The organism is Shewanella sp. P1-14-1 (genome assembly GCF_001401775.1).
Classification (GTDB): Bacteria; Pseudomonadota; Gammaproteobacteria; order Enterobacterales; family Shewanellaceae; genus Shewanella; species Shewanella japonica.
This window is the reverse complement of the sequence record NZ_LKTL01000013.1, coordinates 57672-115342: the sequence shown is the minus strand read 5'-3', so window position 1 is coordinate 115342 and position 57671 is coordinate 57672. Positions and strand designations below refer to the sequence as shown.

Here is a 57671-nt window from a genome sequence, read left to right as displayed (position 1 = left end):
TATCAAGTAACACTAAGTCGGTATTGTCGAGTAATTCATCAATGACGGGCGTGTATTTACGCACAAAACCATTGGTATCAAGACAGGTATGCAGATCATTAGCTTTGCATGCTTTGAAAAGTTCGTTAACGAATTCAGCTTGAAGGATAGCTTCACCACCAGTGGCAGTTACTCCACCAGATTGTAGGAAAGGTTTGTAACTAATGATTTGGCTCATTAGTTCATCAACAGTGACTTCTTTGCCGCCGTCTAAATCCCACGTATCGCGATTGTGGCAGTATTGGCATTTCATTAGGCAGCCTTGCATAAAGGCGACATAACGAATACCTGGACCATCAACGGTACCAAATGATTCTATAGAGTGGATACGACCTGTGGTCATGATGTCTCCAAACAAGCAAAAAAAGAGGTTGTACTCGTTTTTATTAATGAAACACTAATAAAGTTAAGTACAACCAATTTTAAGAATTATTACAAGCCTTTAGTGAAAGTACGTGTAATTACATCTTGCTGTTGTTCAGGTGTTAGAGCGTTAAAGCGAACAGCGTAACCTGAAACTCGAATGGTTAATTGAGGGTATTTCTCAGGGTTAACGATGGCATCTTCTAACATTTCACGGTTCATCACGTTAACGTTTAAATGCTGACCACCTTCGCTATTGGCGTTACTCATAAAGTAGCCGTCCATTAATGATGCTAAGTTGGCGCGGCGACCTAATTCATCTTTACCTAACGCATTTGGTACGATAGAGAAAGTATAAGAAATCCCGTCTTGTGCATGAGCAAAAGGCAGTTTCGCTACTGATGTAAGTGATGCAATCGCACCGTTTTCATCACGGCCATGCATAGGGTTTGCACCTGGAGCAAATGGCGCGCCAGCAGGACGCCCATCAGGTGTCGTACCTGTTTTCTTACCATAAACCACGTTAGAGGTAATGGTTAAGATTGATTGCGTTGGAATAGCGTTACGGTACATTTTCTTAGTACGGATTTTCGCCATGAAACGTTCAACTAAATCACAAGCTATGTCATCTACGCGTGGGTCGTTGTTACCAAACTTCGGATATTCACCAGAAATATCAAAGTCAATAGCAATACCATCTTCATCACGAATAGGCTTAACAGTGCCAAACTTAATTGCAGATAAAGAATCCGCTGCAATAGAAAGACCTGCAATACCACATGCCATAGTACGACGTACATCACGGTCATGAAGCGCCATTAATGCAGACTCGTAAGAGTATTTGTCGTGCATGTAATGTATAGAGTTAAGCGCTGTCACGTATTGTGTTGCTAACCAATCCATTAAGCCGTCTAAACGGTTCATTACATCATCAAAGTCAAGTACATCTGAAGTGATGGCATCTGCTTTAGGTGCGACTTGGATTTTTAACTTTTCATCCACACCGCCATTGATGGCGTAAAGCATGGTTTTTGCTAAGTTAGCGCGAGCACCAAAGAACTGCATGTGTTTACCCACAATCATCGGGCTAACACAACATGCAATAGCATAATCGTCAGATTCAAAATCTGGACGCATTAGGTCGTCATTTTCGTACTGGATAGAGCTAGTATCGATAGATACTTTTGCACAGTAGTTTTTAAATCCTTGTGGTAACGCATTCGACCATAAAACAGTAATGTTTGGTTCAGGGCTTGGGCCCATGTTGTATAGGGTATGTAAGAAACGGAAGCTGTTCTTAGTGACTAAAGTGCGGCCGTCTAGACCCATACCTGCAACTGATTCAGTTGCCCAAATTGGGTCGCCTGAGAATAATTCATCATATTCTGGAGTACGTAAGAAACGCACCATACGCAACTTCATCACAAAATGGTCAACCATTTCTTGCGCTTGTTCTTCAGTTAATACACCGTTAGCAATATCGCGCTCAATGAAGATATCAAGGAATGAAGAAGTACGGCCTAAAGACATTGCTGCGCCATTTTGGCTTTTCACTGCGGCAAGGTAACCAAAGTAAGTCCATTGGATGGCCTCTTTAGCATTGGTCGCAGGTAATGAAATATCACAGCCGTATTTTGCAGCCATTTTTTTCATTTGGCCTAAGGCGCGGTGTTGCTCTGCAATTTCTTCACGTAATTGCATCGTGTTTGATAAATCCTCACCCGCTTCAAAACCAGCTTGAAGTGAAGAGAATTGAGCAAACTTATCTTGCATTAGGTAGTCGATACCGTAAAGCGCGATACGACGGTAATCACCAATGATACGACCACGGCCGTATGCATCAGGTAAGCCAGTCAATACACCTGATTTACGACATGCCATGATTTCTGGGGTGTAAATATCGAAAACACCTTGGTTATGTGTTTTACGTAGCTCTGAATAGGTGTACTTGATGTCTTCGTTTAGTACGCGGTCATAAGCTTTGCAAGAACCTTCAACCATACGAATACCACCGTTAGGTAGCATGGCACGCTTTAAAGGAGCATCAGTTTGCAAACCAACAATGGTTTCTAACTCTTTGTTAATGTAACCAGCGTCATGAGAGGTAATGGTTGATACCATTTCAGTATCGAAATCAACAGGGGCATGTGTGCTATTCTCTTGCTTGATCCCTTCCATCACTTTGTCCCAAAGTGTGGTAGTTGCTTGAGTAGCACCAGCTAGAAAAGACTCGTCGCCTTCATAAGGAGTGTAGTTTTTCTGAATAAAATCGCGAACGTTAACTTCAGTTTTCCAATCACCAGCTTCAAAACCTTGCCAAGCGTTTGCAAATAATTCTGTTTTATCGGTCATGGTATTTTACCTTCTCGTCAATTAACTGTTGATCTGCCATTTAATGGTAATGGATAACTGTTACAACCAAGCTGGCAGTTCAAAAAATTGAGACCCCTATTAATGGATAATTGCAAGGGCATCTAATCTGTGTGCTAGCACCATAATATTTTTACAATGTCAGCGAAAATTTGTTAAATCATAAATTGGTAAGACCAATTTACCTGGTGAATATTATCATAGCTTCTATGCAACATCACTTAATTAAATCAAAATTGAGTAAGATATCGACAAAAATGTTAGCTGGGTAACACTTTTTGAGCAAACAGTTTTCTATTTAGCCAAGAGTGACTACCCTTGCGACACTCCAAATGTACACTTTGTCATGCTTTCTTGTTGTGATGATGATTTGCTATACTGATATATAGCATTTTTTAGATAAGCTGATAGTTTATTAGCGATGTTTAATTGTAAATTTGTCAAAAGTGATTGAGTTTTGATACTGGTAATCTTGGTCTTACCAATTTACTTTTGTGAGTCTTGATAAGAGTGATGCATGTTTATTTTTGGTTTCAATAATGGTTATCACAACACTCGTTGCATGATATTGATACGCCTAAAATGTGCATGGTAAGTGTTGTTTATTTTTAAAAAGCGATTTGAGGTTTTTATGCAAAAATTAACTGGGCAAGATCAACAGCAAGACGCTGAAATTGCCGATGAGATAACCCCAACATCGCATGAGCAGGTTAATTGCCCGCCGAAAACAGTGAATACCTCCCCAGCGCCATCAAATTCGACCTATCAGCAAGCTGAATCATTTGGCTTAGCCAAAATAGCCAAAAACCCTTGGCAATCTTTTACTTTATCGATTTTTGCTGGTGCTTTTATTGCCATTGCCTTTGTATTTTATGTCACGGTGACGACGGGAAGCACCAGTGATTGGGGAATGACTCGTTTTATTGGCGGTTTGGCTTTCAGCTTAGGGTTAATTTTAGTAGTGGTGTGTGGAGCTGAGTTGTTCACCAGTACGGTATTAACCTCAATCCCTTGGGCACAAAAACAAGTGAAAACATCGACCCAATTGCAATGCTGGGCGAGAGTTTATGCAGGCAACTTAGTTGGCGCCTTATTGATGGTGCTTCTGATTATGATGTCACGCATGTTCGAGTTAAATGGCGGGCAGTGGGGGCTAAATGCACTTAATATTGCCCAACATAAAATACACCATACTTGGGTACAAGCTTTTACTTTAGGCATTTTATGTAACATGCTTGTATGTCTAGCGGTTTGGATGACTTTTGCGACAAAAGATTTACTGACCAAATCATTATTAATGATGCTGCCAGTTGCAATGTTTGTCAGTAGTGGTTTTGAACATAGCATTGCGAATATGTTTATGGTGCCATTAGGGGTTGCGATTCATGCTTTTGCTCCTGAAAGTTTTTATGTTGCGCTTAATATCAACCCAGAACAATATGCTGACTTAACTTTATTAAGCTTTGTGTTTAATAACCTTATCCCTGTGACATTAGGTAATATTGTTGGTGGTGGGGTCTTTATTGGACTTGGTTTTTGGTTAGTACAACAAGGGCAGTTAACTATTGGTTCGCAGGGTGCGAGTCATGGGTCCTTAGTGACTAAAGCGGAACAAAAAGATTCGCTAAGATAAACGTTATCAAATTACCCTCTTTTAAAAAGCCCAGCAAATGCTGGGCTTTTTGTATTGATTCATTCAAAACCAATTTAAATCAGCTAAGAGCGATCGATGTTAGCATCGCCAGTTACAACGCTATTTACAGCTAAGTGATTTACATTTAGACAATTTATAATTAGGCGATCTACCATTAATCCTCTTACAAACTTATGGCACATTAATTAATCGCTTGCTGCTTTACTGCCTGTTTAACAGTGCTCTTTAGATGATGCATAAAGTTTTTAAAATGTGGCATAAACTCGGCGAATAGTGGATGCTTGCGGTTTTGCATCATTATCGGGCCCAATAATCTTAATCCCAATGCCACTTTAGTGGCTTCTTGAGGCTCAAGGCCGCTGCCTTTTTGCAGTTTTTCAACGACATTCAGTACATCTTCTCTATCTTGAAATTCAAAATCTAACGTTTGACCGGTTTGGTTATCAGCTAGATTGATTTCTTCAATCGTAATACGGTACTGATGACCTTTGCGTAAAATCGTATTCATAATTAATACCTTTATATGTAGTGTGATACTGGATTTATCACGATAAAAAATGACTGATGATGTTTTGAATAACCAGGCTAAAATCAAGGTTAGCTTTTAAGAATGGCTTCGACTTTAGGCTTTATCGTTAATGAGACGGTTATCATCATGACAAGAGCAACGGGTAAGGCTGCCAGCACGGTTTGCGACCATGCAGAAAGCAGGACAGACATATCATTGATTCCGATACTGTTAATGACAGTTGATAAGGCAATGCCCGATTCCATAAGACAGGCCATCGTGAGACCGATTAATACATTGCGTACTTTTTCACTTGTATGAGGCAGGTATTTCTCGGTGAGTTTGGTCAGTACCACCATTAATGTAAAACCGATTGGCATGATAGTGACCGCAGCTAAAGCAAAAGCAGAAAACCAGTCTGCAAAAAAGGTGTCACTCAAGCCAACATTTATATAAGTCATGAAGCCTGTTAATGTGCCGCCCATGAGTGACATCATTCCCATAACTGTGAGTATTTTTACGATAATCGAGGCTTTTTGTTGACCCACTTTAGGCTCATTAACTTGTTCAATTTGCGAAGAGGTCATTACGGCTTGTGGATTCATTGTTATCCTCCTGTCTTGTGATTTGGCTTAATTTGGTTGATAATGTCAACTATATTCTTTTTTGGTTGATAATGTCAACTAGTTTTTGATGGAGGTGAATTATGCAAGATCGAAAATCCTTAGAAGGTTTGTTTCAATTAGTACATGTATTGAAAAGGCAACTGCATGATAATATTGAACAACTTGATATAGATGTGGCGCCAATGCATGTCAGAGTGCTTAAAATAATTAATAAAAAATCACCGTGTACAGCGATAGACATTGCTAACTTCTTAAATCGAGATAAAGCCCAGGTAACAAGATTACTGAACACGTTAATCACTCAGGGCTTGATTGTGAAAGAGCCGAACCCAGAAGATAAGCGCAGTCAATGTTTGCGTTTAACCGAAGAAAGTCAGTGTATTATGGGTAAGATTAATCAGATTGATAAACAGATATATCAACAAATGACGCAAGGGCTAGCTGATGATGAATTAACTCTTTTTCAAACTGTTGCGCAAAAAATGGTGGTTAATTTAAATACAAAGTGAATTTGAATCGCTGCTTAAATCTCACTGAAAATCAGACTGTCACTCGACAGCTAATGCTGTGGTTCAATAACTCAATTACGGTTTATTTTCGGTGCGATTTCAAAGCATATGGGAATTTTTTATTAGCTATTGTAGTATGCCAGTGTCGTAAAAATGCCTAATGTGTTGGCATTAATCCATATAACAATAACTTAAAAATGGACTGTAAATGAATTCGCCACATCAAGAACCAGTAACTTCCGACTCATCCCAAGGCAATTCGCCTCAAGCACATTCCACCAATTTGACGGGTAACACCACAAAGCAGATGCCAGATACCTTGGTGATTATCTTTTTTGTTGCTCTTGCTGCTGCGTTGCTGACCTATATTATCCCTATCGGTTCTTTTTCTACTCTAGATGCTCATTATGTTATCGACGGAGCAGAAAAAACACGCACGGTAATCGACCCTAATTCGTTTCAATATGCTTTAGATGACGCTGGCGAGCCTAAAGTTGAGCCTATCTCGTTGTTTAAAGGCCATGGCGAGGTTGGCTTTTTTAATTTTGCCTTTGAAGGTATGGTGTCTGGCTCTAAATGGGGCAGCGCCATCGGTGTGATTATGTTCATGCTCGTCATTGGAGGCTCCTTTGGTGTCGTGATGGCAACGGGCACCATAGATAACGGTATTTTGCGGTTAATTGATAAAACTCAAGGCAATGAAAAACTCTTTATTCCGGTGATATTCAGTTTGTTTTCATTGGGCGGCGCAGTATTTGGAATGGGCGAGGAGGCAATTGCATTTGCGATTATTATTTGCCCGTTAATGATTCGATTAGGTTACGACTCCATCTGTACTGTGATGGTGACTTATGTTGCAACTCAAATTGGTTTTGCCAGCTCTTGGATGAACCCATTTAGTGTGGCAATTGCACAAGGCATTGCTGGGGTGCCTGTACTTTCTGGTGCAGGTGTTCGTGCCATAATGTGGCTTGGTTTCACGCTAATTGGTATTGCTTTTACTATGCGTTATGCAAGTAAAATTCAACAAACGCCAACAGCATCTTTTAGTTACGAGTCGGATCAATTTTTCCGTGATAACCAGCAAGGTCATGTCAAAGACAGTCGTTTTAATCTTGGTGATATTTTAGTGCTACTGACTATAGTAGGCACAATTGCCTGGGTGATATGGGGCGTGATTGCACATGCTTGGTTTATTCCAGAAATTGCTAGCCAGTTCTTTACGATGGGAATTATCGTGGGGGTGATTGGGGTTGTATTTAACCTAAATGGTTTAAATATGAATAAGGTTGCAGTGAGTTTTAAGCAAGGTGCAGGCACGATGCTTGAGCCTGCAGTATTGGTAGGTTGTGCTTCTGGCATCTTGTTATTACTCGGCGGTGCTGGCGCTGCTGAACCGAGTGTTCTGAACACTATTTTGCACAGTGCAGGGAATGTCATTGGCCAATTACCTACAGCACTTTCAGCTTGGTTTATGTTGTTGTTTCAGTCGGTGTTTAATTTCTTTGTGACCTCAGGCTCTGGTCAAGCAGCGTTAACTATGCCCTTAATGGCGCCTCTTGCTGATCTTGTCGGAGTGACCCGTCAAGTTGCGGTGTTAGCGTTTCAATTAGGTGATGGCTTTACCAATGTATTGGTACCAACGTCTGCTTCTTTAATGGCGACGTTAGGGGTATGTCGTGTTGAATGGGGCAATTGGTTTAAGTTTATTTGGCGCTTTATGGTGGGCTTATTTGTATTATCTAGTATGACGGTTGTTGCTGCTCATTACTTTGGGTTTAGTTAATCAAAGCCATAAAAAAACGGCATCAGATACTTTTGATGCCGTTAGAGTCGGGAGACACTTAAAGTTGTATTACATTAACGTTAGAACTTAACTTCACCTTCAACAAACCATTCACGTCCGCGAGCGTTGTAGACGCTACGAGGGTAGTGAGGCCATGATGTGTTAGTTGGGTCAAAGTTAGGACCTACGTCAAATAGGTTGACGATACCAGCCGTTAACTTCATGTTATCTGTGAAGTTATAAGCCGATGTTAGATTCCACTTAGTCTGTGATGCGACTTCTAAATCTTCTTCGCTGAACTCGTCATCATCAATGAATGAGCTGTAAGACACACCGTGCATACGTGCTGTATGGTAAGCACCTAGCGTGGTTTCAAAGTCATTAATGAAGTAGGTGAAGATCATGTTGGCACGGTACTGAGGTAATCCGCCGTCTTCAATGTCGTCATCAACATCTGAAGTTGGGTTTAACTGACCTTCAGATAACAAAATGTAAGTACCATTAAAGTTAACTCGTAATTCACCCATATCATTGAAGTCCCAGCTGTAACCAGCTGTTAAATCAATACCACGTACTTTTTGATACGCTAAGTTTTGAGCCACAGTGTTGATGTGAGTGATTGTGCCACTTGCATCACGAGTGATCATATCTTCATAGGTGTCGTATTCTTGAGCGGCAGTCGAAGCGCTAATATCGCTTACCATGTCGTCAAGTTTCCATTCCCATAAGTCAATCGATGCTTCTAAGCTATCGCCACCCCAAACTGCACCGATGTTAGCTGTGTAGCCTGTTTCTGCTTCTAGATCTTTGTTTGCACCAGTTGTGGTGTCAATGTGAAGCTCATTACAAATTTCATTGATGGTTGGATCTGGGTTAGTAACACCAGGCTGTCCGCCCATTGCTTGACACTGTTTAAAGTCGATAACTGTAGTGAAGCCGTTTGTCGCATCGCCGTATACACGGTGCATATCAGGGGCACGGAATACGCTACTCCAAGAACCACGAACCAATAACTCGTCAACAGGACGGTATTCTACGGTTACTTGTGGTGATAAATTACCACCAAAGTCGCTGTAGTGATCGTAACGAAGCGCCGCAGCGATTGTTAATTCGTCCATTAATGGGACACTTAATTCTGCATAAGTTGCCCAGAAATCACGTTCGCCAGCACCAGATGAACCACCTGTTGTTAGCACTGAACCATTTTGGGTTTCAGAATCAGATTCTGTTTCATAGTCTTGTTCTGTGTATTCAGCACCAAATGCAAACATCGCATCGCCATCAGGCATTTCAAACGCCATACCTGTGATGTTTGCTTGAACGTTCTTTTGAGTAGACTGAGCACGCTCAAATGGAGAGTAAGACGCTGCTTCAACATCTTCGTCAGACATGTTTTCAAGTAATGAATTACCGTTTTCACCTGCTGTGATGTAATCGAACATGCCACCAACAGTTGCAAAACCGCTGCGATAAACATCGACGTTGGTACGACCGTAGTTTACAGACATATCCCAATCGTACTCATCAGCTAAAACGCCTTGAAGACCTGCTGAGAAAAAGTAGTTATTGGTGTTCGTTTCGCCACTACGGTTATCAAATTCGTGTAGACGTCGAACATAGTAGTAATCGCCATCAGTAGCATTAGCGAAGTCACCACCAAGCCCGGTTGATTTGCTAAATGTCTTGCTCATCAAATCGCCGTAGCTCACGGTTAAGTCATCACCTGAAACATTGATATCGTAATCATCAATTGCCATTGGTTCAAAGTTGGTGGTTGATTTAGCGTTAGCAAAATCAAGACGACCTAAGAAAGTTATATCGTCAGATAGTTCATAGTTAAAGTTGGTTGTACTGATAAAGCGATAGCTTTCTGGCTCTAAGTCACGCCATTCTGAACGGTCAAAACCACAAATGCTGCGTGCATCATCCCAGAAGAAGCCGCCATCAGTACATTCTTGAGGCGACAGTGAACGAGCCCCTGTGCCTGTACCGGCAATACGCGCACCATAAGAGCTGTATTGTGAGTAGTCACTGTGTGGCACTTTATCTGTGTGTAAACCGAAGTTTTCACGATCTGTAGCTTGTAATGCTTCATTGCTACTGAACTCAATGAAGGTTGATACGTTGCCTTTCTCGTTTGAAGAACCTAATGAAAGCGCGATACGATCATTCATTCCGCCGCCTTCCATAGTATCGCCATGACGATATTTAAGGGCTGCACCGTCAAAATCTTTTTTCAAGATAATGTTAATCACACCGCCAACAGCATCTGCACCGTAAACTGCAGAACCACCAGATTGAAGAACCTCAATTCTTTCAACTGCTTCCATTGGTAAATTAGCTGTATCTACGAAGTTATCCGTTCCGCCTGCTGGTTTTGGGTACTGATTTAAGCGCTTACCATCAATAAGCGTTAATGTACGGCTTGCACCTGCGTTACGTAAACTGATTGAAGATGCTGCAGGAGTGAAACCATGGACTTCTTGAGTTGTCATGGCTCCTGTGGTCGACGTTAAGTTTTGCAGTGCATCTTGGATAGTGGTAAATCCTTGCTTTGCCATATCGTCTGCACTAAGAACAGTGACAGGTGTCGCTGTTTCTAAGTCGGTACGTTTAATACGTGAACCAGTAATTTGAATGCGTTCTACATCTGCACCTTCTTCAGCAGCTAGCACTACTGGAGAACTTATCGCTGCGGTGAATGCTCCGCCAACCAATGCTATGCGAATTGCATTGGCTACTTTTGAATTAAGCTGCATCTCATCTCTTCCTATATTGATTTTATCAAAGCCGCGTTTTTAATTAGTAAATCTCTTTGTTGACTTGTAAATGGGGTTAACAGGTCTTTGCGGAAGGTGGATAAAATCATACTTAAATAACATTGGCAACATGGCTGTTACAGGGGTGAGTTGTTATTTTTGTAGTGATTATGTCTTGTTTTTGTTTCTGAAATTAACATAAGTGTTTGGTGTCACATCTTGTTACGAACGATAAGAGGGTGTAACTGAATAGATAAAGCTCGCTCGGGTTGTTTTTTGAACGCAAATGTGGATTTTTTGTGTAGCTACGGTAAAGAAATGTCACGCATAATTAGCTTCAACTAAAGTGGTGACGTTTGAAGATGTTGCAAAATGTATTAGTGAAAAGGCGTTAAATTTAATGTTGCGAAATTGATTTTGTGAGGTTAATCACTATTTAACAAGCGCTGTATGGCAGGTGTTTACTGGATTTGTAGGCAATATCGCTTGAATGTAAATGTTAAATTTAATTCAAGCGTTTGCCAATATGGAGAGATTTTAACGTAATTACTCAATGGTGTTACAGTTTGATAAGTGTAAACAATGTGGAGTTTAGCCTATGGTTTTACCTTACAACGTAATAAGGTGTGCCCTAAGCCAATATTGTCGATGTCTTCATCAACGTAAAGACCAGCTTCACTGATCATCTTTAACATATCTTTACTGTGATACATGCGGCTATAGCCATTCGCTATTGCGGTAAAATAAAGTGATGTGGCGTTTACGCAATATGCTCCTGCCTCGTAAGGTTGCCTGTCCCAGTAAGTTTCTAAAATACACAGTTCACTGTTAGGTTTCATTGCGGCAACTGTGCGTTTTAAAATGGTGATAATTTGCTGCTTTGAAAAACAGTCCAAGAACTGACTCATCCAGTATAAATCACCGCCTTCAAAAAATGGTTTGCTTGGGTCTAATAGGTCTGTTTCAAATGGAAACACTCTATCATTGACCATATTGTTGCGTGCGTTCTCCATCGCTACGGCCAGTTGCCCTGGTAGATCCATGATGGTGACGTTGACGTTGGCATCATAGCCAGTACAAGCGAATGCCCATTTACCTGTGTTACCACCGACATCGACTATATGTTGTGGCTTAGATTTGAAAATCATTGGCAGTAAACTGTCAAATGCGTGGTCTGAATAATAATGGTCAAATTCAAACCAACTACGTTTTGTCTGTTCTGGCAGTTGGCTTAATCCTGGGTAAATGGTGTCCCAGTCTCCTAAGTGTTTTAATCCCGCTGCGTTTCCTTGTTTAAGCGATGCTTCTAGCTCAAATAAACCTTGATAACAAACATCATGGATAAAGTTCAGGTTCTTGGATGCCATATCGTCATGCAGTAAGAAATATCCTGTTTTATCTAATCGATATAACTCATCTTTACACCAAAATATCCCCATGCTTAATCCCATATCCAGTAACACGTGAATGGCGTATTCAGAAAGGTCATTGTTGTTAGTTAATTCTGTAAGGCTGATACCCGCTTCTCCAGCTTTATCGATTTGTGCAAGTAAGCCAAACTGGCTTAAACAACGGGCCACTTGGAAACTAACAGGAGCGAAGGCAATTTTTTGGGCTTCAAACTTAGCGTCATAAGCGGATATAGATTTAGGAGATTGGTAAAAAGACATATAGGGATGTTGGGATGATTAGAAAATTTCGGCGATAGTATCAGACACAACAAAAGCAAATTTTGATCTAGCTCTACAGTTATAAAAAATATCGATACGACAGCGAATTAATCTTGGTTATCAATGTTTAGTATAGGAGTTGATAGCGACAATCAGAAGTGTTCTTCAATGTCGGTGTACTAAGAATGCGACGGACAAATTGTTGTAATGAACAGCGTTCGTCGTTTTTGAAACAGGTTAAGTGATGCTTGTGAAATGTTATAGATATTAAAAAGCCCAGCAATTGCTGGGCTTTTATTAAAACAATCTTTGATTGTTTATTATTGTACGTTTTCGCTGTCACCAAATGCGCCTGCAAATAGTGCAGATGACAGGTAACGTTCTGCAGCTGATGGTAGGATTACAACAATGTTCTTGCCTGCAAATTCTGGCTTTTCAGCAATGCGGTTTGCAGCTACAACTGCAGCACCTGAAGAAATACCCACTAAGATACCTTCTTCTTCCATTAGGCGACGAGCCATAGCAATAGCATCTTCGTTGCTGACGGCTTCTACTAAATCAACCATCTCTAAATCTAGGTTACCAGGGATAAAACCTGCGCCAATACCTTGGATTTTATGTGGTCCAGGTTGAAGTGGTTGGCCTGCTTTTGCTTGTGCAATAACAGGAGAGTCAACAGGCTCTACTGCAACAGAAACAATATCTTTGTTCTGTGCTTTAAGGTAACGACTTACACCTGTAATAGTACCACCAGTACCAACACCTGCTACAAATGCTGCAACGTCACCATCAGTATCGTTCCAGATCTCTGGACCCGTTGTTTTCTCGTGGATCTCAGGGTTAGCTGGGTTACTGAATTGACCAAGAATTAAGTACTTAGCAGGATCTGATTGACGAATTTCTTCGGCTTTATCAATCGCACCTTTCATACCTTTAGCGCCTTCAGTTAACACAAGGTTAGCACCAAGTGCTTTAAGCAACTTACGACGCTCAAGACTCATTGTGTTTGGCATAGTAAGGGTAAGTTTGTAACCACGAGCAGCTGCAACATATGCAAGTGCAATACCTGTGTTACCAGAAGTTGGCTCTACTAATTCTACTTCTTTTGTTAGGGTGCCTTTTTTCTCAGCATCCCAAATCATGTTCGCACCAATACGGCACTTAACACTGAAACTTGGATTACGTGCTTCAACTTTGGCTAACACTTTACCATTGCTTACTCGATTAAGGCGCACTAGTGGGGTATTACCTAGCGTATATGAATTGTCTTCGTAAATGTTGCTCATGGTTTGCTCCTATGTTGGCATTGTCTAATGATAATCGGTTTAAGAGGCTTTAACAGTGATACTTTGTTATTCGTTATTCCTTTTAGTTATTAAAGTTAACTCAATTATAATAATAAAGCATCTGCTTATATAACAATGTCTTAGTTAAGCACGCTTCAATGAGCTCGATGGTCTGACCATCGCTAAATCAGCATTTTGTGCTTAGCGATTACTAAAGATAGTAATAGACTGACATTACAAAAGCGCAATTTATCCTTTCTTATTGGGTGTAATGAATAAAGTCATTACTTGTTCAGCAGGTAAGCTTCAGCTCAAGGTTCAACACCGAGATGAATTGTTGTTTTCACCAAATTGATACGGCAGATCTAATATGAACAAAGTGGTTATTTCAGGTAGCGGCCTTTACACACCGCCATTTAGCGTAAGTAACGAAGAGTTAGTGTTAAGTTTTAATACCTATGTAGACGAATTTAATGCGCAGCACAGTACCGAAATTGAATCTGGTGAGCTTGCCGCTTTATCGCATTCTTCAGCTGAGTTTATTGAAAAAGCATCAGGGATTAAAAGCCGGTATGTGATGGTCAAAGATGGGATTTTAGATCCTAAAGTGATGATGCCATTAATTGCAGATAAACCATCAGATGCGCTTTCAATGCAGGCTGAAATTGGCATTAAAGCCGCTCAACAAGCATTAGAACAAGCTCAGCTTAATGCAGAAGATATTGATTTGGTGATTGTGGCATGTGCTTACACGCAACGTTCTTATCCTGCTATTGCGATTGAAATTCAACAAGCAATGGGCACTAAAGGTTTTGCCTATGACATGCTGGTGGCGTGTTCATCGGCGACCTTTGCGATTGTTAATGCTGTAAATGCAGTCCAATCAGGTACTGCATCAAGAGTATTAGTCATTAATCCTGAGATTTGCTCACCGCAAGTGAATTATCGGGATAGGGACAGCCACTTCATTTTTGGCGACGTGGCAACAGCTGTTGTGGTTGAACGTGCATCGCTTGCTCAATCTGAACATGCATTTAATGTACTTTCTAGCCAATGTTTTACCGATTTTTCTAATAATATCCGCAGTAATTTTGGCCATATTAACCGCTGCGATCCGAACAATGCTGAAAAACCTGATAAATTATTCCATCAGCAAGGTCGAAAAGTATTCAAAGAATTATTGCCAATGATCTACCAACATTTAGATAAACAGCTGGCAGAAGAGCAGATCCAAGCCAATGAATTTAAGAGGTTATGGCTCCACCAAGCAAATATTAATATGAATATGTTTGTAGTTCGTAAACTTCTCGGTGATAATGTTACAAAATTGAAAGCCCCAGTGGTGTTGGATGAATATGCTAATACTGCTTCAGCCGGGTCGATTATTGCATTTCATAAATATAATCAAGATTTTACGACTGGTGATTTAGGGCTGCTTTGTTCATTTGGTGCTGGCTATTCTATTGGGAGCATCATTTTAGAAAAGACCTAATAATAAATAGGTGAATTAATTGCGTATATTGATTGTTGAAGATAACGAAGCTGTATCTAAAGTACTTCGGCATTTGTTAATGCAAGAGCTGCATTGTGAAGTTGATATTGCGGCAGATGTTTCATCAGCGAATGCCTTACTAGAACAACATTCCTATTTTGTTGTGGTTGCCGAATTGAACCTACCAGATGCACCAGATGGCGAAATTGCCCAGCTGGTGCTGATGTCTTACCAAACTCCTTGTATTGTTTTATCTTCAAACCTCGATGCTCGTCAGCGTAAAAAATTGCTTAAATTGGGTATTGCTGACTACGTGTTAAAAGAAAATCGATTCAGTTATGAGTACGTGGTTAAGCTTGTGGCGAGGTTGGATCAAAATCAACATGTCAAAGTGTTGGTGGCAGACGACTCAGTAGTGAGTCGTAAGTTCGTTAAGGTTTTACTTGAGCAGCAACTTTTTACTGTGCTCGAAGCCTGTGATGGCGCAGAGGCAATAACGGTATTAAATGAAACTCCTGATATTCAATTGCTGATCACTGATTACAACATGCCTAATGTTGATGGCTTCGAGTTAATTCTAAAAGTACGCGAAAAGTTTAGCCGTGAAGATTTAGCCATTATTGGTCTTTCAAATGATACGGATGAAAGTCTGTCTGCACGTTTCATCAAGAATGGCGCTAATGACTTTTTGCAAAAGCCGTTTGTCCACGAAGAGTTTCATTGCCGTGTGTTAAATACGCTTGACTCATTAGACATGATCCGCAGTTTATGGGAACAAGCTAACCGTGATTATTTAACTAAAGCTTATACTCGACGTTACTTTTTTACCCAACATGAAAAAGATGTCTCTGATGCTGGTCAATTTGCATTGGGTTTAATTGATATCGACTTTTTTAAAAAGGTTAATGACACTCACGGACATGATGTGGGCGATCAAGTGTTGTTTGAGTTTGCTAAACGACTTAAAAATGCTTTCGGACAACACTTTACTGTTGCAAGGTTTGGCGGTGAAGAGTTTGTCGTGGCTTTTAAAGGACTTGATGGTGACCGTGCATTCACAGTGATGGATAAATTTAGACAGCAAGTTAATTCTCAGCCTTTTATAACTGACGCGGGTGAGCTAACGATTAGTTTTAGTTGTGGTATTGCCAAAGCGGAGTCGACTGATACTAACTTAGATACTTTATTACATCGTGCTGATTTGTGTTTGTATGAAGCAAAAGAAGCTGGACGAAATAAAGTGGTGTTATAAGCTCGCTTTATTGTTTATATAGTTATAAAAAAGGACTGCTTCGGCAGTCCTTTTTGATTCATTAACCTAAGGTTTTACTAAAGCAACCAAGCGTAACTGACTTTCATAAAGTAGGTTTTATCTTTTTGAGTTAATGAGTCAATGTCATCGGTAGAAATTAATCCATCAGAGTAGCCTAAATAGAATACCGACTGGGGATTGAGTTTATAGCCGTATAAAATCTCGTTGCCTAAATTTTGATATTGTTCATTGGGTGATTGATATTGATATAAGTCTGGGTCGCGCTCAATATCAGTATAAACACTCGATAAACGTAAGAAACTGTTTAAGGTTATTTGCCAATTTAAGCGTAAATCAGTTAGGTTAGCGGTAAATAATCGACCTTCATCTACATCAAGCGCTTGGTATTTATGGTCTATATCTAAAATAATTGAATCGGTAATTTTCCATTCAAACGCAGGGTTAAACATCGTTACTGTGGCAGGGCGATCATTGGCATAATCAATATCGTCACCATAGTTGCTATCGAACTCGATTTTTAACGAGTCGAATGGCACAAAGTTAGTGTAAAACCACATTAGGTCGATGGTATACATGCTTGTATTGCCATCAATAGCAAGTGAAGAACTATCAAGACGACGACCAACACGATCTTTGTGGACAATACCTGTAGCAATATAACTTTGCCAGCCACCTTCAAAGCTCACTGATAGTTCGGCTTCTTGTTCAATTTTTTCATTATTTTGATTATGAGTAATATCCCAATCACCACCAAACTGGATCTTGCTAAAGAAGTTGTCCGTTGGGTACCAATAGTAATTGCCACCTGCAACAAACTTACTGGCGTCAATGCGTTCAATAAAACCTAAGTCTGCTCGAAAGTCTTCGCCAGTGGATTCATAGCGTGAAAATGCACGCCAATTTCGGCGTTCATGGTCATAACTGATGCGATACATGCTGTCAGAAAAGTTACCTTGCTTTTTGGTTCGCAGTACTCGTTCGTTATAATCACAATTGCCTATTTCACAGCCTTGTGGGGGAGTTGAGCAGTCATCGCCGTTACAAAACTGCTGAAAGAAATCTTCAGGATATTCGGTATCTGAAAAGACATATTGTGCAGTAAATGTATCTTGTTTTGTCGGTTGCCATTTGGTGTCAACACTGGCGACATAGTTATGGTAGTTATCTGATTGTTTTGCGGTAACCAAGCCGCCAAAAGAAAGCTCACTGCTTGGGTCAAAGCGATATCGTGCTGCAAGGTTATAGCTTTCTTCATCTATGGTGGCGACGTCTGAGCTTAAGTTTCCTGGTACTAGAAACTGGGTTTGTTCATCGTTTGCCGCTAATACAGCAATGGTATGGTCGTCAGTTTTACTCGTTAATTTAAGTCCATAATCTGGCGAACTAATATTTCGAGTGTGTAATAGGCTTAATTGAGTATCGAAATAGTCTTTGTTATCTAAAAAAAATGCCCGTTTTTCAGGGTAAAACAATGCGAAATTATTATTCACATCGAGTTGACCTGAATCTGCCTCGACTTGAGAAAAATCAGGATTAATTGTGGCATTAAGCAAGGTTGTCGGGGTAATACCCCAACGTAAATCTAATCCAACCTCAATATCATCTTCATCTTGCCATGGCTGATTTGGATTCAATTCTCGTTGGCTATTTCTCGCTGCAACAATAGATGGGGTAATTTGAATATCTTGGCCTTGCTGCGCGCCAGCTAATCCTGTTGCAGTGCCTAATTGACATAGTTGACATGATACGTTTCTATCAATTTTGTTGGTTGATAAACGGTGAGTTTCATTGCGAGGGTAAAATCTGACTAGTTCTATCCCCCAAGTTTGAATGTCTTTCTTATCATCAAAGTTAAATAATCTAAGAGGCAGTTCGATTTCTACTTGGTAGCCTTGCTCGGTTAATTTACCCGCGCTATACCAAATCCCATCCCATGCATCGCTTTCTTGGCCAGTGAGCTCATTTTCAATAGAGTCATTTTGAACGCCATAAGGGTTGACGAAAAATTGATAAGCCAGACGGGCATTATTAAATGTATCTAACTTAATCCCGACTTGATCATCACCCCACGAATTATCACGATCACGCAAATTAGCGCGAATTTGGGAAGGGTTATTGTCATGGGCTGTAAAGGCAACAAATAGGCTGGTTTCAGTTGCGAATATTTTGGCATCTGTTGTTACTAATGCGGCAATGTTCTCACCCGGAGAGGTTTCGTATTTAAGTTGAATATTGGCGGCTTGTTGCCACTGTGGCTCATTGAATTCACCATCTATGTCAGCGTGTTGAGTTAATGTCGGAATCGTGACATTGAATTGCTGAGGATCGCCAGCATTTACTGGGGCACTTAAACTGAGGGATGTGGCAAAGAAGCCTGATAAAAGAGTATGAAAATAAACAGTTTTATTCACAATATACGTAAGAATTATGATGAGTTTGAGCAATTGTCGCAAAATCCATCGATAAGATCGTTAGCTATTTGTGTTTAAATGGTTTCAAATTGTAACCAATTTGTTTTGCTTGAGTGTGAGGTCGTTGTCGCGTTGCTAGATTAGGCAAGTTTTAGCGTTGTTTGTTTTGTATCGACTCGTTTGTTTAAGGGGGATTAATCAAGCTTAGACTTTAGACCTGTATATATTAGTTCTGTAAAAAAATGCCCTAAGCAAGCTTGGGCATTTTTATTAGGATAGGGGGCGTATAGGTTATTCGGGAGCGATTTCTGGATGTTTATACGCTTCACGGTATTTATCGACCCACATGGCTGTTGCACCACAAATCGCCACAGGCATCACGATAAAGTTAACGATAGGTATCATTGAAAATAAAGTCACCGCTGCGCCAAAACTGTAGCTGGTGCCTTTAGTTTGAGCTAAAGCAAATTTCATATCATTAAAAGGGACTTTGTGATTATCAAAAGGAAAATCACAATATTGAATCGCCATCATCCAAGCACTAAACAAGAACCAAAGGATAGGCGCTGCAGTTTGACCAACAACAGGTACAATAAATAGCACTAAAAAAAGTAATGCTCTTGGTAGATAGTATTTAAGCTTAATCCACTCTCGTCCTAGGATCCGCGGTAAGTCTTTTATAAGATCAACTGTGGTCCCAGAATTGAGTGGTTTACCCGTTAGATGCATTTCAACTTTTTCGGCAAGCAGTCCATTGAAAGGGGCTGCAATCCAGTTCATCACAGAGCTAAATACAAATGACATCACCACTAATAAGCTGACGATTGCGAGCGGCCACAAGAAAAAGTTAAGCCAAGTCAGGTATTCAGGTATTTGGCTGTTCATCCAACCAAATAGTTCATCTAGTTTGCCGACAGCAAAATAAATTGCTGTTGAAAATAAGACTAAGTTGACCATTAAGGGAATAAACACAAAAGTACGTAGCCCTGGCTGTTTTATCAGCTTAAAGCCATCAATAAAATAATTTACACCACTTTTAACGGGTTTGATTGCCATTCATTACATCCTTGAAAAAACTACTTATTACTGATTGTGGTGACGCATTGCTCGGAAAACAAGCCTTAAAGTGTGTTTAAGTCATAAAAATCGTTACAAAATGCAGCGCGATTGGTAAAGTTAGCTGTATATCTGATTCATACTTTTATATCACTTACTTATCCTAACGGAACGACGACTTAAGCAACATGCGATTAAAACAAATAAAACTTGCTGGCTTTAAGTCGTTCGTTGACGCAACCAAAATTCCCTTTAATCAACCATTGACTGCCATTATTGGTCCAAACGGCTGTGGTAAATCCAATGTGATTGATGCTGTACGCTGGGTGTTGGGTGAAAGTAGCGCCAAGCATTTACGTGGCGACTCGATGATGGACGTTATATTTAACGGTTCAAGCGCCCGTAAACCTGTATCAGTGGCCAGTATTGAGCTGAGTTTTGAAAATATAGATGGCCGACTTGCAGGTCAATATGCCAGTTATCAAGAGATCACTGTTAAACGTCAGGTGAGCCGTGATGGCGACTCTAATTATTTCCTTAATGGTCAAAAGTGTCGCCGAAAAGATATTACTGACTTATTTATGGGGACAGGTCTTGGTCCCCGCAGTTACGCTATTATTGAGCAAGGCACCATTTCACGGCTTATTGAATCAAAACCCCAAGAGCTTAGAGTATTTATTGAAGAAGCGGCGGGAATATCTCGTTACAAAGAGCGTCGCCGTGAAACTGAAAATCGGATCCGCCATACCCGTGAAAATCTTGAGCGGCTGAGCGATATTCGCTTAGAGCTTGGCACTCAGTTAGAAAAACTTGACCAACAGGCTCAAGCGGCCAAGCAATATCGTGAACTTAAGCAGCAGGAGCGTGACTTTCATGCTCAATTGCTGGTGATGCGATATCAAGAACTGCAAAGCCAAAGTGATAATATTGCGACTGAAATTAATCAGCTTGAGTTATCTATTGCGGCAGAAAAAGGCCAAGGTGAAACCACCGAACTTACGCTAACTCAGCTAAAGACCCAACTCACTGACTTATCAGATAGTGAACAAAAGCTCGTTGAGCAGTATTATCAAGCGGGGACAGAAATTGCCAAGCTTGAGCAGCAATTGAAGCATCAACAGCAACAAGACTCCCAGCTTGAACAGCAATTAGCTGATGTGACGAAACAACATCAAGAAGCCAGCAATGAGTTGCAAACATTATCAGTACAAGAACAGCAACTGACGTCAGAAATTGAGTCTTTAACGCCACAGCTTAGTAATGCAAATGAAGAATTAGCTATCATTGATGAACAACTACAAGAAGTGGATGAAAAAGCTGCAGGGCTGCAACAGCACCTGAGTATTCTGTCTGATACGGTGTCGAATGCCAAAATGGAAGCGGCGTTAACTCAAAACAAATTGCAGCATCAGCAGCAAAGTTTATCTGTGTTGCAGCAACAGCTAATTACGTTAAAAGCTGAGCAACAACACAACACTGATGAAAATAATCATGCAGAGCTAGCGGCGTTAGATGAACAGATTACATCACTAACCCAAGAGTTAGCACTAGAAGATGACATCAAACATCAGTTAACTGAACAGCTAGAAGATAAGCAACAATCACTGCAGCAAGTATCTGAACAGTATCAGCAAAATAAGCAACATTTAACCTCGCTGACTGCTCGCCATGAGTTGATTGATCAATGGTTGAGTAACAATCAGCCTGAGCATCAACAAGCCTTATGGCAGGTGATTAATGTCATTCCAGGTTGGGAACAAGCCGTAGACTTGCTTTTGCAGGGCATTTTACAGACAGAAGTCAACGCTCTTGATAATTGGGATGAACGAGGGTTTGTCAGCTGCGATAAAGGTTGGAGCCAGGCGCAAATTCAAGCGCCGGTGAATCTTGCTCCTTGGCTTGAACAGGTGGTTTGGGTTGATTCCATTACCGAGGCAAAGTTAATACTCGAACACCCAAATGCTAATACTGAGTTTGGTGACAATTCTTTATCTCGTGGCAATTCTGTATCTCGTGAGAATAGAATGTCTCGTAACACCATTATTGCTACCAAAGATGGCTATCTCGTCGGTCAAGGTTTTGTCATTAGTAAATCAGAAGGTCAGCAATCTGAGCTTGCACTGAAAAATGAAGCTGTGCAACTCGACGCAGAAATAACTGAACTGCAGCAAACGCTGCTCGCTGAACAAATTGCAGTGAGCGAGCTTACTCAGCAAGTGGCGGATGTTCACGGACAAATGGCAGCGTCTCAAGCTAAGTGCCATCAGTTGCAGCTTAATTGCAGTAAATTTGAGGCACAGAGTCTCAGCTTACAAAAACAGCAAAAAGAAACACAGCGACGCAAAAGCAATTTAGATCAGCAAGTCGTCAATTGTCAGCAACAAATAGAGCAAGGGCAGTTAACTGTCGCACAGCTATCCAGTGAAGTTGAACAGTTAACCGGTCAGCACCAGCAGCAGTTGGCTCATCAGCAACAAGCAAATCAAGACTGGCAGACAGCGAATCATCAATTGCGTGAATGCAAATCGAAACGTAGCCAGCAGGAACGTGAAGTTAATCAGTTACAACAAAAGTCACAGGCGTTACAAACTCAATCTGCGGTGACTTCTGCGCAATTAAGCAAGCAACAGCAAGTTTGCCAAGGACTTGCTGAAAAAACGGAACAGTTGCGATTGCTGCAAAAACAAACAAATGAAACCTTGGGCGATCAGCAATTAGCCCAGTTACAAAATCAACTATCGCAGCAATTAGATAGCCAACAAACAAAGCAACAATTGTTAAATTCCAACAGGACGCAACAAGCTGAGTTGCAAACACGTGTCGATAGTGCGGTATTGATTCAAAAACAACAGCTTGGTGCACTTCAAAACTTGACTCAATCGCTCAGCGGGTTAAAGTTACGGCGTGAAGGTTTAAAAGGTCAAGCTAACGGTCAATACCAATTACTCGAAGAGCAACAAATTACTATTCAGGCGGTACTCAAAGAGATACCTGAAGGGGCTAAAGTTGGCGCTTGGCAAAAGAGTTTAGATAAAGTCAGAGCGAGAATAAGTCACTTAGGGGCAATTAACTTAGCCGCTATTGAAGAGTTTGAGCAGCAAAGCGAGCGAAAAGCCTACTTAGATAATCAAGATAATGATTTAAACAAAGGCTTAGCCAGTCTTGAAGAAGCAATAAGAAAAATTGATAAAGAAACACGTAGTCGTTTTAAAGTGACATTTGATGCGGTAAATGCGGACTTATCGAGGTTGTTTCCTAAAGTTTTTGGCGGTGGTAAAGCATATTTAGCATTGACCGACGACGACTTACTTGAAACTGGAGTGACCATTATGGCGCAACCTCCAGGAAAGAAGAATAGTACGATTCACCTTCTTAGTGGTGGAGAAAAAGCGTTAACCGCTTTATCATTAGTATTTGCCATATTTAGACTTAATCCTGCACCATTTTGTATGCTCGATGAAGTCGATGCACCACTTGATGACGCCAATGTTGAGCGATTTTGTCGTTTACTCAAAGAGATGTCACAGAGTGTGCAGTTTGTTTATATCAGTCATAATAAAATAACCATGGAAATGGCTGATCAATTAATAGGTGTCACTATGCATGAACCGGGAGTTTCACGTATAGTCGCAGTAGATATCGATGAAGCGGTGGCACTAGCCGACGCGGATTAAACAGGATTACAGGGTTACCAATGGAAGATTTTCAACTGGTTTTGTTTGTACTGGGTGCAATAGCGATAATTGCAGTACTGGTTCATGGTTTTTGGTCTATTCGTAAACAACAACCAAAAAGCCTAAAAGACAACCCAATGACGGGTTTTTATAAAGACCAAGCTCAGCAGCGAGATTCTCAAGGGTTTGATGCTGACGGTATTGGCGAAGTTCGTCGAGTTAAAGTGGACAGTGATACAAGTGAAGGCGCTAAAGTAGAACCAAGCCCAATCCCTACACCTTCAGGCCATCAACCCGACAATAATGATGTTGAAATCAATGAAGTGGGATCTAAAAAAGGCATTGGTTTACAAAATCAATCTGCGGTTAATACTCAAGCGCCAAGTTATCATCCTGAGCGTAAAGAGCCTGTACTGAAAGTAAGCGAGCCAGTTCAAGAAACTATTGCAGAAATTCAACCTGCAGTTGAAGAGCATGTGCCAACTCAGCAAGCGTTGTTTGCAGAAGACTCTTATTCTCAACCACAATCGAGCCAAGTGGAAACCATGACGACCACTGACGTTGAGCCTGCAGAGAGTAAGCAAGACGCGAGTGTCTCTCAAGCGGCAGTAAATGAGACAGTTAAACCGACAGTGCAAGAGACGACTTCGCAGGATGCTGTGATAGACACAGCAGAACCAGAAGAGCCGTTAGGTGAGCCTCAAGATGTATTAGTGCTTCATGTGGTTGCTCGTGAAGGTGAGCAAATGCATGGTGCTGAGCTATTACCAAGCTTGCTGTCATTAAACTTCAAATTTGGCGACATGGATATTTTCCACCGTCACTTAGATAATGCTGGCAACGGCAAAGTACTATTCTCGATGGCAAACATGCTTAAACCGGGCGTATTTGACCCAGATAACATGGAGCAATTTGTCACCCAAGGTGTGGTGTTGTTTATGACTCTGCCTTGTCACGGTGATCCATTAATGAACTTCTCAATCATGCTTAATTCTGCTCAGCAATTGGCTGATGATTTAGGTGCAGAAGTCTTAGATGGCCAACGTCAACCTTGGACGGATAGCACCAAACAAGAGTATTTAGGCCGTATCAGAGTTGTAGCGTAAGCGGCGACAATTTAATATTAAATGATAATAGAATGAGGCCGCACTTGCGGCCTCATTTGTCTTTAGATGAGTGATTTTTATGCAAGACATTAAAACAGAAATTCAGCAAATTAGCAGTGAACTGCATAGCCATAATATTCGTTATTACGTTGATGATGCTCCTAGTATTCCAGATGCTGAGTATGACCGTTTAATGCAACGTTTAATCGCACTTGAAACAGCTCACCCTGAATTAATGAGTGCGGACTCTCCGACGCAACGTGTAGGCGGCGCTCCTCTGGCCAAATTTGATCAAATTACCCATTTAAAGCCAATGTTGAGCCTTGATAATGCTTTTGAAAAAGCTGATTTTGAGGCATTTAATAAACGTATTAGCGATAAAGTCGATACGGTTCATTATTGTTGTGAGCCTAAATTAGATGGTCTAGCTGTCAGTATTTTATACCGTAACGGTATATTAGAACGGGCGGCAACACGTGGTGACGGAGCGGTGGGCGAAGACATTACCGATAATGTTAAAACCATTAAGTCAGTGCCACTCAAATTACGTGGAGAACACTTTCCAGAACTATTAGAGGTGCGTGGTGAAGTCATCATGCCAAAAGCGGCTTTTGATGCGTTAAATGAACGTCAATTGAGTAAAGGCGAAAAGGTCTTTGTTAATCCACGTAATGCGGCCGCAGGTAGTTTAAGACAGCTAGATAGTAAAATTACTGCAACACGTGCACTAGGCTTCTATGCCTATGCATTAGGGGTAGTCGAAGGTGAAGTGACTCCTCTAGCTGATACCCATTTTGGGCAGCTAAACCAGCTTAAAGAATGGGGACTACCGTTAAGCCAAGAAGTGAAAGTCTGCGAGTCTTTACCTGAAGTGTTCGCTTATTATGCCGATATTATGGCTCGCAGAAGTGAGTTATCTTATGAAATTGATGGCGTCGTCATAAAAGTTAACGATACTGCTAAACAACAAGTGCTTGGCTTTGTTGCGCGTGCGCCGCGCTGGGCTATCGCGTATAAGTTTCCAGCTCAAGAAGAAATGACCTTACTAGAAGATGTGGATTTTCAAGTCGGTCGTACAGGTGCGGTAACGCCAGTTGCACGTTTAAAACCTGTCTTCGTGGGCGGCGTTACTGTATCAAATGCCACGTTACACAATGCCGATGAAATCGCGCGTTTAGGCGTCAAAGTTGGTGATACCGTAATTATTCGCCGCGCGGGTGATGTGATTCCGCAAATCGTGGCCATTGTGCCAGAAAAACGCCCTGATAATGCGACTGAGATTACTTTCCCGTCAGAGTGTCCCGTATGTCAAAGTTTAGTGGAACGTCTTGAGGGCGAAGCGGTTGCTCGATGCAGCGGTGGTTTGTTTTGTGAGGCTCAACGTAAAGAAGCGATTAAGCATTTTGCTTCACGAAAAGCGTTAAATATTGATGGTATGGGCGATAAAGTCGTTGAGCAGCTGATTGACAAGGAACTTGTACAAAGCCCTGCTGAACTGTTTACCTTAACTGCATCAATGGTGACCATGCTTGAACGTATGGCAATGAAGTCAGCGACAAAGTTAATTGCTGCGATAGATGAAGCGAAGACCACGACGTTAGCGCGTTTCATCTATGCTTTGGGGATCCGTGAAGTGGGCGAGGCAACAGCCGCTAACTTAGCAAGTCACTATAAAACGCTTGATGCAATTAAAGCGGCAGATATTGATGCCTTAATTGAAGTGGATGATGTCGGGACAATTGTGGCAAAGCATATTGCGCACTTTTTTGCTCAACCTCATAACCTTGAAGTCATTGATAAGTTGATTGAAGCAGGCGTGAATTGGCCTGCGATTGAAGCTGTTGATGAGGCTGAATTAAGTCTTAAAGGCCAAACGTGGGTGTTAACAGGCACCTTAACTCAGCTAAATCGAAATGATGCTAAAGCTCAATTACAAGCCTTGGGAGCGAAAGTAGCGGGGAGTGTATCAAAAAATACTGACTGCTTAGTGGCGGGTGAGGCCGCTGGTTCTAAACTGGCTAAAGCGCAGGATTTAGGCGTTAAAGTGATTAATGAAGACGAGCTATTAGCTTTATTAAAGGCATAACCCATACACACAAATCAGTTTGCAGATAAGAATGTATCACTTGGGTGCTTGTTTTATGAGAATTAACCCTTATCTCTTTAACAAGCACTGCTTTACACTGATGTTGTCGGTTTAAACAGTAAAGCAGGTTAACCAAGTTGATATAGGTTCAACTATAAGCATGTTGATAGGTAAGTTGTGAATTTCAGTAATATCACTTGGCTCGATGAAAAAGGGCACATAAAACCCCCCATTTTTTTATATCTAATACTGGTCTTTCTGGCTCGTGGTTGGTGTGTTTTTATCGCATCGCTCACTCAGTTTAATGATCGTGCTGGTTTAGTACGATTATTTTATCCCGAGAAATCTGACTTCCTAATGGCATTAATGGCTGGCGTCGGCGCTGTTATTATATACGGGTTGATTATAGCGGAAAGAAAACGGGCGCCTCAGCTCGCAAGGCCTTTTTTTAATAAGATTAAATATGGACTTTGGTTATTATTGATTGTCGATGCCATCATATTGAATCAGCGACTTGTTCATGATGACTTTTTGTTTCGTGTGAGCTTTGCGCTTGATGCGTTATTTATTTTCTGGTCTGCAATTTATTTATTAAAATCAAAACGGTTACATTACTATTTTAAAGATTGGCAAAATGAAACTGACTATCTTAATGCTGAGCAACATCATCAAAAAGACAGTAATACCGAATTGATTGAAAAGACGCTCGATGCGCATCAAGCAAAACAATATAATCGACCGAAAAATCCGTCCGCAATTGAGCAAACTCACGAAAAAAACTAGCGGTTTTATCAACTTGTTAGATAAGCTGCAATATTTTTGACGTTATTTATAGTATATTTGATGCAATACGTTACATTTATCATAATGTGAATTAACGATTATTGAATTTCGCATTAATATGAACTGTATGGATTTCAAAGGTAGCTAATAGTGTCAAAAACGGAACCTATCAATATTCCCTTGTCGCAAATTGTTGTCGGGCTAACGGTAAAGCTGCCTTTGTCGTGGTTTAACAATCCATTTTTTCGCAACAAAGTCCCTGTTACCTCGCAAGCTGAAATCGAATTAATTAACAGTTTGGATATTAGTTACGTTACCGTTATTAGCGGGATGCATTTATTAGCTGATGATGAGCCTGAAGAAGTGGTTGAGGCTATCGAGCCTGTCGTTGAGTTTGATATTCAGGGCGCCATTAGAAAATCAATACGTTCAAGCCAACAGCGTTTTAATAAAGCCGCCAGCGATTTGAGACCCGCTTTCAGTAAAGTCGTCAGTGACGCCGAAGTGTCTTATCGTGAATCTGCGTCTGTGGTTGAACAGTTAATGACGCACCTTACTGAAACTCAGCATCCTGAGTTTGTGCTTGTAACCAGTGTGGATAAAGAGCCTAGTATGACCCAGCACAGCGTATCTGTTGCTGTATTGTCTATGATGATGGCAAAAAGCCTTGGGCTAACACCTACTGAGCTTAGAGATATTGCATTGGGTTGTGTGTTTCATGATATAGGCAAATTAAAAATACCTGATGCAATTCGACGTAAGCGCACGGATCTAACTTCTGTAGAAATAAATTACCAAAAAACGCACCCTAATTTGGGTTATGAGATGCTCAATCGCAGTGGGTTATTTCCAGCGCCTATGCTGAATATTGTTTTGCATCATCACGAATTCATTGATGGCAGCGGTTACCCTGATAAATTGTCTGGGAAAAAAATTCCAGCATTAACTCAAATTGTTGCGTTAGCTAATGATTATGCAGGGTTATTACTGAAAACGGGTTCGCCTCAAGTGGCATTAGGAACCTTGTTCAAAACCCGAGTCGGTAAGCATGCAAAGGAGTACATTGAGATATTGGTCAAAGTGTTAGGCATTTATCCACCAGGCTCTGTCGTAAAGTTATCTGATGGTCATTTTGCAAAAGTTATCATGACATCTCGCCAATCAAAATTACCCCAAGTTTATAGCTGTAATGAACGAGGAGGCCAATCAGCCATCCGCTGTTTAACAGATGAAGGTGTGAGCATCGTTGAAACTGTTAAGATAGATACATTACCTGAAAAAGTCATCGATACGCTTCAAGCTAAAAGTCCTGTTTGTTTTTATGTAAGCCATATTGAAGATTAAACAAGTCACAAATTTATTCAGTAACTGCAGTACTGCTATCACTCAACAGGTAATTCATCACCATAACCGAAACTGAGTAAGACCTAATAGGATTGTTTTAACATTGCATAAATTGTTGAAAGCCCTGTTCAATATTACCAAACACGCTTTATACTCGCTCATTCTATAAGTAAATCTCCCACCTAAGAATCATTGAATACGGAAGTGAAAGTATGAACGATATTGCGATTGTTGGTTGCGGCTGGTTCGGATTACCTCTGGCAAAACTACTTGTCGAGCAAGGCTTTAATGTTTCAGGAACAAAGCGGACTGCTGAAGGATGTGCGTCGCTGTTATCGCATAAAATTAATCCTTTTGAACTCGATTTAAGTACCATCAATGATGATGAACTCGAGTCAAAGGCAATGACGTATGCGGGGCTTTTCGATGCAGACATGTTAATCGTGAATATTCCGCCGGGACTCAGACGTGGAGAAAGTCAGTACCTGACCCATGTTCAGCGATTAATTTCATTGATTGGTGAGCGTCAGTACCAGCGTGTAATCTTTATTAGTACCACTGGGGTTTATCCTACCATTGATAAAGATATGACAGAAAATGATGCACAGGTTTATGATGATAAAAGTGCCATATTACTTAAGGCTGAATCGCAATTTGCCGCTATGAACAACAGCTGTATTCTTCGTTTCTCTGGTTTAATTGGTCCCCAAAGGCATCCTGGTAAGTTCTTTGCTGGTAGAGAGAATATTGCAGGTGGTAATGTTGCGGTAAACCTAGTTCACCTTGATGATTGTATTCAAGCGGTGACGTCAATTGTGAAGGCAACAAGCGCTCACCAAGCTGTAAATGAGACCTATAACCTTGCCGCGCCTAAGCATCCGACTCGCAGCGAATTTTATCGGTATGCAGCTAAGCATTTGGGATTAGCCGAGCCAAGCTTTAATGACGATAAACAACCCAGCAAAGTGATTGTTGGTGATTTAATTTGCCAGCAACTAGCATTCAACTACATTCATAGCGACCCGATGTTGATGCTAGATGCATGCTAAGGCTTTAATGATGACAAGCAACGCAGTAAGCTTGCATGATTCAATGCGTTTTAAGATTGGTATTAATCCCTGATCAGGTATAATACGCAGTATATTTATGATTAAAGGCCAATATTGAATGAGCAGCGACGTTGCAGAGTTTCCACTATTGAGTGGCGATGAGTTTGTAGAGTTATATAAAGTATTAAAAGTACAAGGTTTAGTAGATGGCGGCGGCGCAGCTAAGCACGTTATCTCTGAGGGTCTTGTAAAAGTAAACAACGACGTTGATACCCGCAAACGCAAGAAGTGTGTGGTTGGAGACGTAATCGAGTTTAATGGTGAACGTATTAAAATCGTTGCCAGCGTATAAGGATACAATCATGCAATTCCCTGATGATGATAATGGTAAAATGCTTGCGGCGATGGCCGAATCAGGTATTGATTTAAGCGTTGCACTAGATGTTGATTTCTTTTTGATTTTTGATGATCAACGTGATGCTGAATCAGCGCTTGAAGCGTTAACGCAAACGGATCTAAAAGGTGAGCTTGAGCTTAACTTTAGTGAAGAGATTGAAAAGTGGGAGCTGATTGTTTGTCTGAATATGGTTCCAGCATATGAAACTGTAGTCGCAAAAGAAATTGAGCTAAATGATTTTGCTCAAGAGTTTGATGGCATGACAGATGGTTGGGGCGTAATGCAACACCAAGAGGGTGATGACGAATTTGCTGACGATGACCATGAGTGTGATGATAACTGCTCGCATTCTCACTAGTCAGACATCACGTTAACGCTGTTAGCTCGTTGAGCTCGCATTCATTGCTAATTATGGCTTGCTAAACCTAGATGAACTATGTCTTATCTCAGTGAGCAGTAAGCAAAAATAATATGATGTAATGACTGTTAATATTGTGAAAACAAAAACCACCTTTAAGGTGGTTTTTTTGTGCCTTTCTATTATAGGATGTAGCCACATGCAGAAATAATAATTATTAGTGGAGTCGCATTCTCAATGGCAAGACATATTAGCTTTGGTACCCCAGTTAACGACGCCGAACGTTGGGCATTCTCTTTATTATCAGACGAACTTCCTGAAGATTATTTACTTCTCACAAACGTTGAAATTCCAACTCATACCGGCCAAGCCATGGAAGTTGATGCCTTAGTTGTGGGTGAATTTGGCGTTTATGTTGTCGATGTAAAAGGCTACATCGGTCGATTGAATGCAGGTCTCCATGCTTGGTCACTCGATGGACGCCATGTTGATAATAGCTTGTCTAAAGCTAACTATGTTGCTCGAGTCCTTGCGGGTAAGCTTAAAAATAAAATTCCAGTGGGGGTTTACGCTCCTTGGTGTCAAGGCATGGTGTTTGTTACTGGTCGAAAAGGGGAAGAAATTCTGGTCGAGAAAGACACCGGAAAACTAAGTATTTATACCCCAGCGAAAATCATTGAAGCATTGACAAAAGAGTGGGGCTTGACGGCGCCTCATATCCACCCTGTAACTGAAACGCAAAAAGAAATGGTGTTGGATACGATTGGCCAAGTGGCGTTAGTTGAGCAGCGTAATAATAAGATCCAAGATTTTATTAAGCTTAAATGTCTCTTTTTACAACAAGGTTTAGAGGTTTGGCAATCTGAGTACAATCCAGGTGGTTGGACAGCCCCTTGGCTGTTAAAAATTCTCGTGACAAGCCAGTTTGAGCACAGTATTGATGCAACTAACCATGAGCAAAAACTTAGAGATGAATTTAAGCGTATTCAGTCATTATCAGGCTGCAGTTGTGTTCCTTTTTGCGCGCCGTTAATTCAAGATGGTGAGCAAGTTGTGCTACCGATAAGAATGCCACGTGGTGTGCCGCTTAATATTTTTGAAGTAGATAAACAAACCACCTATCAACTACTTGAAATTCTAAGACGCAGCGTGACAGGGCTTCAACAGATCCATCGTCGAGGTTATACCATCGGTGGCTGGGCCGACAATTGTATCTTTATCTCAGAAGATGCTGATGTTGAATTTATTGATATTAAAGATTCACTTAACACCAGCGAAGATATTAAAGCCTATGCGCAAGCGTTTTTATCTTTAGCTGAAAAAACACTGCAACCTCGAATTTACCAATGGTACCGCGCTGCAGCCAATGGCAGTACGATAGATTTAGATGCCATTCGCTGTGATTTATCGGCGTTAATTGACTTGGGTGTATGTGATACCCTGCCGCAGAAGGTCGAAATAGAAAAAGGTGCTGTTATTGACCATCACTATCGGTTAGATCATTTTATCTCGGCCACTTCACGTAGTCAGTTGTGGCGAGCATTGCATATCCAAGGTAATTACCCTTGCTGTGTCAGTGTCTATCAAGATGTTGACAATCAATGGCACACGTTAAGTAATATGTATCGTAGTTTAGCGAAGATTTATCATCCCCATGTAGAACGAGTATTAGCGTTTGGACAGTTACCTCAATCTGATGACTTGTTTATCGCACGTGATTGGGTTCAGGGTGTTGGACTTGATGAAGTGCAAACTATCGAGGTAGGCCAACCTAGATTATGGTTTGTGCAACTGTTAACTGCGCTGCAATATTTACATAGTCTAGATATACACCATGGAGCCATTTGCCCTAAAAACATCATTTGTCGTGATGAAAAAGCCACATTAGTGAACTTTGGTATTGGTTCTGATATTGCGGCAACTCATTATGCCGCGCAATATGCCGATCCGACACTTTGGTCGGTCGAAGGTGATGCAGAAAAAGACTTGTACGGTTTAGTAGCAAGTTTTATTGATGCGATGGCACCTGAGTCGATTAAACAGGGCTCTTCTGCAGATGCGATGCTGCGAGCACTAGAGCAATATGATAAGCAATGGCTTGGTGAAGCATTTTATGATGCTTGCTATAAAATTTTAAAATTTGAAATGCGCATAGTGCCTAATGTGAGTTACGCTAAGCAATTAGGTCTTGATGAACAAGAGCTTGAAAATTCAGGCTTATAAACAGTATTTTACAAGGGTGCAATTAAGGATGTTTGCGCCCAATACTTGCTTTATCAGCAATAATAAATGAGGGAAATAATGATAATAAACCGTGTCACAATGTCAGACATTGACGATATCTTGCCGCTCTTTTCGCAATATATGTTTTTTTATGGTGTTGAGTTACCAAAAAATCAATATATCGAGTATTTAACCGCGCGTTTGCGTGAGCAAGAAGCTTTCATTTTTGCAGCGTACGACGAAGCAAGTAATCCCGTTGGTTTCGTATTAAATTATCAAAGCTTTTCAACAGTTGAGCTAGGTAAGATTTTGGTGCTTAACGATTTGTTCGTTGATCCTGACGCTCGAAATCAAGGCGTTGCCAATCGATTAATACAGTGCTCTATTGAGTTAGCAAGAGGCCTGAATGCGGTAAGAGTGGATTTAGGGACTGCAAAGGTTAACTTTCCTGCCCAATCGGTTTATGAAAAAATAGGCTTTGTTAAAGACACGCGATTTTTCTCTTACAGTTTATCTATTAACGACCATCAAGCTGTTTGTTAAGCTGCATTCGGTAATAAACCTGTTGGCATTAACGGATTATCTCAATCAGCAGGTTTACGCTTTTTACTGAGCAAAAAATAATAAATATAAAAGTAGGTCCTATATGCAACAAAGCGAAATGTATCACATTGGCCGTAAGGGTCAGAAGTGGACTGATGAAGATAAGCAGCAATGGTTTTCGCTGCAACAAATTAAACGCAGTTATCAGCAAGAGGTTGTGGGTAAAATAGAAGCATTAGCAAAGTCTTTTACTGTTACTCAATATGGTGCGCTATCGTACGATGAAGCTAAATACCCTTTATTTCTTATCAAAGGTGAGTGGGATGCCAATAAGCCTGTTGTGCTTGTGACTGGTGGCGTTCATGGCTATGAAACCAGTGGTGTTCAAGGGGCGATTCGTTTTGTCGAAACTAAAGCTAAAGCCTACGCAGAACATTTCAATTTAGTCATAGCACCATGTGTTAGCCCATGGGGTTATGAGACGATCAACCGTTGGAACCCTAACGCAGTCGATCCTAATCGCTCATTTTACTCTAATAGCCCAGCTGAAGAGTCTGCTTCATTGCTTAACGCTGTGTCAGATTTAGGTGTCGATTTTCTTGCTCATATTGATCTGCATGAAACCACAGATACTGATAATTCAGAATTTAGACCTGCGCTTGCCGCTAGAGAGGGCACAGTTAATCATAACTGGAATATTCCAGATGGTTTCTATTTAGTTGGTGATTCTGAAAACCCACAGGATGAATTTCAAACGGCGATTATAAAAGGCGTTGCTGCAGTGACGCACATCGCGCCTGCAGATGATGATGGCAAATTGATTGGTGTTGAATTGTCACAATTTGGAGTGATTAACTATCCGTGCAGTGAACTTGGCTTATGCGCAGGGTTAACCCAAGCTCAATACAAAACCACGACCGAAGTTTATCCGGACAGTCCGCTATCAGATGACGAAAATTGTATTTTGGCTCAAGTGGCGGCGATTTGTAGTGGTTTAGATTATTTGCTGGCAAAGCCTTAGCAACATAAGTTGCTTGTTTATTGGCTAGCTAGCCAGTTGATATCACCAGCTTTTCGTTTTTAAAGATAAAACCTACCTATTGGTAGGTTTTTTTATGGTGTTTTACGGTGATGCTGTGGCGATCTTGATCACGGAATCCGCCATAAGCATGCACTAAGCAGACTGTGATTTTTTTTGTTAGACACTGATCACACTTTTGGTTGCTCATAAACATTCTTTTTTAAGCGGTCTAGAACATAAAATGCGATAAATGAAACTTTATTACCACACATCGCTCATGGTTATTGTTCGTCGTAATCACAAAAAAGGTATTTGGTGAGCTGTTTGTCACATTGTTAACTTGTTAGGGTGTAATTAATTAACCATAAAACAAAGCTTTATCTTCTTTATGAGTGTGATCTACATTGTCCACATTAAAAAATAAGGGAGGGCGCTTTAATGGAAAACATACCCAATAAGTCACCTACAGAAGTGACTAATAAACGACATTTTATTATTTTGTTTAGCAACATCGCACTATTTGCGTTGTTGTATAACTTTCTGCCATTTGAACAAGGCATTAATACAGGGCTATCACTGCTTATTTTTGCTGCGATTTTGTGGCTGACTGAAGCGATTCATATCAGTATTACGGCAATATTAATTCCTATTTTGGCCGTGTTCTTGGGCGTATTTGATACCCAAACAGCAATGAGCAATTTTGCTAACCCTATTATTTATTTGTTCTTTGGTGGCTTTGTATTAGCTGCAGCATTAAATCATCAGGGTATTGATCGTTTAATTGCCCAAAAAGTGTTGTTGTTCTCTAAAGGTAAGTTAGGTATCGCGTGTCTATTGTTGTTTGTGGTTACTGCAGTATTGTCGATGTGGATCAGTAACACTGCCACCGCAGCCATGATGCTACCTCTAGCGCTTGGTATATTGCATCAATTAGACTTTAAAGAGCATAAAACCACTTATTTGTTTGTTTTACTTGGCATTGCTTATTCAGCAAACATTGGCGGTATTGGTACATTAGTCGGCAGCCCGCCAAATGCTATTGCTGCAGCGCAAGTTGGTTTAACGTTTAGTGACTGGTTAGCGTTCGGGTTACCGACAGTCGCGTTAATGCTACCTGCGATGCTGGTGGCGTTATATATCTTTCTGAAACCTGATTTATCAGCAAGGTGTGAACTGAAAGCTGAAGATACGTCACTTTCATTAAGTGGCAAGCTGACCTTAGTGATATTTCTTGCGACAGTTTGTTGTTGGATATTCAGTAAGCCGATTTCTCAGGCCTTAGGTGGAATTAGCAAATTCGACACGATTGTCGCTTTAGGTGCTGTCGTGGTGCTTGCGAGCTTAAAACTGGTTGATTGGAAGAAAATTGAATCAACGACAGATTGGGGCGTACTGATTTTATTCGGAGGTGGGTTAACCTTGAGTGCGGTGCTTAAAGCAACAGGCACCAGTGTATTCTTAGCACATTTTGTGACTGATATTTTCGGTAACGCGCACATGGCATTGTTTATTATTGCAGTGATTGCTTTTGTGGTCATGCTGACAGAGTTCGCCAGTAATACCGCAAGCGCCGCGTTATTAGTTCCAGTTTTTGCCGCAATTGCAGAACCATTAGGCTTGTCACCTGTAATGATTTCGGTGGTGATTGGTATAGCGGCTTCTTGTGCGTTTATGTTGCCTGTAGCAACTCCGCCTAACGCGATTGTGTTTGGTTCGGGCTATATTAAACAATCAGAAATGATGAGAGCAGGTGTCATTATTAACTTTATCAGTATGTTTGTGCTCTTTATGATCACTAACTTCTTTTGGGGTTTTTAAGCCATAGACAAAAATAGCGTTAACCAAAAAGCAGCTTAGGCTGCTTTTTTGCTATTTGCAGTTTAATTAACCGCCAAAAATGTTAATGAATTCTTGCAATTAGTTTTGTAAATTTACCAATTTTACGTTTGTAACAGATAGCTTTTGAATTTTGTATTTAAAGCAGGTCTAATGGCCTATTAATAATAATTTAAGATCAATTTCATGTTCGAACTCACCCTACAGATCGCAGTCATTTTATTCTTTGTTGCCATTTTAGCAGGCTTTATTGATGCCATTGCTGGTGGCGGTGGTTTACTGACTATTCCTGCATTAATGTGGGCAGGTTTACCTCCTGCAGCGGCGCTTGGTACCAATAAACTACAAGCCTGTGGTGGTAGTTTTTTTGCCAGTTTGTATTTTATACGCAAAGGCATGGTTGATTTAAAGCAAGCTAAGTTGTCCATCGTCTGTGCTTTTGCTGGCGCAGCAGTGGGAACTATCATAGTTCAAATGATTGATGTGTCCGTGCTTGAGTTAGTCTTGCCATTTTTGATTCTGGCTATCGGTTGTTATTTTCTATTTTCTAAAAAAATATCCGAAAACGATAAGCAGCAAGTATTAACACCGACTGTATTCGCCTTTACAGCAGCGTTAGGGGTAGGATTTTATGATGGTTTCTTTGGGCCTGGAACGGGCAGTTTTTTTGCATTAGCATTTGTTTCGTTAGCGGGCTATGGCCTTGCTAAAGCAACTGCTCACGCCAAAATCCTAAACTTTGCTACCAACATTTCATCATTGATTTTCTTCTTGATTGGTGGCCAAGTCGCGATTGTACTTGGTCTGATTATGTTGGTAGGCCAAGCCATTGGAGCAACGTTAGGCTCACGACTTGTGATGACGAAAGGGGTAAAAATTATTAAACCTTTAGTGGTTACTATGTCATTTTTGATGAGCTTTAAGTTACTGTGGTCTCAATACGGTTAGGCGTATCCTAACACTAAGGTATTCGCTTTCAGGTATATCCTGTTACTACACATTCAACAGTTATTGAAATAGGTTTTCATGCGCATTATTCACACTTCAGATTGGCACCTTGGGCAAAATTTTTATGGTAAAAGTCGTGCAGATGAACATCAATTATTTATGCAGTGGCTGCTTGAGCAGATTGTTGAACATGATGTCGATGCGCTAATTGTAGCGGGTGATATTTTTGATACTGGCACACCACCAAGTTATGCCCGCAGTTTATATAATCAGTTTATTGTCGATATACAAAAAACTGGCTGCCAGCTTATTGTATTAGGCGGTAATCACGACTCAGTGGCAACACTTGGTGAATCAAAACAATTACTGGCTTGTCTCAATGCAAGTGTTATCCCCGGCGCGTTAGATGATGTTCGCGAACATGTATTGTTAGTGAAGGATAAAAGCCAGCAACCTTGTGCCATTGTTTGCGCCTTACCTTATTTGCGCCCTAGAGATATGGTATTAAGTCAATCAGGTGAATCTAGCTCAGATAAACAGCGCAAACTAGGTAACGAAATTGCTGCGCTTTATCAATCCTGCTTTGAATACGCACAAACATTGAATAGTGAACAATCACAAGCTTTACCTATCATTGCGACCGGCCACCTCACCACAGTTGGGGCAAGTACGAGTGAATCAGTACGAGATATCTATATCGGCAGTTTAGATGCGTTTAATGCATCGTTATTCCCTGCAGCCGATTATATTGCGCTTGGGCACATTCATCGACCTCAAAAAATTGCCAAAACGGAGCATATTCGTTATAGCGGTTCTCCGATCCCATTAAGTTTTGATGAACTTGCAGGTCAAAAGAGTGTGTTTTTAGTGGATTTTGACAAGGATAAATTAGCTCAGGTTACACCACTTGAAGTGCCTCGCTTTCAACCTATGGCAAATATTAAAGGTAGCTTGACTGAAATTGAGCAGCAATTGTCTGAGTTTTCGCTAACACCAACAGATGGTTGTCATCAGGATATTGAGTTAACTTGGCTTAGCATTGAGGTGGCGCAACAAGACTTCTTGAGTGATTTACAAACACGTATTGCGGATATTACCGAGCCTTTAGCGGTTGAAGTCCTGCAATTAAAGCGTGCAAGGCAGCAACGTCATCAACAAATTGAGCAACTTGAAAATGAAACGTTATCAGAGTTGTCCGTGAATGATGTATTTGAGCGACGTTTAGCACAAGAGGACTTTACTGAGGCTGAGCAACAACTGCGGCTTGAAAGAGTGAAGTCACAGTTTGCCCTAGTGGTGGCTCAAGTTGCCGAGCAATCAACGCTGGAGGATAAATAATGAAAATCCTCAGCCTGAGATTTAAAAATATAAACTCATTAAAAAATGAATGGAAAATAGATTTTACTCAATCGCCATTTAAAGAAAATGGACTGTTTGCGATTACAGGGCCGACAGGTTCGGGTAAAACCACGATTTTAGATGCCATTTGCTTAGCGTTATATCATCGCACCCCCAGATTAAAAGTGATTTCAAAATCCACGAATGAATTGATGACCCGAGGTACCAGTGAGTGTTTAGCGGAGGTTGAGTTTGAAGTGAAAGGGAAAGGTTATCGTGCCTTTTGGAGTCAACGCCGCTCACGTGGTCAAATTGATGGCAATTTACAAGATGCACAGGTGGAATTAGCTGAACTTGATTCTGGTAAAATTATCGCTAGCCAGGTAAAGCAAAAGACCGAGCTAACTGAAGCTATAACCGGATTAGATTTTGCTCGTTTCACCAAGTCGATGATGTTATCGCAAGGTCAGTTTGCCGCATTTTTAAATGCGGATGCTAATGATAGGGCTGAGTTACTCGAAGAGTTAACGGGAACTGAAATTTACGGCCAGATTTCAGAACAAGTGCATGTTAATTTTACACAAGCGAAACAAGCCTTAACCTTACTTGAAGCCAAAACTGATAATGTAGAACTGTTATCTGATGTGGATATTGCTGAAAAAAACGAACAACTAAGCGAAGGAGAACTGCAATCTGCTAAGTTACAAAGCCTGTTAAATCAGCAACAGCAGCAACTTAATTGGGCAAAACAGCTTGAACAAAACACCGCAAAACTGACTGAAAGTGAACGTGAACTGGACGTTGCACAAAGCGAATTGACCGCCCAAGCAGAGTCACTCGCTAAACTAGAAGCAAGTGAGCCGGCTCAGATGCTTGCCCCATTATTTGAAAGCTTAACCAAACTCGAACAGCAGCAGAATCAACTGCAAACAGAGCAACTGACACTATCCCAAGCGCAGCAACAGTCGCAATTATCCCTTGAAGTCGCTAAAACAGAACATCTAAAACGACAAGAGCAATTTGATTCAGTAAAGCTGCAACACACTGAGTTGCTCACCTTGATTGAGGAGCAAGTTCAACCGCTTGATAATAAAATTGAGCAACTGAATTTTCAATGTGATCAACAGTCGAAAAATAAGCATCAACAAACAATTCAACAACAAAAAATCACAGAGTCTCAGCTTGAGCTAACTCAAAACTTAAATCAGTTAAACCAGTCACTTTCAGATAATGACAAAGTGATTGCCCTGTATCCTCAAGGACAATTAATTCAAAGCAATATTGCAGCTTGGCAGCAGCAAGCAATTAATTTGTCAGGATTACAGCTGAAAAAAAATGAATTATCGCAGTTAATTTCAACGCTATCTCAGCAAGACATGCTTAACCAACAGCAGTTGGTGCAGCAAAATGAGGCTTTAGCGTCACTTAACGCTGAATTACAGACAAAGCAGTTAGCATTAACACATAGTGAGCAGCAATTAACTCAGTGTTTAGGTACAAGCTCAGAAGCGGATTTACAAGCTCAGTACCAAAATTTGATTGAACAGCAAGTCTCCCGTACTAGATTACAGCAGTTACAAGTTGCACATACTGACTTAGTGACGCAAAGTCATAACGCGACTAATGAAAATCAGCATTTTGCTGCGCAGATCTCTGCGATTGCTCAAGAATTACAGCAAGTACGTAGTGCTTGGAGTGAAAAAAATCAGCAAGTTAAAGATTTACAAATGCTGCTTAAACAAGAGCAGCAAATCGTTAATTTAACCCAAGAGCGAGCTAAACTCATTCAAGGTGAGCCTTGTGCCCTGTGTGGTTCCAAAGAGCACCCTTTAGTTGAGCATTACCAAGCGCTTGATGTCTCTGATACCGAGGTACGCTTTGAAGCCAAGTCCGAAGAACTTGAATCAATTAAGCGTCAAGGTGAGCAATTAAAGCTGCAGCAAAGTAAGTTACAGCATCAACTTGAACTGTGCGCAGATAAACAATCGATGTTACATCAGCAGATTCAAGATTGTTTGATTGAGTATCAGCAATTAGCTGAGCAATTATCTAAGCCAGAACTGATCGCCACAAAAGCTGAAATTGATGGCGCACTATTGACTCATTTTGTTGAACAATCGGCTAGTCGCCAGCAGTATTTACATCAGCAATTAACTGATATTCGAGAACTTACTCAGGTTAAACAATCCTGTGCTGAGCAATATCAGCAAACACTGACTTTACTAGAGCAGCAGCAACATCAATTACAACTTTTCACTCAGCAGCAGGAAAATCAGCAACAGCAATTAACTGAGTCAAAGCAGCAGCTTAGCCAAATACAGCAAAACATTATTGAGCTCGAATCTAGCTGTCAGCAACAATTTTATCAAGCTGGATTAGCTTTAGATGACTTTTCACAACTGGAAACCTGGTTAGCTGATTTACAAACCGATGTCGGTCAATGGGCTGTGGCAGTTGAGCAGCAAGGAAAATTAACTCAGCAGCAACAGTTATTAATGCAACAAGCTCAAACACTCACTCAGCAGCAGGATGAGTTAATTCATCAAATATCACAACTCGATGAGTTATTGCAGAGCACGGTTCTTGAGTTAACGAGTGTAAAGCAGCAACGATTCGCTGTTTTTGGCGATAAACAAATCAGTCAAGAAAAGCAGCGTAGTCAGCAAGCGTTGCAGCAATCAGAGTTGCAATTCACTCAGCAGGCTCAAGTGCAAAGCAAGCTACAGCAAGAGTTCGATAAGCTCGCTGCACAAGAGCAAGCCGTCACACAGCAGCTAGAACGCACAGTCAATGACGTATCCGAAGCTAGAAACACTTTTACCTTGGCTTTATCAACCAGTCCATTTGCTGATCAAACTGAATTTGAACAAGCATTGATGCCTGTAGCGCAAAGACAAGCACTACAGCAACTTAAGCAAGGGCTAGATACTCGTATTTTGAAAGCTAGTACGGTTGTTGAGCAAACAAGGGCTCAACAGGCTGAGTTAGTTAAGCTGGGTGATGAATCTGAATATCATCAGGCAGATATTGCTGATGTTGCCATCATGCATGAGCAAACAGAAGCCCGTCATTCAGCCATGAAAGAGCAGGTTTGGCAGTTAAAACACTTATTAAGTGAAGATGAGAAAAAGCGCACCACTCAACAATCCTTGGTGGCTGAGCTTACTCAAGCTAAACAGGACTTTGATGATATAGCTTATTTACACTCATTGATTGGATCGCAAAAGGGTGACAAATTCCGTAAGTTTGCTCAGGGACTCACTCTTGATCACCTTGTGGTGTTGGCGAATCGACAATTAGATAGGCTACAAGGTCGTTACTTATTAGAAAGAAAACAATCAGAAGCACTCGAGCTACAGGTACTGGATACTTGGCAGGGTGATGCTGTGCGTGATACGCGTACTTTGTCTGGCGGTGAAAGCTTTCTTGTAAGTCTTGCACTTGCGTTGGCATTATCGGATTTAGTCAGCCATAAAACCAGCATTGACTCGTTATTTTTAGATGAAGGTTTTGGTACGCTCGATAGTCAAACACTAGATACTGCCCTAGATGCGCTCGATAACCTGAATGCTTCTGGCAAAATGATTGGGGTTATCAGTCATATTGAGGCGATGAAAGAGCGGATAAGTGTGCAAATTAAAGTAAATAAGATGAATGGCCTTGGGGTGAGTCGATTACAGGCTGACTATAAGTTCGATTCAGCTGAGACATAATTTGTAGCTCAAGCCCGATTTATTATTAAAATTGATTAGCCATTACGGCGAAAGCAAATCTCTCACTTACTGAAATATTCGTGATGATTTCAGTAAGTTGAGGGTAATAATTCTACTTAGATTTCATTAATCGTCATTAAATATGCACGACTTATGCAGTCTTGATATGGTTGCAAACTTCTAGTAACAGTCCCTTCCCATGCCATTTACTTTCGCTTTAGAAGTGTTCATTTGAACTGTGCAGAGTTCAAATTTATGCAGTTCAAACGACAGTTTATATTTTTATTCGTAACTATTTTTGATATAACAGTTCGCTAATATATCTTCTAGTGCTTAAGTACCCATTTTTAATATTCTATCGGTTTAGCTAAAAGGTATTATTTTTTATTCAGTATTAAGGCGGATGCAAGATTGCTTTCAGCAAATAAAAGCAGGGGCCAAGCTCGATTTAATAAGGTGCAAGCCTTACCTGCAATACACAGAAAATTATTACTTGCCAGCGTATTCGTAGTGGCAGCAGCTTTGTTGTGGCCAACACCGCAAGAGTTCTCTTCTCAACGCATTCCTGTGGCTTTAGACATCGAATCATTGATCCCGAATTTATCTGATTCTGCACCAATAGATGTTATTGAGCCTGAAAAACCGAGTTTCGAACGTATTATTGAAAATGGCGACACATTAGGTCATTTATTCGAGCTTGCGGGCATTGGTCAGCAAACCATGTATAAAGTGCTTGAAGCTGATTTGAATGTACTTGCGTTAGATACCTTAGCAGTAGGTAATCGGATACAATTTTTTCAAGATGAACAGCAACAACTGACTAAGTTAGAACTTTATTTTAATCCTGCTTATCAGGTTGTTTTTACTCGTTTTGACGATGGTAGTTTTGGTGTTGAAGAAATCAATATCGAAGGTATTTGGCAAAATAGGATTATTAGTGGTGAAATCAATGGCTCATTTTACCTCTCCGCTCAACGTGCGGGGTTAAATGCTCGTGAAATTCAAACCATTGAAAACCTATTGTCGAGCAAATTAGACTTTTCCCGTGATCTGCGTGCAGGAGACACCTTTAATGTACTAATGAATGATCAATACATCGAAGGTGAGTCAACAGGTGCGACACAATTACAAGCTGTAAGAATTAACACTCGTCGTAATAATGTGAATGCGTTTCAGAACGTGGATGGAAATTATTATGATGAACGTGGGCAAGGGTTAGCGAGTGCTTTCCAGCGTATTCCATTAGAGCGTCAATACCGTTTATCTTCCCGCTTTAATCCGACGCGTAAACACCCAGTCACTGGACGTGTTTCGCCTCATAACGGTACAGACTTTGCCACCCCAATTGGAACTCGAGTCGTCGCTCCAGGTGATGGTGTTGTGTCTATGGTCACCAATCATAGATTTGCTGGAAAATATATCGTTATCGAGCATGATAACAATGTGAGAACCCGCTACTTACATTTATCTAAGTTTCTTGTGCGCAAAGGTCAGCGGGTTAAACGCGGTCAAGTTATTGGTTTAACAGGTAATACAGGGCGAGTGACAGGACCACATTTACATTACGAGTTTCACGTGAACGGTCGACCAGCAGATCCAATGCGAGTAAGTATTGTTGAAGCTTCGGTACTGCCTAAAAATCAAATGGACCAATTTAAACAATTGGTCAGCAGTAAAAAAATGATGATGGATCTAGGTTAATCTTTACAGGGTTAAGACCTCTGTATTAATCCAATATAAACCACTTTTAATTCGATATTAAAAGTGGTTTTTTATGTTCTCCAGTCTGTTTCAAACTTGTCGGATTTACCTGTATTACAGTGCTCGCAAAGAATTTGTAGGTTGTTTATGTCTAATTCGAGTTCTGGATGCTTTGATCGAGGTTTAATATGGTCTACATGCATAATGACATTATGTTCAGGAGAGCGGCCGCAACAGGCACATTTATTTCCGTATCGCTCAAAAGCCTCAGCTTTTAAGTCATTCCATTTTTTGCTGTTATAAAACGAAAGTATTTTGGGTTCATCAAATGGTATCACTTCCCACTCATGGTATTCAGTTGGGGAAATGTCAGGCCCCATTAACCCGACAGAATACCCCTGTTGACTATGTTTTTTTAACCAGGAACGGATAGACTTTAGTGCAGCCTTTTCTGATTTATAATGCTTGGTTCTGCGCCCTTCACCTCTATAGGTTGCTACATACATGATAACCCTCCAATACTTTATTATTTAATCAGATTAATACGGTGACTTGCCTAACTCAATACATGTCAATAATAATCGTAAATCTAACTCAAGTTGATGATAATCCGCTGTCATATATTCACAGAGTTGGTAAAAGGCTTTGTTGTGCTCTTTTTCTCTTAGGTGTGCAAGTTCATGCACGACCACCATTCTCAATAATGGCTCAGGGATAAACTTAAGTTTTGATGAAATCCGAATTTCATTTTTAGCTTTAACTTTACTGCCCTGTACACGGTTAGCATAGGTATGAAGACCTAACGCTTGATGGCTTAAACTGATTTTTTCATCAAAAATGACCTTTGACAAAGGATCTGATTGTTTTAGATAAGCCTGTTTATATCCCATCGCATAGTCATATAACGCTTTATCAGTGCGAATATCATGGATCCTTGGGTAGCGATTTAGTAAAAGCCTGCCGAGGGTATCGTTGGCAATATGTTGTTTAACTTGTTCAATCGTGTTGGCTGAGTAGCCTTTGATGTATTTAAGCTGCCCCTCTTGTTGCTGTTTGGCTTTTACATCTTTACTGGTAACTAAGCTTGCCAGGGTATCTCTTGCGGCTGCCACTTTTGCAGAACTTACCTTAACGGGCATTTGGGGAGGTGCTTTTCGAGGCGATTTAGCAGGTTTGTTTGAGCTCATTGAGTTAGCTCGCTTGATAGGGGGGAATAGGGTGTTCTAATTATGAAGCCTACCCATTGATAATTAACGTGTTTGTTAAGTTAACAGGTAGGCTCGCAAATTTGTCTAGAGCTTAGACTTTACCGTACATACGACGATTTTGCTGTGCGTAAGCGGCTTCAAATGCTGGCAGCTGAACACGCTTTAGACCTAAAGTATCTAAATCTGCTTGAGGCGGATTACGCTTAAGCTCTTCTTTGATAATAACAGGGCTAATTATGCCAACAGGCAAGTCAGTGATTTGAATAGCGGTTTCGAGTTTAAAACTGGTCGCAGAGCCGGCGAACTTACCTTTTTGCTCACGTTCAATGATGACAATTTCATCTACTTTGTAATCTTCCATTAATTTGTGGAAAGCAAAGTGAAACTCACGGATTGATTCTGTTTCAGCTGATTTTGAAATGCTGAAAGAAATTTGACGACACTCAGGTACGTTGAATGTTTCCACTTCGTAAGTTAATAAGCTAATGATGGCTTCGCCACCTTTTAATTCCACACCACAAATTTTCATGTTTCACCTTACTGTTAATCTGGTTTAAATCTTTATCATGCCGATTTGCTGTTAAAACAGCATGATGTTTTAATGAGGTTTACTCTTCGCCAAGCTCGTGTTCATTGTCTTCAACAATGCTGTTGTCGTTTTCAACAATTTTGGCTGGCTTAGCTTTACGACGCATTGGCGCATCACCAATATCGACGCCAGTAATAAAGCGTTTATCCCGTTTAGGTGCAATTTTAGGCTTTTTAGCCGTGTTACGCTTTTTATTGGCAGCTTTAGGGTCATTGGCCTTGGTATTTTTGTTACCCGTTTTTGGCTTATCTTTTAACCCTTTAAATTTTCCTTCAAGACCCTCTATGGTCGAAAAGTCGAAATTCTTGCGTAAAAATACTTGGATTTTCTTAAAGCTGTCCCAGTCTTTAGGACCGACTAAAGAAATCGCATCACCTTTAGCACCTGCTCGACCTGTACGGCCAATGCGATGGACGTATTCTTCGGCAAATTTAGGCATGTCAAAGTTAATCACTAATGACACGTTTAATAAATCTAGGCCACGAGAGGCGACATCCGTTGTAACTAATATTTTCTGCTGACCACGGCTAAATTTGTCCATGATCTGATTACGAGCTGATTGGTTTAAGTCACCACTTAATGCGGCAGTTTCCAATCCTTGCTCAGCAAGTAATTTAGCTAATCGGTCGGTATCAGCACGCGTCGCTGTAAATATGATGACCTGTTTATGCTGCTCGGTTTTGAGAATGTGCTGCAATAGGGCTTGCTTATGATCTAAGTGGTCAACTAAATACACACGTTGCTGAATGTCTTTATGCTCGTTATGAGATGCCCCAATGGCGACATGGCTCGGCGTTTTAAGTAATGTGGCAGCAATATCATTAATATGGTCATGATCTAACGTGGCTGAAAACATTAATGTTTGTCGACGTTTGTGATCTGCAGCTTCGTTAATGGCTTTTAATTGCGGCGCAAAACCTAAATCAAGCATTCGGTCGGCTTCATCAAGAATAAGGAGCTCTAAGCCATTTAAGTAAAGATGACGTTGCTCTAAGTGATCAGCGATACGCCCGGGTGTAGCCACAATAAAGTGAGGGTCACGAGATAACGATTTAGCTTGATCATTAAAGTTTTCCCCTCCTAAAATACTGACCGCTTTATACTGGGTATTTGCCACTAATAAACGTAATTGACCGTATACTTGCTGAGCCAATTCCCTTGTCGGTAGTAATATCAACACACGAGGGTCTTTTTTAGAAAGCGCTTTTGTTGAAATAACACGCTGAAGAGCGGGTAACAAAAACGCCAAGGTTTTACCTGAACCGGTTTTTGAAGATGCCATTAAATCTTTACCTGCTAAGGCAATTGGCAGGGCTTGCTGCTGAATTTCGGTTGGCTCAGAAATGCCCATATGCTTTAGACTTTCAAGTAAGCGTTTGTCTAAAGAAAAATCGGTAAATAACAAAGGTAAATCCCCTAAAAAATGATAGCCAGATATTATAACGTGTATGCTAGGCGATAGCCAACAGCTAAAGGCTCAGTTATGCTGAGTTTATAAGATTAATTGAGTCAAATTAAGCTACAAGGGATGTAAAAGATGTCGGAGCATGAAAATGAGCCTGCGGTAAATAAACCATTAAGAGTCGGTGTGGCACTGGGTAGTGGCGCAGCTAAAGGTTGGGCCCATATCGGTGTGTTGAAAGAACTGGCTGAAATGGGAATACATCCAGATAAAATTGCAGGATGTTCAGTTGGTGCATTGGTAGGTGCAGCGTATGCCAATGATCATCTTGATGAGCTAGAAGCGTGGGTGCGTGGTTTTTCCAGTTGGGATGTTTTAGGTCTGATGGATTTAAGCTGGCGTAAAGGCGGGCTGATAAGCGGTGAAAAAGTTTTTGATGTGCTGGCTGGCCGAATTGGTGAGCTAAAAATTGAACAACTGAAAAAACCATTCTCAGCGGTGGCAACTGATTTATACTCCGGACAAGAAATTTGGTTTAAAGAAGGGGATTTACGACACGCTGTTAGAGCATCATGTTCAATGCCAGGTTTTTTACCACCTGTTCAACTAGAAGACAGATGGCTAGTCGACGGCGCTGTGGTGAATCCTGTTCCAGTATCAATGTGTCGTGCGATGGGAGTTGATGTGGTCATTGCTGTTGATTTAAACGGCCATCGCCGTAACAGTATGCATATGTTGCCACAACAGATGAAAAGCCGTGCTCCTACAGCGTTAGAAAAACAACAACAAGAAGGCAAAGAGCCAGACTCTGCTTTTATGGATATTCTGGGTAAAGGTAAAGAGTACATTGCTAGCTTTTCAGAGAAGTTTTCGATGTCGACTAAATCCCACCCAGGCATGATTGCAGTGATGTCTCAGTCAATGGATATTCTAGAGCAGCGCCATAAACGTGCCAGACTGATGGGCGATCCACCTGATGTTTGCTTAGTTCCTCAGCTTGCTGATATAGGCACCATGGAGTTTCATCGTGCGGCAGAAGCCATTGAAGCTGGCAGGCAGTCTGTGCGTCAAACTGCTCATTTAATCAACTCTGCTTTAGGGCGATAACGTTTTTCAATTACTCGGTCAAGCTCTGTTTTGCCAAATAGTGCAGAGCTTGGCAGTAATATTTTTCATTTCACTTCCCCTCATCAAACTATGATCCAGATCATAGATTTCTAGTCTTCGTTATAGCTTAATACACCATATCTAGTGTTTATTGGTTTCTTGTTGTGGATATATAGTGTTTATATCCTGTGCATAAATGGAGTAAAAGTAATGCCTGTAGTAATTAAAAGGGACGGTTGTCGGACTGTATTTGATGAGTCTAGAATTAGGGATGCCATCGTTGCTGCAATGGCGACGGCTACAGGTCATGCTGATGTTGATTACGCCGCTACCATTGCGGGTGTAATCCGAAATCAAGTCGCGAACGAAGAAGAAGTACAAATTCACCATTTACAAGATTTAGTGGAAAATCTATTAATGGAAGGGCCTCATAAAGAGGTTGCACGTCATTATATTGAATACCGTCACGATCGTGATATTTGCCGTGAAGCAAAAAGTAAACTTAACTGTGAAATTCGTGGGTTAGTTGAGCAAAGTGATAGCTCAATTTTGAACGAAAATGCTAATAAAGACGCTAAAGTTATTCCTACACAACGCGACTTACTCGCGGGTATTGTAGCCAAGCATTATGCTAAATCACACTTGTTACCAAAAGACATTGTAGCTGCTCATGAATCGGGTCAACTGCATTATCATGATTTAGATTATGCGCCTTTCTTCCCGATGTTTAACTGCATGTTAATTGATTTAGCAGGCATGATGACCCATGGCTTTAAAATGGGTAATGCCGAAATTGATACACCAAAATCAATTTCAACTGCCACAGCGGTCACTGCGCAGATTATTGCCCAAGTTGCTAGCCATATTTACGGCGGCACAACGATTAACCGTATCGATGAAGTGTTAGCGGAATTTGTGCAAAAGAGTTACCAGAAACAATTGGTGATTGGTAAAGAGTGGGGCGTGAGCGATGTGGAAGCATTTGCTATGGCGCAAACTGAAAAAGAATGTCATGACGCATTCCAGTCATTAGAATATGAAGTGAACACTCTGCACACTGCTAATGGTCAGACTCCGTTTGTGACGTTTGGTTTTGGTCTAGGTACCAGCTGGGAGTCACGCTTAATTCAAAAGTCGATACTAACAGTACGTATGGCAGGCCTTGGTAAAAACCGTAAAACCGCGGTGTTCCCAAAACTTGTATTTGCCATTCGTGATGGCGTAAACCATAAAGCGGCTGACAGTAATTACGATATTAAAAAGCTGGCTTTAGAATGTGCCACGATGCGCATGTACCCTGATATTTTAAATTACGAGCAAGTTGAACGTGTTACTGGTTCGTTTAAAACGCCAATGGGCTGTCGCTCTTTCTTAGGTACATATGAAGAGAATGGCGAGTTAATTCATGAAGGCCGTAATAATTTAGGTGTGGTTAGCCTTAACTTACCTAGAATCGCAATCGAAGCTAAAGGCGATGAAAAAGCCTTCTTTGCATTACTTGATGAGAGAATGACTTTAGCACGTAAAGCGTTAGATACTCGTATTGCTCGTCTTGTGGGGGTTAAGGCCCGCGTAGCGCCAATCTTATATATGGAAGGCGCATGTGGTGTTCGTTTAAAAGCTGATGATGATATTTCTGAAATCTTCAAAAATGGTCGTGCGTCTATTTCATTAGGTTATATCGGACTTCATGAGACAATTAATGCTCTTTACGGCACAGAAGAGCATGTATTTGATAGTGAGCTACTGCGTACTAAAGCCGTTGAAATTATTAATGTTATGAAGCGTGCCACGGAGTCGTGGAAGGCTGAAACAGGTTATGGCTTTAGTTTATACAGCACGCCAAGCGAAAATCTATGCAGCCGTTTTTGCCAGTTGGATGCAAAACAGTTTGGTGTGGTTGAAGGTGTGACAGATAAAGGCTATTACACCAATAGTTTCCATTTAGATGTGGAAAAGAAAGTAAACCCATACGATAAAATTGACTTTGAATTGCCATATCCTGAGCTAACAAACGGTGGATTTATTTGTTATGGCGAGTTCCCTAATATGCAACATAACGTTGAAGCATTAGAAAACGTTTGGGATTACAGCTATAGCCGAGTGCCATACTACGGTACCAATACACCTATTGATGAATGTTATGATTGCGGCTTTGTTGGTGAGTTTAACTGTACAAGTAAAGGCTTTGTCTGTCCTAAATGTGGCAACCATGAGCCAAGTAGAGTGTCAGTAACTCGTCGAGTATGTGGTTACTTAGGTAGCCCAGATGCCAGACCGTTTAACCATGGTAAGCAAGAAGAAGTAAAACGCCGGGTTAAACATATCTAGTACTCGTTCTATGTCATATCAAAAACAATAAGGCGCTGAATAGCGCCTTATCTTTTGAGTGGCTAAAGTCTTAAAAGGGCGAGATCAAATAAGGCGAGTTGAAATAGGACTGCTAGGAATAAGTCACTAAGTGCTAGATATGGTATTAAACAGCATATTTTAAGACAGTTGACTCCAGTGCATTAGCTTTTTAAAGGTATAAAGTTATGAATTTTCATCAGTATTACCCAGTCGATGTGGTAAATGGACCTGGTACGCGTTGTACCTTATTCGTAGCTGGATGTGAGCACCAATGTCGTGGCTGTTATAACCAATCAACTTGGGACCCACGCTCAGGTAATGAATTTACTCAAGCGATGGAAGATCAAGTGATTGCAGATTTACAAGATACACGGATTAAACGTCGTGGTTTGTCTTTATCTGGTGGTGATCCTTTATTTGCGGATAATTTGCCTGCTATGTTAGCGCTAGTAAAAAGAGTGAAGCGTGAGTGCCCAGATAAAGATATCTGGTTGTGGAGTGGCTACCAATTAGCGGAAATGTCTTTAAAGCAGCAACAAGTACTAGCTTACGTAAATGTGTTAATTGATGGCAAATTTGAGCAAGATCTTGCCGACCCAAGCCTTAAATGGAAAGGTAGCGCTAATCAAGTGGTTCACGATTTGAGTCAGTTGATTGTGCTAAGTTAGTCGGCATATTTAACAACCGGTAATCGTTTCACCGATAATGACATTATTGTCTGTTCTGTCAAATACATAATAAGCAAAGCATTGGTCACTTACGCTGTAAGAAGGGTAATAAACTGCGACAGAGTTACCTGGGATATAGGCAACTCCAATGCTGGTGGGGCCACTGGAGCCTTCAAATAACATGAAGCAAAAATCACTATTGGTAACACATTCTTTATCAGGTTGATTCTGGCCTTCATCTTGTAAGCTCGCATCAAGTAAATACGTCAATGCATCTTGATTATATAACCAAGGATGGCCAAATATGGTTTGGACAAATTCACCTGTTTCTAAATAAAATCCACCTTGGCTGTCAGTAGAGCTTGAACTACTATTTCGATCATTTTTCTCGATCCCTAATATGGCAGACTTGGCAAATACTAATTCATCAAAGCCTTCAAAAGCGCCAGATACACCTTGTATTCCTGATGCGTGAGCTTCATCAGCAACGGATAAAAACCTCGGTGCAGCAATAACAGCAATGATCCCCAATATAATGATGACCACAACCAACTCTATTAAAGTAAAACCTGCATGATGCTGGGTTTGATTAGATAGATTTTGATGTAAATTATTATTGTTATGCATATTAAAGAATATCCCAAAAGGAAAATTGAGTCCGTTAATCACTTGGCCACAGATCCATCAGGCTCAATTAATGATAGTGCATTTAACACCTTATTGAACTTAAAGGTCAATTTAGCTGCAGTAATGCACAAAATTATGCACTGTAACAAGTTTTGAAGTTAGCTTATTCAGCCGCTTTAGGTATATAATTTGCGTTCGAAAAAGTGTTGTTCGATAACAAAACAACTTTTTGCTATCGATAGCATGAAAGAATTTAAGGTAAAGAAATGAATTTAAAACAAGAACTGCAAACATTAAATGATAAAGCAGAGAAGTTTCGTCGTAAGCTTGCTGCCGCTGAAGCTCGTGAAGACAAAGCCGTTATCATGCAGTTTAAGAAAGAAATTGCTACAGTGACTAAACGTATTGCCAGTTTGAAAAATCAGCAGTCTCGTTTATTGAACAAGCAAGGCCAAGATATCAAAGGTTTGAAATTTAGCCGTGAGCTCACCAAAGCTGAACAAGCTGACATGGGTAAATTAAAAAAATCGGTAAAAGGTCTAGTGGTTGTTCATCCTATGACGGCTGTAGGCCGTGAAATGAATATCAAAGTTGTTACTGGTTTTGCTCCTGCAAAATTCTAATCCAGTATTCGAAGTTTTCATGACATAACGTCAGTTCAAGGATGATCAGTCTCAAGGATTGAGCGTTGTCTTAAAGGTTTATCCATGTCGATTAAATATATCGCCACTTCTAAGTTACCTACGCCTTGGGGCGTATTTGCTATGCATGGTTTTGAAGATACAGAAACTGGTAAAGAACATGTGGCGTTAACTTATGGCGAACTTACCTCAACTGAAGCCATGTTAGGCCGCATTCACTCTGAATGCCTGACAGGTGATGCGCTATTTAGTTTACGTTGTGATTGCGGGTTCCAGTTACAAACAGCAATGCAAAATATTGCTGAAAAAGGCCAAGGCTTTATTTTATATTTGCGTCAAGAAGGGCGTGGTATAGGCTTGCTGAATAAAATTCGCGCCTATGAATTACAAGATCAAGGTGCGAATACCGTCGAAGCTAATGAACGTTTAGGTTTTGAAGCTGATATGCGTAAATACGACATGATCGAGCCAATGCTGAAACAAATTGGGGTCAGTAAGGTTAAGTTGATGACTAACAACCCTCGCAAAGTGAAAGCGATGCAAGCCGTTGGCATCGAAGTTGTTGAAAGAGTGCCTTTGCAAGTGGGTAAAAACCGCTACAATGAGGATTACTTGAAAACAAAATCTACTGAGCTGGGTCATATGATGACTGAGCACCATTTTATCGATGATGAGAAATGAGAGTAGATAATCATTCTGGACATCATCGTTAACCCATGGTTTTTACAAAATTGAAATCTACCTGTTCAGACACATCAAGAAGCGTTGAAAAAGCATTTGCAGCGCTTTTTATTGGTTTGTCGGTTTGTGTAACGTGTTATGCCGCTGACTCGAATAACCCAGATGTGAACCATTATGCGTTTGCTAACTACATAGGTAGCGGTATATACCGAGCCTCTGGGCAAAATGCTGCAGTAGTCAATATTCCCTTTGCATTTGATATTGAAGAATCAGAAGACCATGTTTTAACGTTAAGGTTACCTATTTCGTTAGGCTTTTTTGATTATTCTTTCAGCGATCTTCCTGAAGGTGAATTACCTGACAATGTTGGTACCATGACCATTACGCCAGGTATTGAGTATAAATGGTTTTATGATGAGCAACTAACCTTAGAGTCATACCTTGATTTAGGCTATGGCCACAATTTTTCTAATTCCAGTAATGTTGGCATATTCTCAACAGGTATATCGGCTTTATATGAAGTCGCCGAACCCAAGTACACGCCTATTTGGGTAAATCGTGTTTACTACGCTGGCTATAAAAGCAGTATCAACGATAGCTCAGAAAGTTATTCAGTGCTTCAAACTGGTCTAGATTTTGGTGTAGGGCAACATTGGGATTGGGGCGAGTATACCGTTGAACCACGGTTATTTGTTGCGGGCCGCTGGTACTTCAATAAGCTAAAATTTATAACGCCATTAGATGATGATTTACAAACATCAAGTACTTACGAAATCGGTGCGACATTGGCTCTGTCTAAGCCGCTAGGTTGGGGCTGGTTTAGTACAGATAGATTTGGGGTAAGTTACCAAACGGATGGTGAGCTACAAGTCTGGCGTTTAATATTCGAATTTCCGATGTAATGGTGAGTGCTGTGGTGCTTTTTGGGTTACGCTTTTATTGGTGGCGATATTCACAGCGTATCCGCTGTGAATGTAATGCAAATGAGTCATCGTGAACCGTACCGGGCTTATCTGAACGCGATAGTATTAATCATTTTCAACGAACATCACTTCGTACCTTATAGGCCACTTAGCCGCTCCAAGTAAATTTAGCGCCAAATATTGAAAACAGTGCGGTACGTGTTAGGCTCGCTGTTACTTGCCCCAGATGTCTGCATTCACGCCAGCAGTGCTCTTATTAGTGTGTGTCGTGCTTGTTGCGGGTTTATTGTCACTTTTTTCGACATAAGGTTTAGGTGCGGGTAAAGGCAACTTATTCGTTTTAAGCCACAGGTATTCAACTTTATCGCGAGCCCATTGTGTTTTACGTAAAAACTTTAGGCTAGACTTGATACTCGGGTTATCGTTAAAGCAGCGGATATTGATACGGCTGCCTAGTTCTTCCCACCCATACTTATCGACAAGCTCAGTGACGATAGTTTCAAGTTTCATACCATGAAGTGGATTGTTAGCTTGTGTCATGACTCAGAGTTCACTCAGATTAAAATCTTAAAATTAGCCTAATGATACCATTAACTCGATAACTTTACTTAGGCACAAGTGAGGTATATGAGAGTCGAAAGGGAGGTTTTCATTGATTTCATTTAGGTTGTCTTTTGTTGCACTTATAGTTAAGGCATAAAACAAATAATATTAAATGCATAAAACAATGAGATTAAACGCTTAAAACTCAAAATTATTATCAGGTGGAATAGCAAATAACTCTTTCGCGATTGCACGAATTTCTTGAGCCGCTTTTCCTTCAGGGTCAACTTCAAGCACTGAGGCACCACTTTCTTCGCTGTCATCATAGATATTACGGTTAAAGGTAATGGCATCAAGGGCTGTTAAGCCAAATGATTTAACCACGTCTTTAGCTTCTAAAATACGCTTAAATTGTGAGGGTAGAGAAGGGCATTGACTGATAACAATAGTGGCGACCATTTTCGGGTTGACCATTTTACAGGTGCTTAGCATATCTTCCATATGCGGTAAGGTTTTTAAATCGCGGCGTTTAGGTCTTAATGGGATGACAACGTAGGTTGCAACAGACATTGCTGCTCGCATCGCTAGGTTATCTTGGCCGCCACAATCGACAATGACATAATCAAAGCGCTCGCCGAGACTAAGTAAATCATTGCGGATTTTACCGTAAAGCTGAATGCAATTAATGGGTTTCAGTTCGGCTTTGGTATTACGGGCTTGTATCCAATCTGATGTGGTGCGTTGAGGGTCACAATCCACCATTAACACGTTAGCGTTAAATGTCTCTGTTACATAGACGGCTAGGTTTTGTGCTAAACAACTTTTTCCACTACCGCCTTTTTCTCCACCAACGAGTATTATCATAACCTTGCCTTTATTAAGATGATGGTTAACGTCTTCTTTATCTAAGGATAGTTCAATAATTACTTTTTAAATCATCAGTTTTATATTTATTGCGCAATTTTAATCAACACCAATTTAAAGCAATTGCATCGCAATATGATAACTATGTACAGACGCTTGAGTGCATCGACAAACTTGCCCCTTAATGGTGTTTTGCTTGTCAGTTTGATGATTGAAGGTAATTGCGATTAAATCGCCTAATGAGAATGCAGTTTTATAGTCGATGAGGATGCCTTTTCGGGCTAAATCGATACATACACCAAAGTCTTCATGTGACTGACCATTTGCATCAATCCAATGCAGTAAAATACGCTCTGCTTCCATGTCGACGCGTAAAGATTGACGTTTTTCTTCAAATCCAGTGTGTTCGTTAGACATGAGATTGCAACTCCGTTTTATGTTTGCTCTGTGTTATTCAGTTTGTAGCTAATTCATACTAATCAACATCGACAAAAAAAGCGATAAGTTAGTCACTTATCGCTTTTAAGGTTACGCTTTATCTCGTGTCATTCTAATGATCTAAATCTTTATTTTTGGGGTAAGGTAACTTCAACTGTCCCCAACGTATGACAATAACGGTACAAGCAAGAACAATGGTTGATACTGAGATTGCCAATATTCGCCAGTCATCCATGCCTTTCATATCAAGAATCAAGTAACGAGCTAGAGCAACAATCGCAATATAAATTGGCATTCGAATAGGTAACTTACCTGACTCGAGGTAGTTAACGACCATGGCTAATACTTCAAGATAGATAAATAACAGCAGTAAGTCAGCTAGTTCTACAGTTCTTATCTCGAACATGTGCATGATTTCTTCGCCGATAGCAAATACCGTGGCGACAGAAATAATGAACAAAACGACATGTTCGACACTTTTCAAACTTTTGATGCCGATTTGGCGAAGGATAGGGAGCGGCATAATAATGGATATCTCTTATTAGAATCTAATTGATAATTCAGTATATTCTGCTAGGCGAGACTTTGCTCAGTGATCCAGATCATAAAAGGTAAATTTATCTGAAGTTGTCGATACAATTGCGGCAAATTACAGGCATAAAAAAACCGCCAATAACGGATGTTAGGCGGTTTTTAAAAAAGGGATAACGACTAGCGTTTTAGGCCTTCATTTAATAAAGGACGCATAATTTTAACAAGTTCAGAAGTCACTTTTGGTGAACCTGCAACAACGTTGCCTGAAGCTAAGTAATTATGGTTACCGGTAAAGTCAGTAACAGTACCGCCTGACTCACGACAAATTAAGTCGCCAGCTGCGATGTCCCATGGCTTTAGACCAATTTCAAAGAAGCCATCTAAACGACCAGCAGCAACATACGCAAGGTCTAGTGCTGCAGAACCCGCACGGCGGATATCAGCACATACAGGGAATACTTCACCTAGGATGTTCATGTAAGTTTCGGTGTGTTGACGAGACTTGAACGGGAAACCTGTACCAATAACAGTATTAGTTAGTTCATTAACGCCAGTTACGCGTAAACGGAATTCGTTTAATTTAGCACCTTGGCCACGAACTGCAGAGAATAATTCTTCACGAACAGGATCATAAATAACGGCAACTTCAATTTTGCCTTTATATTGAACTGCGATAGATACTGCAAAATGTGGGATACCACGAACGAAGTTGTTGGTACCATCCAAAGGATCGACTATCCATACATAATCTTTATTAGTGCCGCGATTTTCACCGGCCTCTTCACCAACAATCGTATGATCTGGGTAAGATTTACGAATCTGGTATGTAATGGTAGCTTCTGCTTCCTTGTCTACACTTGTTACAAAGTCATTTAGACCTTTTGAATCAACTTCAACTTTGTCGAGTTCAGTATAGGCGCGCATAATAGTTTGGCCCGCAGCGCGTGCAGCGCGCGTGGCAATAGTCAGCATCGGATGCATAGCAATCCCCTGGATGTTAAAGAACGAATAAATCAGCCGCGCAATTATACGCATTTTAGCAGGTTTATCAAATGCAGATTTTCATATAAGGAATTATTTGCAGCTTGTGTTACTATCCGCAAAGTGTTTTTTTGAATGAAAAAGTAGTTTGATGTTAAGTAATATTCGCGTTGTTTTAGTTGGGACCTCTC

Annotated in this window: 46 protein-coding genes and 1 pseudogene (2 of these 47 cut by a window edge); 28 read left to right on the top strand and 19 right to left on the bottom strand. The window is 40.7% G+C overall.

The window, feature by feature from the left end; genetic code table 11:
- Both pflA and pflB read right to left on the bottom strand, forming a co-directional pair.
- Nucleotides 1-385, bottom strand: partial view of a pyruvate formate lyase 1-activating protein gene (pflA, locus tag AN944_RS11255; RefSeq protein WP_119969429.1) — the 5' portion only. 350 nt of this gene lie to the left of the window's left edge; 385 of the gene's 735 nt are visible here — the first part of the coding sequence; it begins with the start codon at nt 383-385; the stop codon falls past the left edge of the window.
- Nucleotides 386-471: 86 nt separating this feature from the next.
- Nucleotides 472-2754 (bottom strand): formate C-acetyltransferase, encoded by a 2283-nt coding sequence (gene pflB / locus AN944_RS11250; RefSeq protein ID WP_055024713.1) that lies wholly within the window; start codon nt 2752-2754, stop codon nt 472-474.
- 649 nt (nt 2755-3403) lie between these two features.
- Here pflB and focA point away from each other — a divergent pair.
- A complete protein-coding gene (focA, locus tag AN944_RS11245) occupies nt 3404-4405 on the top strand; it encodes a formate transporter FocA (RefSeq protein WP_082419993.1) in 1002 nt (333 codons plus the stop codon).
- A gap of 202 nt (nt 4406-4607) precedes the next feature.
- Here the strand turns inward: focA and AN944_RS11240 are convergent, their stop codons facing one another.
- Both AN944_RS11240 and AN944_RS11235 read right to left on the bottom strand, forming a co-directional pair.
- Nucleotides 4608-4934: a DUF3861 domain-containing protein gene (locus AN944_RS11240; RefSeq protein WP_055024711.1), complete on the bottom strand. Its 327-nt coding sequence runs from the start codon at nt 4932-4934 to the stop codon at nt 4608-4610.
- An 89-nt stretch (nt 4935-5023) separates the two neighbouring features.
- Nucleotides 5024-5539 carry a DUF2798 domain-containing protein gene (locus AN944_RS11235; protein ID WP_055024710.1) on the bottom strand — a complete coding sequence of 172 codons (516 nt, stop codon included), beginning with the start codon at nt 5537-5539 and terminating at the stop codon, nt 5024-5026.
- Nucleotides 5540-5640: 101 nt separating this feature from the next.
- On the opposite strand from AN944_RS11235, the gene AN944_RS11230 reads away from it, so the two are divergent.
- On the top strand, nt 5641-6069 hold the full coding sequence (locus tag AN944_RS11230) for a MarR family winged helix-turn-helix transcriptional regulator (RefSeq protein ID WP_055024709.1): 429 nt from the start codon (nt 5641-5643) through the stop codon (nt 6067-6069).
- 307 nt (nt 6070-6376) lie between these two features.
- Nucleotides 6377-7855 carry a putative basic amino acid antiporter YfcC gene (gene yfcC / locus AN944_RS11225; RefSeq protein WP_055024737.1) on the top strand — a complete coding sequence of 493 codons (1479 nt, stop codon included), beginning with the start codon at nt 6377-6379 and terminating at the stop codon, nt 7853-7855.
- An 80-nt stretch (nt 7856-7935) separates the two neighbouring features.
- On the opposite strand, the gene AN944_RS11220 is transcribed toward yfcC, so the two are convergent.
- The 3 genes from AN944_RS11220 to cysK form a co-directional block, all read right to left on the bottom strand.
- Nucleotides 7936-10614 carry a TonB-dependent receptor gene (locus tag AN944_RS11220; protein ID WP_055024708.1) on the bottom strand — a complete coding sequence of 893 codons (2679 nt, stop codon included), beginning with the start codon at nt 10612-10614 and terminating at the stop codon, nt 7936-7938.
- Nucleotides 10615-11210: 596 nt separating this feature from the next.
- Complete coding sequence (locus tag AN944_RS11215) at nt 11211-12284, bottom strand: methyltransferase (protein WP_055024707.1); 1074 nt, start codon at nt 12282-12284, stop codon at nt 11211-11213.
- A gap of 320 nt (nt 12285-12604) precedes the next feature.
- A complete protein-coding gene (gene cysK, locus AN944_RS11210; RefSeq protein WP_055024706.1) occupies nt 12605-13570 on the bottom strand; it encodes a cysteine synthase A in 966 nt (321 codons plus the stop codon).
- Between the two features lie 370 nt (nt 13571-13940).
- On the opposite strand from cysK, the gene AN944_RS11205 reads away from it, so the two are divergent.
- Together AN944_RS11205 and AN944_RS11200 are read left to right on the top strand one after the other, a co-directional pair.
- The gene (locus AN944_RS11205; RefSeq protein ID WP_055024705.1) at nt 13941-15062 is read left to right on the top strand and encodes a beta-ketoacyl-ACP synthase III; all 1122 of its coding nucleotides are present in this window, start codon (nt 13941-13943) and stop codon (nt 15060-15062) included.
- Between the two features lie 19 nt (nt 15063-15081).
- A complete protein-coding gene (locus tag AN944_RS11200; protein ID WP_055024704.1) occupies nt 15082-16314 on the top strand; it encodes a response regulator in 1233 nt (410 codons plus the stop codon).
- 77 nt (nt 16315-16391) lie between these two features.
- Here AN944_RS11200 and AN944_RS11195 read toward each other — a convergent pair whose 3' ends face one another.
- On the bottom strand, nt 16392-18746 hold the full coding sequence (locus tag AN944_RS11195; RefSeq protein WP_055024703.1) for a carbohydrate binding family 9 domain-containing protein: 2355 nt from the start codon (nt 18744-18746) through the stop codon (nt 16392-16394).
- A 291-nt stretch (nt 18747-19037) separates the two neighbouring features.
- A complete protein-coding gene (gene cysZ / locus AN944_RS11190; protein ID WP_055024702.1) occupies nt 19038-19802 on the bottom strand; it encodes a sulfate transporter CysZ in 765 nt (254 codons plus the stop codon).
- 188 nt (nt 19803-19990) lie between these two features.
- On the opposite strand from cysZ, the gene smc reads away from it, so the two are divergent.
- The 16 genes and pseudogenes from smc to AN944_RS11110 all read left to right on the top strand — a co-directional run bounded on the left by smc (nt 19991) and on the right by AN944_RS11110 (nt 43922).
- Nucleotides 19991-23476 (top strand): chromosome segregation protein SMC, encoded by a 3486-nt coding sequence (smc, locus tag AN944_RS11185; RefSeq protein WP_055024701.1) that lies wholly within the window; start codon nt 19991-19993, stop codon nt 23474-23476.
- Nucleotides 23477-23496: 20 nt separating this feature from the next.
- Nucleotides 23497-24582, top strand: a complete 1086-nt coding sequence (zipA, locus tag AN944_RS11180; protein WP_055024700.1) for a cell division protein ZipA — start codon at nt 23497-23499, stop codon at nt 24580-24582.
- Between the two features lie 79 nt (nt 24583-24661).
- A complete protein-coding gene (gene ligA, locus AN944_RS11175) occupies nt 24662-26668 on the top strand; it encodes an NAD-dependent DNA ligase LigA (RefSeq protein WP_055024699.1) in 2007 nt (668 codons plus the stop codon).
- Nucleotides 26669-26845: 177 nt separating this feature from the next.
- Nucleotides 26846-27307, top strand: a pseudogene (locus AN944_RS11170) (DUF2919 domain-containing protein); the annotation flags it as partial.
- A gap of 294 nt (nt 27308-27601) precedes the next feature.
- Nucleotides 27602-28795, top strand: a complete 1194-nt coding sequence (locus AN944_RS11165; RefSeq protein WP_055024698.1) for an HD-GYP domain-containing protein — start codon at nt 27602-27604, stop codon at nt 28793-28795.
- A gap of 212 nt (nt 28796-29007) precedes the next feature.
- Nucleotides 29008-29844, top strand: coding sequence for an SDR family oxidoreductase (locus AN944_RS11160; protein WP_055024697.1), 837 nt, complete (start codon nt 29008-29010; stop codon nt 29842-29844).
- 118 nt (nt 29845-29962) lie between these two features.
- Nucleotides 29963-30196, top strand: coding sequence for an RNA-binding S4 domain-containing protein (locus tag AN944_RS11155; RefSeq protein ID WP_055024696.1), 234 nt, complete (start codon nt 29963-29965; stop codon nt 30194-30196).
- Between the two features lie 10 nt (nt 30197-30206).
- The gene (locus AN944_RS11150) at nt 30207-30599 is read left to right on the top strand and encodes a ribonuclease E inhibitor RraB (protein WP_055024695.1); all 393 of its coding nucleotides are present in this window, start codon (nt 30207-30209) and stop codon (nt 30597-30599) included.
- Nucleotides 30600-30836: 237 nt separating this feature from the next.
- Nucleotides 30837-32822 carry an NERD domain-containing protein kinase family protein gene (locus AN944_RS11145; RefSeq protein WP_055024694.1) on the top strand — a complete coding sequence of 662 codons (1986 nt, stop codon included), beginning with the start codon at nt 30837-30839 and terminating at the stop codon, nt 32820-32822.
- A gap of 78 nt (nt 32823-32900) precedes the next feature.
- Entirely contained in the window at nt 32901-33365 is a 465-nt protein-coding gene (locus AN944_RS11140) for an N-acetyltransferase (RefSeq protein WP_055024693.1), read from the top strand.
- 103 nt (nt 33366-33468) lie between these two features.
- Nucleotides 33469-34386, top strand: coding sequence for a M14 family metallocarboxypeptidase (locus AN944_RS11135; RefSeq protein WP_055024692.1), 918 nt, complete (start codon nt 33469-33471; stop codon nt 34384-34386).
- A gap of 438 nt (nt 34387-34824) precedes the next feature.
- Nucleotides 34825-36204 (top strand): DASS family sodium-coupled anion symporter, encoded by a 1380-nt coding sequence (locus AN944_RS11130; protein ID WP_055024691.1) that lies wholly within the window; start codon nt 34825-34827, stop codon nt 36202-36204.
- Between the two features lie 204 nt (nt 36205-36408).
- Nucleotides 36409-37170: a TSUP family transporter gene (locus AN944_RS11125; protein ID WP_055024690.1), complete on the top strand. Its 762-nt coding sequence runs from the start codon at nt 36409-36411 to the stop codon at nt 37168-37170.
- A gap of 78 nt (nt 37171-37248) precedes the next feature.
- Nucleotides 37249-38508 carry an exonuclease subunit SbcD gene (gene sbcD / locus AN944_RS11120; protein ID WP_055024689.1) on the top strand — a complete coding sequence of 420 codons (1260 nt, stop codon included), beginning with the start codon at nt 37249-37251 and terminating at the stop codon, nt 38506-38508.
- A complete protein-coding gene (locus AN944_RS11115; protein WP_055024688.1) occupies nt 38508-42221 on the top strand; it encodes an AAA family ATPase in 3714 nt (1237 codons plus the stop codon). Before sbcD ends, AN944_RS11115 begins: the two co-directional genes overlap by 1 nt.
- Before the next feature lie 411 nt (nt 42222-42632).
- Complete coding sequence (locus AN944_RS11110) at nt 42633-43922, top strand: peptidoglycan DD-metalloendopeptidase family protein (RefSeq protein WP_055024687.1); 1290 nt, start codon at nt 42633-42635, stop codon at nt 43920-43922.
- Nucleotides 43923-43993: 71 nt separating this feature from the next.
- Here AN944_RS11110 and AN944_RS11105 read toward each other — a convergent pair whose 3' ends face one another.
- The 4 genes from AN944_RS11105 to AN944_RS11090 form a co-directional block, all read right to left on the bottom strand.
- On the bottom strand, nt 43994-44428 hold the full coding sequence (locus tag AN944_RS11105; RefSeq protein ID WP_055024686.1) for an HNH endonuclease: 435 nt from the start codon (nt 44426-44428) through the stop codon (nt 43994-43996).
- A 33-nt stretch (nt 44429-44461) separates the two neighbouring features.
- Nucleotides 44462-45061: a M48 family metallopeptidase gene (locus tag AN944_RS11100; protein WP_082419992.1), complete on the bottom strand. Its 600-nt coding sequence runs from the start codon at nt 45059-45061 to the stop codon at nt 44462-44464.
- A 160-nt stretch (nt 45062-45221) separates the two neighbouring features.
- Nucleotides 45222-45659, bottom strand: coding sequence for a DUF3010 family protein (locus AN944_RS11095; RefSeq protein ID WP_055024685.1), 438 nt, complete (start codon nt 45657-45659; stop codon nt 45222-45224).
- A 79-nt stretch (nt 45660-45738) separates the two neighbouring features.
- On the bottom strand, nt 45739-47124 hold the full coding sequence (locus AN944_RS11090) for a DEAD/DEAH box helicase (RefSeq protein ID WP_055024684.1): 1386 nt from the start codon (nt 47122-47124) through the stop codon (nt 45739-45741).
- Between the two features lie 132 nt (nt 47125-47256).
- Here AN944_RS11090 and rssA point away from each other — a divergent pair, with 132 nt between their 5' ends.
- From rssA to nrdG, 3 genes are all read left to right on the top strand, one after another.
- Complete coding sequence (gene rssA, locus AN944_RS11085) at nt 47257-48228, top strand: patatin-like phospholipase RssA (RefSeq protein ID WP_055024683.1); 972 nt, start codon at nt 47257-47259, stop codon at nt 48226-48228.
- Between the two features lie 210 nt (nt 48229-48438).
- On the top strand, nt 48439-50559 hold the full coding sequence (gene nrdD / locus AN944_RS11080) for an anaerobic ribonucleoside-triphosphate reductase (RefSeq protein WP_055024682.1): 2121 nt from the start codon (nt 48439-48441) through the stop codon (nt 50557-50559).
- A gap of 206 nt (nt 50560-50765) precedes the next feature.
- Nucleotides 50766-51248, top strand: coding sequence for an anaerobic ribonucleoside-triphosphate reductase-activating protein (nrdG, locus tag AN944_RS11075; protein WP_055024681.1), 483 nt, complete (start codon nt 50766-50768; stop codon nt 51246-51248).
- 9 nt (nt 51249-51257) lie between these two features.
- Here nrdG and AN944_RS22025 read toward each other — a convergent pair whose 3' ends face one another.
- Nucleotides 51258-51875: a prepilin-type N-terminal cleavage/methylation domain-containing protein gene (locus tag AN944_RS22025; protein WP_055024680.1), complete on the bottom strand. Its 618-nt coding sequence runs from the start codon at nt 51873-51875 to the stop codon at nt 51258-51260.
- A 266-nt stretch (nt 51876-52141) separates the two neighbouring features.
- On the opposite strand from AN944_RS22025, the gene AN944_RS11065 reads away from it, so the two are divergent.
- The 3 genes from AN944_RS11065 to AN944_RS11055 all read left to right on the top strand — a co-directional run bounded on the left by AN944_RS11065 (nt 52142) and on the right by AN944_RS11055 (nt 54099).
- Nucleotides 52142-52498, top strand: a complete 357-nt coding sequence (locus tag AN944_RS11065; RefSeq protein ID WP_055024679.1) for a YibL family ribosome-associated protein — start codon at nt 52142-52144, stop codon at nt 52496-52498.
- Between the two features lie 84 nt (nt 52499-52582).
- Nucleotides 52583-53197: a GTP cyclohydrolase II gene (gene ribA, locus AN944_RS11060; RefSeq protein ID WP_055024678.1), complete on the top strand. Its 615-nt coding sequence runs from the start codon at nt 52583-52585 to the stop codon at nt 53195-53197.
- A gap of 50 nt (nt 53198-53247) precedes the next feature.
- Nucleotides 53248-54099 (top strand): hypothetical protein, encoded by an 852-nt coding sequence (locus AN944_RS11055; RefSeq protein ID WP_082419991.1) that lies wholly within the window; start codon nt 53248-53250, stop codon nt 54097-54099.
- A 234-nt stretch (nt 54100-54333) separates the two neighbouring features.
- Here the strand turns inward: AN944_RS11055 and AN944_RS11050 are convergent, their stop codons facing one another.
- The 5 genes from AN944_RS11050 to suhB form a co-directional block, all read right to left on the bottom strand.
- Nucleotides 54334-54660, bottom strand: coding sequence for a VF530 family DNA-binding protein (locus AN944_RS11050; RefSeq protein WP_055024676.1), 327 nt, complete (start codon nt 54658-54660; stop codon nt 54334-54336).
- Between the two features lie 201 nt (nt 54661-54861).
- Complete coding sequence (locus tag AN944_RS11045) at nt 54862-55527, bottom strand: AAA family ATPase (protein ID WP_055024675.1); 666 nt, start codon at nt 55525-55527, stop codon at nt 54862-54864.
- A 114-nt stretch (nt 55528-55641) separates the two neighbouring features.
- Nucleotides 55642-55944 (bottom strand): PilZ domain-containing protein, encoded by a 303-nt coding sequence (locus AN944_RS11040; RefSeq protein WP_055024674.1) that lies wholly within the window; start codon nt 55942-55944, stop codon nt 55642-55644.
- 133 nt (nt 55945-56077) lie between these two features.
- Nucleotides 56078-56488, bottom strand: a complete 411-nt coding sequence (locus tag AN944_RS11035) for a phosphate-starvation-inducible protein PsiE (protein WP_055024673.1) — start codon at nt 56486-56488, stop codon at nt 56078-56080.
- 188 nt (nt 56489-56676) lie between these two features.
- A complete protein-coding gene (gene suhB / locus AN944_RS11030) occupies nt 56677-57480 on the bottom strand; it encodes an inositol-1-monophosphatase (protein ID WP_055024672.1) in 804 nt (267 codons plus the stop codon).
- 151 nt (nt 57481-57631) lie between these two features.
- On the opposite strand from suhB, the gene trmJ reads away from it, so the two are divergent.
- Nucleotides 57632-57671 carry the 5' end (the start) of a tRNA (cytosine(32)/uridine(32)-2'-O)-methyltransferase TrmJ gene (trmJ, locus tag AN944_RS11025; protein ID WP_055024671.1) on the top strand. The gene runs 704 nt beyond the window's last position, so the window shows 40 of its 744 coding nt (coding positions 1-40); its start codon is at nt 57632-57634; the stop codon falls past the right edge of the window.

Coding starts and splice junctions, on each gene's coding strand:
- pflB (WP_055024713.1), bottom strand. CDS start 2,754: ATGACCGATAAAACAGAATTATTTGCAAACGCTTGGCAAGGTTTTGAA.
- focA (WP_082419993.1), top strand. CDS start 3,404: ATGCAAAAATTAACTGGGCAAGATCAACAGCAAGACGCTGAAATTGCC.
- AN944_RS11240 (WP_055024711.1), bottom strand. CDS start 4,934: ATGAATACGATTTTACGCAAAGGTCATCAGTACCGTATTACGATTGAA.
- AN944_RS11235 (WP_055024710.1), bottom strand. CDS start 5,539: ATGAATCCACAAGCCGTAATGACCTCTTCGCAAATTGAACAAGTTAAT.
- AN944_RS11230 (WP_055024709.1), top strand. CDS start 5,641: ATGCAAGATCGAAAATCCTTAGAAGGTTTGTTTCAATTAGTACATGTA.
- yfcC (WP_055024737.1), top strand. CDS start 6,377: ATGCCAGATACCTTGGTGATTATCTTTTTTGTTGCTCTTGCTGCTGCG.
- AN944_RS11220 (WP_055024708.1), bottom strand. CDS start 10,614: ATGCAGCTTAATTCAAAAGTAGCCAATGCAATTCGCATAGCATTGGTT.
- AN944_RS11215 (WP_055024707.1), bottom strand. CDS start 12,284: ATGTCTTTTTACCAATCTCCTAAATCTATATCCGCTTATGACGCTAAG.
- cysK (WP_055024706.1), bottom strand. CDS start 13,570: ATGAGCAACATTTACGAAGACAATTCATATACGCTAGGTAATACCCCA.
- AN944_RS11205 (WP_055024705.1), top strand. CDS start 13,941: ATGAACAAAGTGGTTATTTCAGGTAGCGGCCTTTACACACCGCCATTT.
- cysZ (WP_055024702.1), bottom strand. CDS start 19,802: ATGGCAATCAAACCCGTTAAAAGTGGTGTAAATTATTTTATTGATGGC.
- smc (WP_055024701.1), top strand. CDS start 19,991: ATGCGATTAAAACAAATAAAACTTGCTGGCTTTAAGTCGTTCGTTGAC.
- zipA (WP_055024700.1), top strand. CDS start 23,497: ATGGAAGATTTTCAACTGGTTTTGTTTGTACTGGGTGCAATAGCGATA.
- ligA (WP_055024699.1), top strand. CDS start 24,662: ATGCAAGACATTAAAACAGAAATTCAGCAAATTAGCAGTGAACTGCAT.
- AN944_RS11160 (WP_055024697.1), top strand. CDS start 29,008: ATGAACGATATTGCGATTGTTGGTTGCGGCTGGTTCGGATTACCTCTG.
- AN944_RS11155 (WP_055024696.1), top strand. CDS start 29,963: ATGAGCAGCGACGTTGCAGAGTTTCCACTATTGAGTGGCGATGAGTTT.
- AN944_RS11150 (WP_055024695.1), top strand. CDS start 30,207: ATGCAATTCCCTGATGATGATAATGGTAAAATGCTTGCGGCGATGGCC.
- AN944_RS11145 (WP_055024694.1), top strand. CDS start 30,837: ATGGCAAGACATATTAGCTTTGGTACCCCAGTTAACGACGCCGAACGT.
- AN944_RS11140 (WP_055024693.1), top strand. CDS start 32,901: ATGATAATAAACCGTGTCACAATGTCAGACATTGACGATATCTTGCCG.
- AN944_RS11135 (WP_055024692.1), top strand. CDS start 33,469: ATGCAACAAAGCGAAATGTATCACATTGGCCGTAAGGGTCAGAAGTGG.
- AN944_RS11130 (WP_055024691.1), top strand. CDS start 34,825: ATGGAAAACATACCCAATAAGTCACCTACAGAAGTGACTAATAAACGA.
- AN944_RS11125 (WP_055024690.1), top strand. CDS start 36,409: ATGTTCGAACTCACCCTACAGATCGCAGTCATTTTATTCTTTGTTGCC.
- sbcD (WP_055024689.1), top strand. CDS start 37,249: ATGCGCATTATTCACACTTCAGATTGGCACCTTGGGCAAAATTTTTAT.
- AN944_RS11115 (WP_055024688.1), top strand. CDS start 38,508: ATGAAAATCCTCAGCCTGAGATTTAAAAATATAAACTCATTAAAAAAT.
- AN944_RS11105 (WP_055024686.1), bottom strand. CDS start 44,428: ATGTATGTAGCAACCTATAGAGGTGAAGGGCGCAGAACCAAGCATTAT.
- AN944_RS11100 (WP_082419992.1), bottom strand. CDS start 45,061: ATGCCCGTTAAGGTAAGTTCTGCAAAAGTGGCAGCCGCAAGAGATACC.
- AN944_RS11095 (WP_055024685.1), bottom strand. CDS start 45,659: ATGAAAATTTGTGGTGTGGAATTAAAAGGTGGCGAAGCCATCATTAGC.
- rssA (WP_055024683.1), top strand. CDS start 47,257: ATGTCGGAGCATGAAAATGAGCCTGCGGTAAATAAACCATTAAGAGTC.
- nrdD (WP_055024682.1), top strand. CDS start 48,439: ATGCCTGTAGTAATTAAAAGGGACGGTTGTCGGACTGTATTTGATGAG.
- nrdG (WP_055024681.1), top strand. CDS start 50,766: ATGAATTTTCATCAGTATTACCCAGTCGATGTGGTAAATGGACCTGGT.
- AN944_RS22025 (WP_055024680.1), bottom strand. CDS start 51,875: ATGCATAACAATAATAATTTACATCAAAATCTATCTAATCAAACCCAG.
- AN944_RS11065 (WP_055024679.1), top strand. CDS start 52,142: ATGAATTTAAAACAAGAACTGCAAACATTAAATGATAAAGCAGAGAAG.
- ribA (WP_055024678.1), top strand. CDS start 52,583: ATGTCGATTAAATATATCGCCACTTCTAAGTTACCTACGCCTTGGGGC.
- AN944_RS11050 (WP_055024676.1), bottom strand. CDS start 54,660: ATGACACAAGCTAACAATCCACTTCATGGTATGAAACTTGAAACTATC.
- AN944_RS11045 (WP_055024675.1), bottom strand. CDS start 55,527: ATGATAATACTCGTTGGTGGAGAAAAAGGCGGTAGTGGAAAAAGTTGT.
- AN944_RS11040 (WP_055024674.1), bottom strand. CDS start 55,944: ATGTCTAACGAACACACTGGATTTGAAGAAAAACGTCAATCTTTACGC.
- AN944_RS11035 (WP_055024673.1), bottom strand. CDS start 56,488: ATGCCGCTCCCTATCCTTCGCCAAATCGGCATCAAAAGTTTGAAAAGT.
- suhB (WP_055024672.1), bottom strand. CDS start 57,480: ATGCATCCGATGCTGACTATTGCCACGCGCGCTGCACGCGCTGCGGGC.